Below are 57,671 nucleotides of genomic sequence, written 5' to 3'. Positions count from 1 at the left end.
ATGTACTGATGAGAAACAGAAGTGTGCCGAGCTGATAAATTTTCATTTTGTTCAAAACATGTGCCTTCATTTTATTGCTCAGCAAGAAGGTTGCTGACAGAGGTCTGTTCCAGTTGAGGTATCAGATACCATTGTTCTTCAGTCTTGCATGCCGCGCGCCTTTGCGAATGGCCTTGCATGCTGTTAAACAACAACTCAACGCACTCAAGACCCAGAGCCGAAACATAGCGTTGCCCCAGGGTATAGGTAACATTGTTTCTACTGAATGCAGCGCCTTGAGGCAGTGTATTCAGCGCCTGCTGCAGATCGGGAGGCATGGCATACAATTCAGTAGCAACTGACGGGTTGACGAGAGGACGAGACGCTTCTACCTGCTTTGGCTCATATGCACAGCCACCAACTTGTATGGCTAACGATATGGCCAATAACCGGGTTGCAAAATTCATGTGTCAATATTTCCCATGGAGTCAAGTGTTGAACTGTTAAAGCCAGGTCGCCTTATGGTCTGGCAACGCTATTGCCGATCGACTCATTATCTTTCATGACCAAAAAACGAACTGACATGTGGCTGTTCATCCCCAGCCCTGCAACTGCAAAAGCGGGTTTTGAGTTCCTCATCAACAGACAATCTGCCGAGACTGCGAAGCGATACCAGGCAGTCTGAACAAGAGGGCTTTGCTCAAAAAATTACCATTTACAGCACACATTTCAGAATGTTCTGAGTGAATCGAGCAAGACACGATATATGATGGATCTCAGACAGAACAGCAATAGTCTCATCAGAAGTAGGCATGAGCTCTAAAATGAGCAATGCTGCTCAATTGCTGTAAAGATGTAGCGATGTTGATGCGAAACACTGTTTTTTTGCCATAGCTACCGCACGGCAATGACATCTTCCCGGACAAAAAACAGACAAAATGGATGTAAAACTAAAACAGGAGGGAAAATAACGATGCCTGCCAGCTCAAAAAGCAGACAGAAATTGATTGCAATGTAAGCACCCACCCCGTGCATGAGAACGTCACAATGTGACGTATATCATACTTATTCTCATTTTTTTCGAATGCTATCAATAAGCCACAATTGGGTCAACACTCAAAAAACTCACCTGCATTCTTCACACGACAAAGAGGGACACAAGACTCTGTTTTTAAAAGATTTACACTCAAAGCAGCATTGGTAATAAATGTATTCGTACGGTGTAAATATTTTTGACGACAAGCAAGATTAATTTAGAAATTTCTTAATTATCCCTCGCTCCTCCAAAAAGAAATTAATTTTTGTGAGTCACATCCATTGAACTTTCAATTAAAATATGGTTGGCAATACTTTATTCGAGTTCGGCAACCTCTCTGATATCCCCATCAATCCACTCAGCCATTGCCTGAAAAGTGACCGCCATTAACATCACACATAACAAGCTGTTCAAATAATGTTCAGCCAGACTCCGTTTTTCCCCCGTTATTGAGAACATAAAAGTGATAGACCATTTATTCGCCAACATGGTTTTTTTTAGTTTTTCTGGCCGTGATTGACAGGGTTATTGCCTGTTGACTATGCCTGATATGTGTCCGATTGAATCGGCACCACAGGGTCTCAACGACATTGGAGGGGGCATGGACGCTAACACTCTATCAAGGATTGGCCTGCTGGTTTCACTGCTCACCAGCACAGGGGCCGTGGCCAATGACAATATTCTTGCCCTGCAGCTGGGCAAGGCGTTCAGCAATGAAAAGCTTGACATCAAGATCGCCGATGCCAAGTTTCACCACATGTTCTGGCGCTGGGGAGACTCGGCCTGTCAATTTGGATTGGGAGTGCGTGGCGGTACCCTCAAGGTAGAAGATGAAGAGACAGCAAGACTGGGAGGCGGTGCCCGTATCGAATGCCAATGGGGTAACTGGGTGACCTGGATCCCCGGCGAAATGGTCTGGCTCGATCAGTATCAATTTGGCACCCGCGGCCACGGCTACAAGGATTACGGCGGTCCCTTGCAGTTCGCTCTGGGTATCGGCCTCGGTTACGCCATCACCAAGAATTGGCTGATCGGCTATCAGTATGAGCACATGTCCAACGCCTATATGTATGACAAGAACCCGGGGCTGGACAGCCATACCCTCCATATCGAGTACCGTTTTTAGCCAGACAGACTTCGTCGTGCTCATCTGAACACACTCTGCAAAAAAGCCTTCACTCCCGTGAAGGCTTTTCGTTATGTCGTCTTCTGATAACAAAGGTGACAGTGAGAAGATCACCATACTCAAGACATGGATGACGACACGCTCTGCCGCCCCACCACATCATGGGGTGCAATCAGTCCTTTTTCGCTTTGTTGGCGAAGAAAATATCGGTCTGAATATCCTGGGTGCGCACCGTGAAGATCTGGTTGGTGAGATCGTCGGTCAGCGTTTCCGCCTCCTTCATCACCCGCAGATTGAAGTCGTTGAGCATGCTGTTGGCGGCGGCCTTGTCGGTTTTGACCGTTTTCAGGTAGCTGGCTTCCATCTCTTTCTGCTCTTTGGCGATCTTCGCCTCCCAGCTCTGGTACGCCTGCTTCACTATGGGGGCCAATTTGGGGTAATCGGTCATCACCAGGGTCTGCAGTTTGCGATATTTCCAGTAGATGGAGTCGCTGTCGGCCTTGTCACTGCCCATGGCATAGTGCGCCGGATAGGCTTCCAGACCGCTGTAGTAGGGAACGAAGGCGGTCAAGTCCGCCATGCCGAGGCCCACATAGGTCACCTCCCCCACCTCACGCGGCATCCAGGGGCGTACCTGCATCACGTGGGACTCGTAGGTGCGGAACACACTGACAGGGCGCCACGGCTCCTGACCGTTCAACCCCTTGCTGTAGGGATCGTGCTCGGTGCCGTCATAGTGATTGCGCAGCACCGCCTTGACCTCCTCCAGCGTCATTTTCTTCTCGGGGGCGAGGGTGACCGGGAACTGACGACCGGCATCCACCGCCTGCTTGAGCGAGGGGTTGAACATCTGCTGGATGGTCCAGACCCGCGGATCGTTATAGGTACGGTCCCGCTCGTCATCACGGGTATAGGCTTTCGAGAAGTTGAACGCCTCATCCTTTTGCGGATGGTAGAGCCCCTTCTCGGTGGCAAATTCGATCAGATTTTTCGATCCCATCATATCGGCACTGGCGGGATCGTACTGCTGCAGGCGGCCCTGATTGCCGGTGGCAAAGTAGTGATTTTTCGGCAGACGCTGCGCCATCCAGTGATGGCCGGTGGCAGTCTCCAGATACCAGAGCTCGTTATCATCCACCACGGCGACACCAAATCCCTCTCCCGCGCCTATGGTCTCGATGATGTTGCCAAGCAACGAGATCGCCTCGCGGGCCGATGTGGACCGGGAGAGCAACACATCGGGAATGTCATCCTCGGTGATCCCCTTATCTTCCACATAGGGGTCAAAGGCGAGCGCTTCGGGTGAGGCAAAAATGGACTCGGTGCCGCTCACCCCGACTCCCTTCTCGTTGAACCCGGTGGCGCCATGCAGCTGGGTCTTCCAGTTCGGTACCGTGGTATAGCGCAGGGAGTTTTTCGGCAAGGGGTAGCTGAAATCATTGGCGCCATTGTGAGCCTTGGAGCTGTGCATACCGCTCTGCCCCTGCTTGGCCGGATGGATCACGAAATGCTGGGCTTTCAGGGCATCGCTGTCGGCGCTGCGGGCCACCATCATGGAGCCATCGGCGCTGGCTTCACTGCCGACCAGCAAGGTGGTACAGGCGAACGCCGACGAGAAGAGAGCAAGGTTGATGGAGAGTGCGACGACGCACTTTTTGAAGGAATACATAAGATCTCCTTGTTGCACAGAGTGGTTGCAAATAAGCGGTGGCGCGCCAGTCAACCTGCCGCTGTCACAAGGGATCTGCGCGGTGACACGGGCGGGCAGTGCGGGCCATCAAACCGTAAACACGAAAAAGAGCAGTGCGAATAAACCATGGAAACCAGGGAGGTAGCCAGGCCCCCTGATAGGCGACCTGTGCGCATTTCTGCTTTCCGCTGTCCCGCTGGCGTGGCGATACTAGGCCCAATCAACTGACTTGAGTGTGACTGGCAGCCCAAAACACCAACAATAAAGACTCAATCGATGCAAAATGTTGATAAGTGTGACAAGTGCAGGATCCTTGGCGACATTCAGCCGTCAACACAAGGCACGCAAGGCGCATACAGAAGGGGAATAAAAAGATGAGGAGATATAACGCGCGGGATGGCGTGCTGACGCCATCCCGCGATTCAAGTCAGTAGGTCACTGCGCATCCGGCTGGTTGGCGGGGGCCGCCTTGATAAAGGCTTGCAACTGTTCGCAATTGGCGACGATGCGGCGGATAGTGGGGTAATCGTCCAGGGTCATGTCGTAGCGGCGGGCGTTGTAGACCTGGGGCACCAGCATGCAGTCAGCCAGGGTCACTTCGTTGCCAACGCAGTAGACACCGGCGGTGGTCATCAACAGCTGTTCGAGGGCGGTGAAGGTCTCGTCAATCCAGTGGCGATACCAGCGGGCCTCCTGCTCGTTGTTGGCCCTGAAGTGCTCTTCCAGATAGTTGAGCACCCGCAGATTGTTGAGCGGGTGGATATCGCAGGCGATCATATTGACGATCTGGCGCACTCGGGCCCGCGCGTCGGGGGAAGAGGGCATCAGGGAGTAGGCGGGATAGGTCTCGTCAAGGTACTCCATGATGGCGACCGACTGACCGATCTGCACATCGCCATCCACCAGAAACGGCACCAGCCCTTGCGGATTGATCCGGCGATAGGCCTTCTCGCTCTGCTCGCCTTGCCGCAAATTGATGGGATGCTGCTCGTAGGCGAGCCCCTTGAGCTGCAACACGATCCTTACCCGAAAACTTGCCGACGAACGCCAATAGCCAAACAACTGCAACATAATCTGTCCCTGCATCTTATCTGGGCCCGAAGCCCGGCAGGTGCTCGCCACCTGCCTCCTTGTGTATCCGGCACCGGTTGAGGGCTCGTCGTGATCCGGAAATATCCCGAATATCCTTGCCGCCAACCGGCGCTGGTCATCAACCTCCCTGACCGCTCGCTGGCACCACCCGTTGAGAGATGGTGCCAAACAGGTTTTGGCCAGAGCGATCTTCCATCGCGATCGACACTCTATCACCAAACTGCAAATAGGGGGTTATAGCTTGATCACAATCAAGAATTTCCAGCATGCGGCGCTCGGCGATGCAGGATGAACCGGCGCTGCGATCGTAGTTGGAGACGGTGCCCGAGCCGATGATGCATCCCGCACCAAGGGGGCGGGTCTTGGCCGCATGGGCAATCAGCTCGAAGAAGTTGAAGGTCATGTCCACCCCGGCTTCGGGCGCACCAAACAGGGCACCGTTGAGGTGGGTCAGAAGCGGCAGATGGACCTTGCCATCACGCCAGTCATCGCCGAGCTCATCCGGAGTGATGGCCACCGGCGAGAAGGCGCTGGACGGTTTGGACTGGAAGAAGCCAAAGCCCTTGGCCAGCTCCCCCGGGATCAGGTTGCGCAGGCTCACATCGTTGACCAGCATCAGCAATTTGACGTGGCTGGCAGCCCCCTGCGGGCTCACCCCCATCGGCACATCGTCGGTGATGATGGCCACTTCCGACTCGAAATCGATCCCCCACTCCTCGGAGCCCATGACAATCGGCCCACGGGGGGCGAGGAAGCTGTCGGAGCCCCCCTGATACATCAGCGGATCGTGCCAGAAGCTCTCCGGCATCTCGGCGCCGCGGGCCTTGCGCACCAGCTCCACATGGTTGACGTAGGCGCTGCCATCGGCCCACTGGTAGGCGCGCGGCAGCGGAGAGAGGCAAGACGCTTCGTCAAAGGCGAACGCCTCGGCCACGCGGCCTTCGTTAAGCTGCTGATAGACAACCTCCAGCCTGGGGGCAACCTCGGCCCACTCGTCGAGGGCGGCCTGCAGGGTGGGAGCAATCTCGCTCACCCGTACCGCCCGGCTCAGATCCCGGCTCACCACCACCAAAACGCCATCGCGCTTGCCATTGTTCAATGTTGCCAATTTCATAAGCGATTCCTTATTTGCCGGCAGCAGCGTCCGGTCGCTGCCAGCTGGAGACATACCGGGTGTTCTCGATCCCTTCGCACAGACTGCCAACGTTCAGCGCATCGCGGGTATCGAGCATGACCGCCACCTCGTCGGTGAACTTCTTGGCATAGGCCTGCCCCGCCGCAAACGCCTTGGGATGGGGGCCGTGGGTGAAACCGGCGGGATGGAAGGTGACCATGCCCCGCTCGATATTGTCCCGGCTGAAGAAATCCCCCGCGTGGTAAAAGAGCACCTCGTCGTAATCGTCATTGCTGTGATAGAAGGGCACCTTGAGGGCGCCGGGATCGCTCTCGATGGGGCGCGGCACGAAGGTACAAATCACGAAGCGGCTCGCCACAAAGGTCGAATGAGCCGACGGCGGCAGATGGTAGCGATGGCTCATCAGCGGGCGGATATCCCGCCAGTTGAGGCGCACCACGCACAAGTCCCCGTGCCAACCTTGCGCATCCAGCGGGTTGAAGGGCCAGGTAATGACCGACACCTGATCGTGGCGTTTGACCTGCAGCGACCAGGGATTCTCATCCTGCTGGGCCAAAAAGCGTTCGTTGATGGCAGGCACATCCAGCGCCGCCGGGTCAAAGATGGCGTGATTGCCCACCAGCCCCTTGTCCGGCAGCTGGTAGCTGTCGTTGGTCGCCTCGATCATCAGGATGAACAGGGGCGCTGTCGGCTCGATGCGCCACATGGTGCCACGGGGGATCACCACGTAGTCGCCATCGCGAAGAGTCAGGTGGCCGTAGTCGCAGAAGAACTCGCCGCTCCCTTCGTGGATAAAGAGCAGCTCGTCGCCGTCGGCGTTGCGCACCAGAAACGGCATCGCCTCGGAGAGCCGCCAGATGCGATAGCGGCAGTGGGGGTTGCTGAGAATGTCGGGAGCCACCCAGGGAGAGAGGGAACTCACCTCCTCTTGCAGGGCATTGAGGTCAAACAGCCGTGGCCGCAGCGGTCCCTCCCAACTGCTCCAGTCGGTGGGGGCATGCTTGTGGTGCATGTGGGTGGCGGGGCCGAAAAAGCCGCTGCGCCCCAGCTCGCGCTCATAGATAGCCTGTTCCGGCAGGTCGGCATGGGCCTGCCGGGAGTGGGTCCCCTCCCGATGGGGGAAGTTAATCCAGTTACGCATCGCTCGCTCCCTCTTTGCGGGCACCCGTCTCATCCTCGCCGCCATCCAGCACACCACGGCGGATCTGGTCCAGCTCGATCGATTCAAACAGCGCCTTGAAATTGCCCTCGCCAAACCCTTCGTTGCCCTTGCGCTGGATGATCTCGAAGAAGACCGGGCCTATCACGGTATCGGTGAAGATCTGCAACAGGATGCCATCTTTGGTAGGAGAGCCGTCGATGAGGATACGCAGCTCTTTGAGGGCCGCCAGATCCTCCTGATGCCCCTCGACCCGGCTGTTCACCTTCTCGTAGTAGGTATCGGGCGTCGGCATAAAGCCGGTACCGCGGCTGCGCAGGGTGCGGATGGTGTGGTAGATATCGCTGGAGGCCATGGCGATGTGCTGGATCCCCTCCCCCTTGTACTGGCGCAGGTACTCCTCAATCTGGGACTTGTCATCCGCCGACTCGTTGATGGGGATGCGGATCTTGCCGCAGGGGGCGGTCATGGCGCGTGAATGCAACCCGGTCAGCTTGCCCTCGATATCGAAATAGCGAATTTCGCGGAAGTTGCCGATCCGCTCGTAGAAGTTGGACCAGACATCCATATTGCCGCGATGGACGTTGTGGGTCAGGTGATCGATCTCCATAAGACCGGCATCCACCTCTGCCATCCGGGCCTGCCAGTCGGGGTAGAAGACAAAATCCACGTCATAGATGGAGCCCTTGTCGCCATAACGGTCAACAAAGGAGAGAGTGCTCTCGCCGATACCGTAGATGGCGGGAATATTGAGCTCCATCGGGCCAATCTTGCCGACAAAGGGCTTGGCCCCCTTGGCGATGGCGTACTGCTGGGCTTTACCCGCATCGCTCACCCGAAATGCCATGCCGCAAACGCTCGGTCCGTGCAGGCTGGCAAACTGCTCCGCCTGGGAGTGGGGCTCGGCATTGACCACAAAGTTGATATCCCCCTGCCGGTAGAGCCAGCACTGTTTGTGTTTGTGCTTGGCGACCTCGGCAAACCCGAGCGAAACGAACAGGCTCTTGAGAGCGGCAATCCCCTTGGCATCGGGGGCCGTGTACTCGACAAACTCGAAACCGTCAGTGCCTAACGGATTGATGGTGTGGGTGGCGGAAGAGGTGGCATTCATCGGGCGCTCCTTGCTCTTGATTCGGTTAAAACGGATTGCAGCACCCAGCGGCGCGGCAAGTGTTAACAACTTGTTTCATTAGAAGCAGGGCGTAGCAGGAAGAGAAGAGGCGGGTTGCAGATAGTTTTTCGCAGCTGGCAGCAAAAGATGTAAATATAATGTGACATTCAAGCGGCAGCCCTGCGGATCAAACGGTGACGATCAGTATGGCTGTCAGCTTTGGCTTACAGTTGCCAGTTTTTGACCATCAGATGGGGCAAGCAGGCCCGGGCCTTTTGCAGTCGCACAGGCGTTGGATTGATCAGCCACGCCTCTTCCCCCAACCCCAGCAGTGGCAGATCGTGCAGGCTGTCGCTCAAGGCCAGCTCGGCATCGAGGGCGCAAATCTCTGGCAGCAGCTTGTGCTGTCCGTGGCAATAGAAGCGCGGCATCAGGCCACCAAAACGGTAGTGCATCTGCGAGCCAATGATCCGGTGGGGCAACTGGCCGGGCAGTTGCTGATAGAGCTGGGCTCGCACCAGCGCGCAGGGACTGGCGGAGATCACCCAGCAGCGCGCCCCCTCGCTTTGCAGCAATTCGCGAGCCTGACGATACAGCCCCGGCCTGGTGCGGCAATAGGCGCGCACCAGCTTGCGCCAGTCCAAAGGGGAAAGCCCCAACGTGATGGCCCACCAGATAAGGGAGATTCCGCGCCGCCGCTGGCTGGGTAGCAGCTGACTTGGTAACAAATAGACCAACCCACCCAGCGCAATCACTGGCAACAGCAGCAGCGGCCAGATCCGGCGGCGCAGGATATAGCGCAGCAGACCGGCGTGGCTGTCGCCTGGAGCCAGGGTGTCGTCAAAGTCGGCCAGGATCCAGCGCGCAGCCCCCCCGCACTCTCGATTCCCCCCACTCTCTTTCGGCACCACTGGTTCAGCTGGCGAGCGGCTTATCATGGGAGCCTCAAGGTGCAAGAGCGGCAATCGCCGCGGTCAGCTCGGGGGTGACAAACTCGGCCCCCTGCGTGGGCGGGCAGACAAAGTCGAAGGGCTCGCCCGCCAGGGTAAAGCTGAGCTGCCAGGCATGCAGATAGCCACGATCGGCTGATGTACCGCCATAGCGTTCATCCCCGAGAATGGGGGCGCCGATGCTTTTGAGGGCAACCCGGATCTGGTGGGTCTTGCCGGTCTGCGGCTTGATGCGATAGAGCCGCACCCCCTCGCGCACCGACAGTGAATCGAACCAGCTGATAGCAGGATTATCCAGCGTGCGCGCCAGCATCCAGCTGCCGCCGCGCCCCTTTTGCATATCCCCCTTCACCCAACCCTGCTTCTTCTTCGGTTTACGATCGGAGAGCGCCAGATACTGTTTACTCACCTCACGGGCCGCAAAAGCCATGCTCAGCTCACGGTTCGCCTCCGTGGTGCGGGCCAGCAGCACCAGACCGGAGGTCATCTTGTCGAGCCGGTGTACCGGATAGAGGGTGAGCCCGGTATCGGCCTTCACGCGATTGACCAGTCCCGGATTGACCGACTCCCAGTCGCCCTTCTCGTCATGCATGCCGATGCCGGGCTGCTTGTCGATAACCAGGAAAGCGGGATGCTCAAACAATATCCGGTACATAAAACCTCGGGAACTGGGGGATAAAGCACGCAGCCAACGACTGACTGCGCTCGGGAGTGCTGCATTCTCCCTGCTCGGGCACTATTTGGCAAACCGGGCGGGCAGAGGATAAAGATAAAAAATGGCCCCGCCTGCAACAGGCGGAGCCATTTTCGCTCATCTTGGCAGCTCAACCCTTACACATTGCGCGGGCGCAGGTGAGCGTGCCAGCGCGCTTCCCACTTCTTGAACAGCCAGACGATGACAAAGGTGAGCAGCATATAGAGCAGCCCTGCGGTCAAAAACGCCTCGAACGGACTGTAGTAGCGGGAGTTGATGATCCGCGCCGCGCCGGTCAGATCGACGATGGTGATGATGCCCGCCACCGCCGAGCCCTGCAGCATGAAGATCACCTCGTTGCTGTAAGCCGGCAGTGCCCGACGAAACGAGTTGGGCAAAATAATCCGGGTCAGGGTCTGCCAGCGGGTCATGCCAAAGGCGTTGGCTGCCTCAATCTGGCCACGCGGCATATTGTGTACCGCCCCGCGCACGATCTCGGCGGTATAGGCGGCGGTATTGAGGGTAAAGGCCAGCAGCGCACAGAACCAGGCTTCGGAGAAGAGCGACCAGGCGGCACTGTTCTTCAGCCACTCCCACTGGGCGGCGCCGTAGTAGATGATAAAGAGCTGCACCAGCAGCGGGGTGCCGCGAAAGAAGTAGATATAGGCCCAGATCGGCCCCTTGATCAGCCAGTTGCGGCTATTGCGCAGGATGCCCATGGGCACCGCCAGCATCAACCCAAGGATCAGAGAGAGGGCCACCAGCCAGACGGTGGTATAGAGCCCCTCCCAGTAGGTGGGCCACTCTTTGAGAATGATTGAGAAATCCATGGCTTACCTCGTCTTGATGGCATAGTGACGCTCGGCCCACTTGAGCGCCGAGGTGGAGACTGCGGTGAAGATCAGGAAGATCAGCGCCACCGCCATGTAGAAGGTGAAGGGTTGCTGGGTCGAGCCCGCCGCCAGCGAGGCTTTGCGCACCATGTCATCAAGGCCGATGATGGAGACCAGCGCGGTGGTTTTCAGCAGTACCAGCCAGTTGTTGCCAAACCCCGGCAGGGCGTGGCGCATCATCTGGGGGAAGAGGATCCGCACAAACACTTGGGTTGCCCGCATGCCAAAGGCCCGTGCGGCCTCCAGTTCGCCTTTGTCCACTGCCAGAATGGCGCCGCGAAAGGTCTCGGTCATGTAGGCGCCGAAGATAAAGCCGATGGTCGCGACACCGGCCACAAAGGGGCTGATGTCGATATAGTCCGGCAGCAGGGAGACCCACTCCTGATTGGGATTACTCTCCAGTAACCAGCTGTTGTAAGTCTCGTTGACCCAGGTGCAGATACCGTTGATCAGCACCTGGCCGCCAAAGAAGAGCAGCATCATCAGCACCAGATCGGGGATGCCGCGAATGATGGTGGTGTAGCCGGTGGCGATGGCCCTGGCCCACTTGTAGGGAGAGAGTTTGGCCAGCGCCCCCAGCATCCCCAGCAGCAACGCCAGCAGCAGGGAGGCCAGCGCCACTTCCAGGGTGACCCAGGCGCCCTCCAGCAGCGAGGCTTCGTATCCTTTCAAATCAAACATATGCAGCTCCATCGCCACTGAATCTTCACGCACCTGCTAACCAGAAGGCTCCATAGCAGTCCGAATGAAATATGTGCAGCTCCATTGCAATCAATGCGGGCCCGTAAACTCCCTCAGGGAGGTGACGGGCCCGATGACTACTGACGGGATCAACCTGTCGTTACTTGCCGTAGACGTCTTTGGACTTACTCGCCGTAAACGTCTCTTTGTTTTACTCTCCGTAAACGTCGAACTCGAAGTACTTGTCGTTGATTTCCTTGTACTTGCCGTTGGCACGCAGCGCCAGAATGGCGGCGTTGAATTTCTCTTTCAGATCCTTGTCAGCCTTGCGCACTGCAATACCGGCGCCTTCGCCAAACCACTTGGGATCGGTCAGTTTCGGGCCGACGAATTCAAAGGCATCACCCCCCTCTTTCTTCAGCAGACCGTCGGTGATGGCGGCAGAGTCGGCCAGCACATAGTCCACACGACCGGATTTCAGATCGAGATAGGCTTCATCGGCGGTGCCGTAACGCTTGATGGTGGCATTGGGGAAGTTGTCGGTAATAAAGGTATCCATGGAGGTCGCACGCTGCACCGCGACGGACTTGCCTTCCATAAAGGCTTTGTCGAGCTGCACGTCAGTGCCCTTCTTGGCGGCGAAGCGGGCCGGAATGTGCTGGTACTTCTGGGTGAAGTCCACCTTCTTCTTGCGCTCTTCGGTGATGTCCATGGTGGCGATGATGGCGTCAAACTTGCGCGACAGCAGCGCAGGAATGATGCCGTCCCAGTCCTGCTTGACCAGGGTGCACTTCACTTTCATCTCTTCGCACAGGGCGTTGGCGATGTCGATATCAAAGCCTTTCACCTCGCCACTGGGCTCGGTCCAGGAGAAGGGGGGATAGGCACCCTCAACCCCGATCCGGACCTCTTTCCACTCCTTGGCCATCAGGCTACCGGACGCGAGGGCAGTGACTACGGCTGTCGCCAGCATCAGCTTGTTCATGTATCTCTCCTTGATAAAACAGTTGATTGGGTAACCAGGCATCCCGCCATCAGTAGATGGAGGAGATGAATTGCTTGAACCGCTCGGATTTGGGATGGGCGAAAATCTCCTTGGGGTTGCCCTCCTCTTCCACCCGCCCCTGATGCAGAAACATCACCTTGTTCGATACATCCCGGGCAAACGACATCTCGTGGGTCACCACCAGCATGGTGCGTCCCTCTTCGGCCAGCTCGCGCATCAGGCCAAGTACTTCTCCCACCAGCTCGGGATCCAGCGCCGAGGTGGGTTCGTCAAACAGCATCACCTCGGGCTCTACCGCCAGCGCACGGGCAATGGCGGCCCGCTGCTGCTGACCACCGGAGAGGTGACCGGGATAGTAGTCGCGCCGCTCCCAGAGTCCAACCCGGTTGAGCAGTTGCTCTGCCTTGGCCAGTGCTTCGGCGCGAGGCACCTTGAGCACCTGGATCGGCACTTCGATGATGTTCTGCATGATGGTCATGTGTGACCAGAGATTGAAACTTTGAAACACCATGGCCAGTCGGCTGCGGATCCGCTCCACCTGACGCATATCCTCGGGCAACCGCTCGCCGGCGCGGCTGGTTTTCATCCGGATCAACTCGCCATGGAGCGAGACGGTGCCGGATGAGGGGGTTTCAAGCAGATTGATACAGCGAAGAAAGGTCGACTTCCCCGAGCCGGAGGAGCCGATAAGGGAGATCACATCCCCCTTGTGGGCGGTCATGTCGATGCCCTTGAGCACTTCGTGGGTGCCAAAATATTTGTGCAGATCACGTACTTCCAGTGCGGCAACGTCGCTCATCCATTACAACCTTGTCTGTCCCTAGACGCCGCAGGGGCGTGACTCAACCATCGTCCATTTAACAAAAAGTTAACCGATGGCAACCTTCAGCGAAAATATCACCCGGATAGTGAAAAAACAATACAGAACGAGGGTCTTCAGAGGATTCGCTCTATTTTTATTCGCTCTTTGCGTATTTTTCAGCACTTTGTTTGCATAAACAGCCGTTTCAATGGCTGTTCCGATACCGCCTTTTTATACCCCAATCATATCAGTGGCAAGAGAAAAGCGTGATGTGTGCCAAACCGGCACCAAAATGGCTTTATGCAGACCCTTGCAGAGCGAAATATCAGACCCCAAGATCGGATCAACTTGATTTCATTGGTGCACTCGGGCTCGCACAGAACCTTATCAAACAGAGAGGTTGTGGCAAAAAAGTAACAATTAGCCCCCAAAAGGGCTGTTTTTGACCATGAAAGCGAGAGATATGTGACACAGAGCCAATAAGTAATGATAAGGTGGTGTTTTTATCAGTTTTTGTGATCGAGGCCTCGATGCTGCTCAATGTGTTGCTGATCCTGTTGCCACTGGCAATCGGCTATCTGATCCCCCTCTCCTCTGCCCGGCTGATCAAGCTGGTCAACCAGAGTCTGGGCAAGATGGTCTACCTCATTCTGTTTCTGATGGGGCTCGGGCTTGCCTATGTGGAGAACCTGGGCAGCAATCTGGCGGTGATCTTCAAGGTCGCCGGGGTGATGCTCACCGCGATCACGCTCTGCAACCTGCTGGCCCTCTGGTGGCTCGACAAGCGCACGCCGCCGACCCACGAGGCGAGCGATGCCAAGATGCCGGGCAAGCTGCACCTGTTGTGGGAATCCCTGCAGCTCTGCTTTGTGGTGCTCGGCGGCGTGCTGCTGGGTCTACTGGTGGATCTGCGCGCACTGCCCATCGACAAGTGGAGTGAGTGGGCCCTGATGCTGCTGCTGTTTCTCATCGGGGTGCAGATGCGCAACTCCGGCATGCGGCTGCGCCAGATCCTGCTCAACCCCTGGGGGATGAAGATAGCCGCCACCGTCATCCTCAGCAGCTGGCTGGGCAGCCTGCTGGCGGCCCAGTTGCTGGGTATGCCCTTTACCCATGGTCTGGCGATGAGCTCGAGCTTCGGCTGGTATTCGCTCTCCGGCATTCTGGTGGCCGACAAACTGGGGCCGGTGCTCGGTTCTGCTGCCTTTATCAACGATCTTGGGCGCGAGCTTATCGCCATTCTGATCATCCCGGTCCTGATGCGACGCCACCCTTCGGCGGCCATCGGTTACGGCGGCGCCACGGCGCTGGACTTCACCCTGCCGGTTATCCAGAAATCAGGGGGCATTCAGGTGGTGCCGGTGGCCATTGTCTCCGGCTTTATCCTGAGCCTGCTCGGCCCCATCCTGATCCTCGGGTTTCTGGCGCTCTAAGCCTGATTCCCACATTGCAGATAAAAAAGCCCGACCTTGTTGTCGGGCTTTTGCTGTTTGGAGCAACCACGCACTCGCACTGGCTGCGATATTGCCCGCAGCCTTATTCGCGCCATTGGCCGCCACTCATCACCCGTTCGATAGCAAACGTCCGGTCGTGCACCAGCAGCAGATCCGCATCCTGCCCGACCCCGATACGCCCCTTGCTGCCGAGCCCCAGCGCCTGTGCCGGATTGCTCGTCACCGCGGCCAATGCCTTCTCCAGCGAGACACCGAGCCGGGTCGCGCGCACGCACTGCTGCCACAGGCTGGCAATCTGGCCGCAGCGCATCTCGATTAGCCGCCCTTCGCCATCAAAGCGCGGCAGGCTGGCGTTGGCATCCGAGCTGAAGGTGATGCGCTCGGCAGGCACATTGGCGGCCAGCAGCTCGACGAGCGCATCGGCGGCAAGCCGCTCGCCATCCTCCAGCAGATCGGGAAAGCTCGAGGTGGTGAGGTCGACCCAACCTCCTGCCTTGCCCCACTCGATGGCCTCGGCAAAGAGCCAGGGGTTGCGGTTGCAGTGGGTGGGATAGAGCTGGCGCAGCGGAATATCGGTCTCATCGCGCAGGGCCCGCAGGGGCGCCAATGCCCCCTTGCCATCCCCGACATGGAAGAAGCTGACCCCGCTCTTGCCCGCAAGCAGCCCGGCCACTCGCGCCTCGCTGGCAAGCCTGGCCAGCTCATCGTGGGTCGGCGCACTGGATCTGTGGTCACTGATGGCCACCTCCCCCACCCCCAATACCTCGGGGATCAGGATGATGTCCGACTCCACCGTACCGGTCAGAGTTTTGACAGGCAGATGGTAGGAGCCGGTATACATAAAGGCGCTCACCCCGGCGGCGCGAAACTCGCGCACCTTGCCGAGCACCTGCGCGGGGGAGCGGGTCAGGCTATCGGTGCCGAGCGCCGCCACCAGGGTGGTGACGCCGGCCTTGAGCGCCTCGCTCGCCGCCAGTTCAGGGGTGCGAAAAGCAAAGCCCCCCTCACCACCGCCCCCCGTGATATGGGCCAGCGGATCCACCAGCCCGGGCACCAGATAGCGGCCTCGACCACCGACCCTGTGCAGCGGCCAGTTTGTGGGCACCGTCAACCCCTTGCCCATCCAGGCGATACGGCCATCGGCCACCAGCAGATCCTGCTGGCCAAGGTGGGTGGGGCTGAAGATCTCGGCCCCCTCGATCAGGGTCAACATGGCGATCCTCCTTGCACGATTGTCGCTTGCCCAATGAAAAGAGAGGGAGCAAGCTCCCTCCCCCCGTCAACCACCATATATATCGTACTTGAAGTACTTCTGGTTGATCTGCTGATAGGTGCCATTGGCACGCAGTGCCTTTATCGCCTCGTCCAGCTTGCCCTTGAGCTCCTTATCGCTCTTGCGCACGGCGATCCCCATGCCATCACCAAACCACTGGCGATCGGTCAGGGTGGGCCCCACATAATCGAACTTGTCGCCCCCCTCTTTGCCAAGCAGCCCCTGCTCGATGGCAGAGGCATCGGCCAGCAGAGCCAGCACCCGACCCGCCTTCAGATCGAGATAGGCCTCATCGGCATTGCCGTAGCGGACGATGGTGACATTCGAGCCAAAATTGTCGGTCAGGTACTTGTCGTGGGTGGTGGCACGCTGCACCCCGATGCGCTTGCCCGCCATGCCTTCCGGGGTCAGCGTCAGCTCGGTCCCCTTGGCCGCCACAAAGCGATTGGGAATATGGGCATATTTCTCGGTGAAATCGACCTTCTGGCGCCGCTCGTCGGTGATCGACATGGCAGCGATGATGGCGTCGTATTTGCGCGACAGCAGGGCCGGGATCATGCCGTCCCAATCCTGCGCCACCAGCTCGCACTTGACCGCCATCTGCTGACAGAGGGCGTTGGCGAGATCGATATCAAACCCCTTGATCTCGCCCGACGCATCGGTCCAGGAGAAGGGCGGGTAGGCCCCCTCCACCCCGAAGCGCACGGTTTTCCACTCCTTGGCCATGGCGGGGGTGGCCAGCAGGCTGGCAACAAACAGGGCTGAGAGGGTCAGTCTGATCTTCATCTTGAGTACTCCATTACATAAAAAGCGCACAGGCGCGGACAAGGCACCGCAGGCGAATGCATGCGATGACCAAAAGCGGCAAAATCTGGATGAGCAAGATCACGCCCGAGCGGGCGTCAGTGAACTGCTCCAGAGGTTCGATCTATTCGTCGAACCACTCGGAGAGATAGAAAGGCTTGAAGTAGAAGGCCAGAAAAAAGCCTCTGGCTTTGCGCATCATGGTGGTTTGTCGCGTCCTGTGACAAAGATGGAATCACCTTAGCACGCCCGAATTTTGCCCGGCAAGAGGCAGCCGCCAGGCAGTAGCAAAATCCCGACATGGTCAAGGCGGGCGGGATCCGTTAGGCTCGAAGCACCTTGCCATCCCATAACAGACCCACAGCGACCGATGAATTTTCTGGCCCATCTCCATCTGGCTGCCCACACCCGAAGCTCCCTCACCGGCAATCTGCTCGGCGATTTCGTCAAAGGCACGCTGCCCACGGGGCTTGCCGCCCACTTCGATGAGGGGATCTGGCTGCACCGCAAAATTGATGCCTTCACCGACAGCCACCCCGAGCACAAGGCGGCCGTCGCCTGTTTCGAGGCCCCCTGGCGCCGCTTTGGCGGCATAGTGGTGGATATGATCTACGACCACTGGCTGAGCCAGCACTGGGAGCTGGTCAGTACCGAACCCCTGCCCCGCTTCCTGCAACGCAGTTATGACCAGCTATTGGCCGATCACCCACGCCTGCCGGACGGACTGCCACTCCCCCTCAAACGGATGGCCGAGCAGAACTGGCTCGCCTCCTACCGCCACAGGGAGGGGCTGGGGCAAGCGCTGAATGGCATCGGTCGCCGACTGCGCCGCCCGGTACCACTGGGAGAGGCGCTGCAACTCCTCGATGAATCGCAGTGGCAAACATGCGAGGCGGGATTTCTGCGCTTCTATCCCGCGCTGATGGACTTTAGCCTGCAGCAGCTGGCCCAATATCGGGCAGCCCAAGGGGCACAGTGATCCCTCTGGATAGAGCTGCTTCCCCATAAAAAACGCCCCTTGCGGGGCGTTTGTCATCAGTTGGCTTCGTCTTTCTTTTTGCGAATGCTTAAGCCAAGTTCGCGACCACGCAGTCGGGCGTAATAGATGGTGCCGATAAAGGCGAGAGTGGTGAACAGCAGTTCCACCACCGCCAGCCACCGCTCCCCCTCATCCGTGGTGATCAGGGTGAGGGCGTGGAGGAAATAGGGCATCAACACGAAGTTGCCCCAGGCGTGGGTGTAGGGGTTGCCCTGCACTATCCCCTTGAGAGGGAAGAGCAGCGGCACCGTCCAGATCACCGGCAGCAGCCAGGGGTTGAGGTCCGGATGGGGCGACAGCCACAGATGCCAGAGGATGACCCAGCCAAGCAGGCCGAAGAAGCCGACCAGGGTCAGCCAACGTGCGAAGCGGGTGTTCACTTGAGGATCTCCAGCACCTGCTCCGGTGGGCGACCAATACGGGCCTGACCATTCTTGATGACAATGGGGCGCTCGATCAGCTTGGGATGCTGGTGCATGGCGCGAATAAGGGCATCACCGCTGACATCGGCCAATCCCAGCTCCTTGTAGAGCTCTTCCTTGGTGCGCATCAGCTGGCGGGGATCGCTAAAACCGAGCAGAGAGAGCAGGTTGCGGATCTCATCTTCGCTCGGGGCCTGCTCCAGATAGAGCACCACATCAGGGGCGATCCCGTGCTGTTCCAGCAGGGCCAGGGTTTCGCGACTCTTGGAGCAGCGCGGATTGTGGTAGATTTGGGTCTCGCTCATGGTAACTCCCTGATTAATCGCAAGATGGGATTAGAAACGGCGCTATTGTAGGGGAAAGTGATGGTCAGGGTAAGCGGCAGTGGAAAGGAATTGAAACGAATTTGTTGGCTGATTGTGGCTGGCCTGCTGGGCGCCTGCACACCCGCCCCCGAATTTACCGATGCAACAGGGCAGTCGGTCAGCCTGCGCCACTTTGCCGGCAAGCCGCTGCTGGTCAACTACTTCGCCCCCTGGTGCGCCCCCTGCCTGCGGGAGATGCCGCGCCTCAACGCGCTGGCGGCAGAAGGCCAGATCACAGTGGTGGCCATCAACTACGACCCGACCACGCCAGCAGAGCTGGACAAGCTGGCTGCGCAGTATCACATCAAGGTGCCGCTCCTTATTGCCAATGAAGATGCCAGCCTCCCATTCCCTCACCCAAGCGGCCTGCCCACCAGCTATCTGCTTGATAGCGAGGGCAAGCTCAAGAAGACGCTGGTCGGCGAGCTCGACCAGCAGCAGATCGAGATGCTCAAGGCGACCGCCAGCAGCATGCGTCACTAGCCCATCGCTGCAATCACCGTCATGTACATCACGCCACCGCCATAAACAACAAGGGCGCACCATAGTGCGCCCTTATTTGCTTGGCCAAAACCAGTTTCGTTAGCCCTTGAGGCTGTCGAGATCCTTCTTGGCCCGCTCCAGCTCGGTGATGCGCGCCTCCAGACGAGCCAGAGTCATCCGGTCGCTGGTGGTACCGCGCGCCACGATCAGTTCGTCGATGGCTGCCTGATAATCCCCGCGCAGCGAGAGCATCTCGGCCCGCGCCATATGCAGCTCGGTCATTCTGCCTGCCTTGCGATAGGCATCAGCCAGCAGGTTCCAGGCCAGATTGTTCTCCTCATGGGCACGGGCATAGGGGTCAAGGATGGCGATGGATTTCTTGTAGTTGCCGCTCTCGAGGTAGGCGTTGCCGAGATTGACCACCACCACTTCGTTGTCCGGCATCCGGCTGCGGAACTTCTCGAGGCGCGCAATGGCCTGGGCACTGCGCCCCTTGGCCAGATCGATGTCAGTCTGGGCATCGACGATAAAGAGATCTTCCGGATGACGGGCCGCCAGCTCCTGCATCAGGGTATCAGCCTCGTCGGTGCGCTTGAGCTGGATCAGCGCCAGCGCCTTGCCATAGATGGCGGCATCCTTGAGCGGGTAATCCCCCTTCTGGATCCGGGTATCGAAGTAGCTCAGCAGCCCCTGCGGGGTATCGGTACCAAAACGCACCTGAATCCGCACCTTGGCCAGCCAGAAGTCGAGGCTGGGCGGCAAGTCGCGGCGGCCATAGCTGCCCGCCCGAGCGCGGGCCTCGCTGATCCGGGTCTCCGGCAGCGGGTGAGTGAGCAGCATTTCAGGCGGCTTGCTGGCGTAACGGTATTCGGCAGCCAGTTTCTGGAAGAAGTTGGCCATCCCCATGGGGTCGAAACCGGCATCATAGAGGGTCTTCATGCCGATGCGATCCGCTTCATATTCGTTGTCGCGGGTGTAGTTGATGGCCGACTGCATGGAGAGGCCCAGCGTAGTCTGCAGCGCGGCGATACCGGCAGTCGGGTTGATCACCGCCAGCGCGATGGAGCCCACCAGACCGGCCAGGGTCACTGCAGAGCTGCTCGCCTGCGCCTCCATGTAACGGGCGATATGGCGCTGAGTCACATGGGTGATTTCGTGGGCCAGTACCGAGGCCAGCTCGCTCTCGCTGTCGGCGTAGAGGAAGAGGCCGGTGTGCACCTTGACTCGCCCGCCGAGGAAAGCGGCCGCGTTGATGCTGGGATCATTGATGAGGAAGAAGGTAAACGGGAAACGCACCCCATCGGCGTTGGTCAGCAGTCGCTGACCCAGATCGTCAATGTACTGGCTCAGCACCGGATCATCGATGATCGGCAAACCCGCACGAGCAAAGCGCATAAAAGCGTTGCCGTAACGCACTTCCTGCTCGATGGGCAGGGCCGCCACCCCGGCCGTGCCGATGTCGGGAAGCTGATTGTTGGCCTCGGCATGAAACGTGGCGCCCATCAGGGAAGCCAGCAGGGGAAGCGATGCCATCAGGGGGGAAAAGCGTGCCACGTTATCTCTATCTCCATCAGAAAGGGCCTCGGCAGAATACCCTTGCCCATCAAGGGCTACAAGCGTTGTTTCACGCTCTTATCACGGCCATAATAGCGGCCACCTGCCTGATGGAGCCCCCATGGAAGTTCTCGACCTGACCCCCTGGCGTTGCCCCGAGCCGCTGATCCGGCTCAAGCTCTGGTTAAGGGAGGCCAAAAGCGGTCAAACCGTCACCATCCGGCTGGCCGATGCGGGCTCCCGGCAGGATATTCCGGCCTATCTGCACCGTCAGGGCCACCATGTCGAGATGCAGCAAGAACCGGACAATACCCTCTCTTTGCAGTTGGTTGTCGGGGCGAAACAGCCATCTTGAGCCCCAGTGATGTAAGGATGCCGTCATGTTAGAAGTATTGAAGCACTGGTATCAGACCCGTTTTTCCGATCCCGATGCCGTTACCCTGTTCCTGTTGCTGGTGTTCTGCTTTGCCATCATCTGGCTGTTTGGCGATCTGCTGGCCCCCCTGCTGGTGGCACTGGTAATGGCCTACCTGCTGGAGTGGCCGGTCGCCCGGCTGCAAAAAGCGGGGCTGTCGCGCACCCTGGCCACCAGCGTCATCCTGATCCTCTTTATTGCGGTGGCTGTGGCCTCCTTGCTGGGTCTTATCCCGACGCTGGTGAGTCAGGGGATCAATCTGGCCAAAGAGGCGCCCGCCATGCTGACCCACGCTCAGGATTATGTGCGCACCCTGCCCGACCGCTACCCCGAGCTCATCGACGTCAGTCTGGTGGAGACCGTCATCGATAATATTCGCCAGCGTATCCTCAGTGGCGGCGAGCATCTGGTGAGCGCCTCCCTCAGCTCGCTGGTCAACGTGGTTGCCATCATGATCTACCTCATTCTGGTACCGCTGATGGTCTTCTTTATGCTCAAAGACAAGCGGGTACTGATGGGCAGCCTGCGCCGCTTCCTGCCGCGCAACCGCACCCTGGTCAACCGGGTGTGGGTCGAGATGAACAACCAGATCATCAACTACATCCGCGGCAAGGTGATCGAGATCCTCATCGTCGGCATCGCCACCTATGTTCCCTTCGCCCTGATGGGACTGCGCTACTCGGTGCTGCTGGCGGTCGCGGTCGGCTTCTCGGTGCTGATCCCTTATATCGGCGCCGCCGTGGTGACGGTTCCGGTAGCCATGGTGGCCCTGTTCCAGTGGGGGCTCACCCCCGAATTCGCCTGGCTGATGGTGGCCTATCTGGTCATTCAGGCCCTCGATGGCAACCTGCTGGTGCCGGTGCTTTTCTCGGAAGCGGTCAACCTCCATCCGGTGGCCATCATCATCGCCGTGCTGGTCTTCGGCGGCTTGTGGGGATTCTGGGGAGTCTTCTTCGCCATTCCCCTCGCCACCCTGGTCAAGGCGGTGATCAATGCCTGGCCAAAACGTGAAGAGATGCCCAGTGCCGCAAAATAACCTGCTTCCCCTGCAATCGTGACAACGGAGTGTCCATGACCTTTTTTCGTCAAATCAGAGCAGCAGGGCTGACGGCCCTGCTCCTCGCTGCCGCCATGCCAGCGCGTGCCGATATCGATCTTGGCGCCATGGATCTGCTCACCAGCGACAGCCCTACCAGCCCGGTGCCACAGGGCTTTGTCGTCGGAGCTGCGCTCATCGGGGGACAGGCCCGTTATGAAGCGCAGGACAACGCCCTCTACGCCATCCCCGGCTTTATCTATTTTGGCGACCAGTTCATGTTTCTGGGGGATCGGGCCCGCTACTACTTCCACAAGGATGGGAACGTGGCCCTCTACGGCTATGGCCGGGTCCGTTTTGGCAATCTGGATCCCGAGGACTCTCCGGCCTTTACTGGCATGGAGCAGCGAAAATGGCAGCTGGAGGGCGGGATCGGTGGCAACATCATCACCCCCTATGCCCTGCTGACCGTGCGGGCCAACAGCGATGTCACCGGCCGCAGCAAGGGGCAGGAGCTGCTGCTGTGGGCCGATTTTCCCATCCTGCACGACAACCTGCTGATCATGCCGGGGATGGGGCTGATGCTGCGCAGCGACAAGATGGCCAACTACTACTTCGGCGGCATCTCCGAGAGCGAGGCAACCGCCCAGCGGCCCGCTTGGGATACCGGTACTACCCTCTCCCCGATGGCAGCCCTCATCACCAGCTACCGCTTCAGCCCCAACTGGATTGGCATGTTTGCCATGAACTACGAATGGTATGATCGGGACATCAAAAACAGCCCCATCGTCCAGCACGATGGCGAACTTTATGCGGGTTTTGCGCTGGGCTATATCTGGTAACAGTTATGAGTCTTGAACCGTGAGACACGACCAAACAAAAGGGAGCCCTCGGCTCCCTTTTTCACGGCCATCATCAGGCTGGTAGTACAGCCTACTCAGGCTGCCCATTCAGGCTTACAGCGCCGCCAGAAACTCGGTCAGCTGCTGATTGACGAAGGCCGGATTTTCCAGCGACGAGATGTGGCCAGCCATCGGGATCTCCCTGAACGGGCAACCCAGCACCTCGGCCATCAGGTAGCCCTCCAGCACCGGACGGGCCTTGTCCTCGCAGCCGGTCATCACCAGCGCGGGAGTGGTGATCTCCTCCAGCCACTCGATACGATCTTCGCGGGTCACAAAGCTGCGGCCCACCGCCACCATGGCGGCAATCTTCTCGTTTGGCCAAGCGGCCAGACGCGCCTTGAAACCACTCATCAGCGCCTCATCAGGCTGGCTGGCAAAGAAGATAGGCGCCACCTGTTCGATGATGGGTGCAGGGACGGTGCCGAGCTGCTCGATCATCGCCAGCATGCCGAGGTAGCGCTCGCAGGTGATCTGCGGTTCAAGGCCGACAAAACTGTCCATCAGCACCAGACCCTTGAGGCGGTTTGGCACCATGCGCGCCAGCTCCACACCCCACATGCCACCGATGGAGAGGCCCACCAGTACGAACTCGTCAACCCCGAGGGCATCGAGCAGCGCCAGGTGATCCCGCGCCAGAGTCGCCAGGGTGCAGCCACCTTCGGGGAGCAGGTCGGAATCACCGTGGCCCCACAGCTCGGGAACGATGCAGCGATAGCTGCCCTTGAGCGCCTCGATTTGCGGCGCCCACATGGCGCTGTCCCACAGATAGCTGTGGCCAAACAGCAGTACCGGCCCTTGCCCTTCATCCAGATAGGCCATCCGGCGGCCCGCTATCTCCATAAAATGCTTCATGTTATCTCCTGTTGCCAGCGATGGGCGGGCAGTGTATCACGTCCCCCTTGGCAGGTGACGCCTCCCTGGTGCAAGCTGACAGTGACTCAAAGAAGTCACCCATGAAAGGATGCCAAAAGGAGAAGCCCATGGCGAAGGAGAAGAGCAAGAAGCGGCCACGTCTGGACAAGAAGTGCTACGAGCACCACCTTGCCCATCTGCAGGAGGAGCTGGTCAAGCTGCAGGAGTGGGTCAAGCAGGAGGGACTGAAGGTGGTGGTGCTGTTCGAAGGACGGGACGCCGCCGGTAAAGGGGGCGTCATCAAGGCGATTACCGAACCGCTCAACCCCCGGGTCTGCCGGGTCACGGCGCTGCCAGCCCCCTCCGATCGGGAGCGCTCCCAGTGGTACTTTCAGCGTTATGTGGCCCACCTGCCCGCCGCTGGCGAGATGGTGCTGTTTGACCGCTCCTGGTACAACCGGGCCGGGGTCGAGCGGGTGATGAGCTTTTGTAGCGACGCCGAGTATCGCGAGTTTCTGCGCGCCTGCCCCGAGTTTGAGCGAATGCTGATCCGCTCCGGCATCACACTGATCAAATACTGGTTCTCGGTCTCCGATGAGGAGCAGGAGAAGCGCTTCAAGGAGCGGATCAACACCCCCATCAAGCGCTGGAAGTTCAGCCCGATGGATTTGCAGTCCCGCTCGCGCTGGGTGGAATACTCCCGCGCCAAGGATGACATGTTCACCTACACCGACACCGAGGATTGCCCCTGGTTCGTGGTGGAGGCGGACGACAAGCGCCGTGCTCGCCTCAACTGCATCGCCCATCTGCTGAGCAAGGTGCCCTACGAGGCGATCCACTACGAGCCTATCAAGCTCCCCCCCATCAAGACCGAAGGGTATGAGCGCCCGCCGCTGGCCAGCCAGACCTTTGTGCCCGATATTACCGCCGAACTCGAGGCTTGAACCGGGTTACCTTGCCTATCTGCATGTTCAAATCGCAGGCAATAAAAAGCCGGTCTGACGACCGGCAAAAAGGCATTGATTATTAAGAAAGGAAAACCGGCACAACAAAAAATCAGGTACGGATATATTTGGCGGTACGGGGGAACGCCTGCTCCTTGGCATCGAACAGGTAGCAGGCTTCGGCCGGGATACCCACGCTGTAGGTTTGACCGGTCGCCACATCCACATCCGAGGTCGCCTTGACGGTAAAGTCGTGGCCATCCACATCCATATAAACGAATGACTCGGCACCCAGGTGCTCGGCCACCTGCACGATCCCGCTCACCTTGCTGTGCGCATGGGGGTGATCCAGCGGCATCAGATGCTCGGGGCGAATACCCAGCTCCACCTTGTCACCCACAGCGCCACTGCGGGCATCGACCCGGGCACGCACGGTATCGCCAGAGGTCAACTTGACCAGGCACTCCTGCTCGCCAATCTCCTGCAACTCGCCCGCCAGGAAGTTCATCTTGGGAGAGCCGATAAAGCCCGCCACGAACTTGTTGTCCGGGTTGTGGTAGAGATCCAGCGGTGAACCGAACTGCTCCAGGTTGGTAGCAGCTTCGGCCTTGAGCGGGCTCAGCACCACAATCTTGTCGGCCAGGGTCATCGCTTCCACCTGATCGTGGGTCACGTAGATGATGGTGGAGTTAAGCTCTTTGTGCAGCTTGGCGATCTCGATCCGCATCTTGACCCGCAGCGCGGCATCCAGGTTGGAGAGCGGTTCGTCAAACAGGAACACCTGCGGCTGCTGCACGATGGAGCGACCGATGGCGACACGCTGACGCTGACCACCGGAGAGCGCCTTGGGCTTTCTGTCCAGCAGCGGCTCAAGACCCAGGATCTCGGCGGCACGCATCACCCGCTTGTGGATGTTCTCTTTGTCCATCTTCTTGAGCTTCAGACCAAAGGCCATGTTCTCGTAGATGTTCATGTGCGGATAAAGGGCGTAGGACTGGAACACCATGCCGACGTTGCGCTCTACCGGCGGCACGTCGTTCATGTAGCGACCACCGATGGTCAGCTCACCGCTGGTGATGTCTTCCAGACCCGCGATCATCCGCAGCAGGGTGGATTTACCGCAGCCGGACGGGCCGACGAAGACAATGAATTCGCCCTCCTTGATGGAGAGGTTGATGTTGCGCAGGGTGTCCTTGTGAACAGCCGGATCGTAATTTTTGCGAACGTTGTTGAGTACTACTTCAGCCATGACGAGCTCCGCTCTTGAATCTTTGCAAATCGTGATAGCGGGGGGAGTCAGCTCCCCCGGCCATAAACTTAACCTTTCACACCACCAGCAGTCAGACCGCCAACCAACCAGCGCTGTGCCAACAGGAACACCACAGTGATGGGGAAACCGGAGAGCACTGCGGCCGCCGCGAAATCACCCCACAGATAGTTCTGCGGATAGAGGTACTGCTGGGCCCCGACCGCCAGGGTCAGATTGTTCACATCCTGCAGCAGGATGGAGGCCATGGGCACCTCGGTAATGGAACCGATAAAGGCCAGAATAAACACTACCGCCAGGATGGGCACCGACAGGGGCAACAGGATCAGACGGAATGCCTGCCACGGGGTCGCACCGTCGATGGCCGCCGCCTCCTCCAGGGAGGAGTCGATGGTCTCGAAGTAGCCCTTGATGGTCCAGACGTGGAGGGCAATCCCCCCCATGTACGCCAGGATCAGGCCACCGTGGGTGTTGAGACCCAGCCAGGGAATATAGTCACCAATCTTGTTAAAGAGCGCGTAGATGGCTACCAGCGCCAACACCGCCGGGAACATCTGGAAAATCAGCATGCCCTGCAGGATGGTTGACTTGCCACGAAAACGCAGGCGGGCAAAGGCGTAAGCACAGGTGGTGGAGAGCGTCACGATCATCAGGGCAGTGATGCCGGCGATCTTGATGGAGTTCCACAACCAGGTCAGCACCGGGAACGGCGGCGGCGTGATGCTGCCGTCGGCGTTGGTGATGGACATGCCCAGCGCCAGCTTCCAGTGATCCAGCGTCGGATTGGAGGGGATGATCTCCCCTACCGCGAAGTTACCGTTACGGAACGAGATGGCGATAACCATGATCAACGGGAAGATGATCAACGCCAGGAAGCCCCACATGACCAGGTGGGTTGCCCACACCCGGTATTTGACTGATTTGGGTTGTACGATTGCCATGTTGAAGCCTCCTTACAGCTGCTTGTCGGCTTTGGACAATTTCAGGTTGAGCAGCGCCAGCGCACCCACGATGAGGAAGATAGCTGTGGCGATGGCACTGGCCAGACCGTAGTCCTGACCACCCGATCCCTGGAACGCAATCCGGTAGGTATAACTCACCAGCAAGTCGGTGGTACCGGCCGGGGTGCTGGCGCCGATGATGTCGGGCGCACCGTTGGTCAACAACTGAATAAGCACGAAGTTGTTGAAGTTGAAAGCGAACGAGGCAATCAACAGGGGTGTCAGCGGCTTCATCAGCAGCGGCACGGTGATCTTGAAGAAGTTCTGTACCGGACCGGCACCGTCCATGGCGGACGCTTCATAGAGATCTTCCGGAATGGCTTTGAGCAGGCCCATGCAGAGGATCATCATGTAGGGGTAGCCGAGCCAGGTGTTGACGATCAGGATCATCACCTTGGCCAGGAAGGGGTTGGTATACCAGTCCGGCTTGATGCCAAACGCCGCTTCCAGGAACATGTTGATCTCACCGAAGTTCTGGTTGAACAACCCCTTGAACACCAGGATGGAGATAAACGCCGGGATCGCATAGGGCAGGATCAACATGACCCGATAGAAACCGCGCCCCTTGAGCTCTTCCCACTGCACCAGACAGGCCAGCACCATGCCGATAGCCAGGGTGAAAGCGACGGAGCAGGTTGAGAAGATCACGGTCCAGATGAAGATCTGCAGGAAGGGTGACTGGATGCCCGGATCGGTGACGATGCGCGCGAAGTTCTTCCAACCGACGCTCACCACAAAGCCCGGAGCAATACCCTTGCCGACAAACTGACCCTGTTCGTCGATGTACTGATAGAAGCCGGTCTCGCCATTGGGCAGCATCAGCTCGCCATTCTGGGTATCACGCAGCAGGTTGCTGTCTTTGATCACCACGCCGGACTTGAGCACGGCACCATCCATCAGACGGGTGTAGTGCTGCTTCTGGGCGGCAAACTTGCGCAGGCTGCTCAGGGTCAGGTGGGTACCGCCATCCGGCAGTACCAGATCAAGGTCACTCAGGTGAGTACGATGCTCAACAATGGCGCGGATCGGTGCGGCCTTGCTGGCCGCTTCGCCGGTGAAGGGCTGCAGCTCGACCACTTGCTGGGTGTTCTGCACACGGCCCTCGCGGGACGCCAGCTCACGGGCCTTGTTGGTCATCAGGGAAACAGGTTGGCTGATAAAGGATTGATCATCCTGTGTCAGCAGCAGCTGGAACTGGCCGTTGTCGCCACCCAGCAGGGTAAAATCGAATTCACCGCCCGCCACCTTGTAGGTTTTCTTCAGGTGGTAGTCCCGCGCCTGCTCCACGGAGAGCAAGTTGGACCCCGAATAGTTGGTGAAGGCAATGCCAATGGTGTAGGCAAGAGGGAAGATGATAAACACAACCATGCCCGCAACACCCGGAAAGATGTAGCGATGGGCATAGGTCTTCTTGTTCATGAAGACATACAGACCGACGGAAACCACCACCAGATCCAGCAGCGCGAATACCCACTCGCCACTGGCGTACATCATCACGGCTGCGTAGCCGTTGAGGATGGCAACCAGGGCCGCTATGGTCCACTTAAGCCAGGTGTGCTTATCCTTCGGACCGGCATAGGACTCAACAGAAGGTACTACTTCCATGCCAATTAACCTTTATAACGCCAAGAGAGATTTGAGAGAGTGGGAGGCCATGAGGGCCTCCCGGGTAGTGCGTGCTTACTGAACGATACGCTTGGCAGCGGTATCCAGAGCTTCGTCAACACCCTGACGACCGGAGGTCACGTTCTTGAGGGCAGTTTCGAAGGAAGACCAGAAACGGCTCATCTCGGGAACGGATGGCATCGGCTCGCCAGCCTGGGCGTTCAGCATGGTGGCCTTGATGTGCGGATCGGATTCCAGGGTCTTCTGGAAGGATTTCAGCGCAACGGCACCCAGCGGCTTGTCGGCGTTAACCGGCGCCAGACCGGCATCGGTCAGCAGGTAGTTTTCCAGGAACTCGATAGCCAGATCCTTGTTCGGGCTGGCAGCGTTGATGGTGGCACCCAGTACGCCAACGAAGGCTTTGGCCGGCTTGCCGTTCAGGGTCGGCAGCGGCGCTACGCCGTACTTGATGCCGCTCTTGTCCAGGTTGCTCCAGGCCCAGGGACCATTGATCATCATGGCCACTTCGCCCTTGTTGAACTTGGCGTCCATCACACCGTAGTCGATGCCTTTTTCCAGGTGACCGGACTTGATCATCTCGGAGATGTAGCCCACGCCCATCTTGGCACCTGCGTTGTTCACGCCGGTATCTTTGACGTCATAACCGGTAGCGGTTTTCTTGAAGGCGTAACCACCGTTGGCAGCCACCAGCGGATAGCTAAAGTACGGGGTGTCATAAGCCCACATGATGGCGCGCTTGCCGTTTTTCTTCAGAGTCTCGTCAATCTTGGCGATCTCTTCGAAGGTTTTCGGCGGCTCGGGCAGCAGGTCCTTGTTATAGATCAGGCTGACTGCTTCCATGGCAACCGGGTAGCCATAGGTTTTGCCATCAACAGTCATGGCATCCCATGCCAGCTGTTCAAATTTGCCTTTGGTGGCAGCGTTCGGCGTTACCGGAACCAGCAAACCGGCTTTGACCCACTCACCGTAACGGTCGTGAGCCCAGAAGAAGATGTCCGGGCCGTTGCCAGTGGCGGCGGCTTGCTGGAATTTCACTTCAACCTGATCCGGGTGAGCCACAGTAACCTTGATGCCGGTTTCTGCTTCAAACTTCTTACCCACTTCAGCCAGACCGTTGTATCCCTTGTCACCGTTGATCCAGATGGTCAGCTGGCCTTCATCGATGGCAGCAGTAGCAGAGCAAGCGACGCCAAGAGTGGCCAGACCGATCAGGGATGACAGCAATTTCTTTTTCATGAGCCTTTCCTTGTATTAGTTCCGCGCTGTAAGAGCATTGTGTGCGAGATGAATATTATCCCAAGCGGCAAACGGCTCACATGACGCAACTCGCATTTTTGAAATGCAATTACGTATTTCCTTCCAGAAAGTTTTGAAAACATTTTCTTATTTCAGGGGGTTAGCGCCATTTATTGGCATATTTCTCGCCAACACAAGAAATTAAATTACCAAATAGAAATAAAAAGACATGAATGAAAGGGTTTTCACCTCATTGAAAACCCTTTCACATGGATAATTCTGTTTAATTTGTTAACAAAGCACCGAGTTGCTTTCGCTACCCCCTGCCCCATTAAATAAAAAGACACCGCAGCGAACTGCGGTGTCTTTTTGCCAAAAATGAAGGCCGGATCACATTATGACTGGCGCAGCAGCTGATCCTTGAGATTGGGCGGCACACCCTTGATGGTCAGGGTGTCGGTCTGGGGGTCGTAAAAGATCCGGCTGTTCAACAACTTCTGCTCAAAGCTCAGAGTCAGACCGCCGCCGGAGCCAACAAACTTGGTCAAACCACGCAAGGTAGAGCGATCTGCCGGGAAGCGCTCTTCCAGCTCATACTCCTGACCAATAAAGCTGTAAAAATCGAGGTCACCGTCACCGGGCAATTCTGCAGACAGCTCCTTGATTTCGATCTCTTCACCGGCACTCGCCTGTTCGGTGCAATATTTGAAGACCTGCTTTTTATAGTCATTGCGCTCGGTCGGTTCGAGCTGACGACTGTCGCAATAATCTTCGACCGCCTGCAGCAAGCCTTTATTTTGTACCTTGGCATCCATGCCCTCGCGGGCACCCAGCAGATCCATAAAGAAGTCGCCCAGTTTGCGACCAATGCGCCCCTTGCTGAAGGTGATATAGCGGCGCGAATCAGGTTGGGTTTTCCATTCGGTCAAATCAATGCGGGCCACCAGATTGAGTTTGCCGATATCCAGATACTGGATATGACGCAATTCCAGCGCTTCGCTGACGGTGACGCTCTCCTTGCCCTCCAGCAGGGCAATCAGCAGATAATCGACCCCGACGTAGTTATATTTGGCAAACAGCAGCACCCCCTGCTCATCGAGGGCGTGCTCCACCAGCTGCTTGACCAGCATCTGGGTCACGGTGACCGAGAAGGGAACGAATTCGGTCTGCTCGTCGAGCAGCTGTTCGAGGGCGATACGAAACGCGGGTGAAGGCTGCTTGGGAGCCTCTTCACCGTCGGCCAGCTCGGCGACGGAGGCCTCGGGGTCAGCAAAGAAGCCAAAGCCCTTGCCTCCCTTGCCGTTGTAGATCCGATGCAGTTCCGCCATCAGTCCCTGTACCGCCTCATCAGGGGGCAGGGTCTGGCTGCGGGTATCGGCGTGGGGTTGACCATCGCCGCCCTGGCGCAAGGAGTGAAGAATGATCTTGTCGATATCGAGACTCATGTCACAAAGCCATAGTGTTAGCCGAAAGGGTGAAGTATTATAAGGCGCTTTGAACCGAGATGAACTGAAGATTATGCCTATCGTATCAAAGTACAATAACGAGCAATTTGACGCCCTGATGAACGACCTGATCACCGCGCTGGAAAAGCATAAAGCGCCGGTAGATCTCAGCCTTATGGTGCTTGGCAATCTGACCACCAATATCATCAACGGTATGGCACCAGCCCAGCGCCAGGCCATCACTGAAAAGTTTGTCCAGGCCCTGACCGCATCGGTCGATAATCGCCACGACGCACACTGAGTCCCCGACTCTGTTGATTTGACGTTTCTCAACGCAGATGGATCACTATGGTCGAAACCGGTAACCCCTATCGTGATAATGTCTCTCGCCTGATCACCTGGGGGCATTGGTTCTCCTTCTTCAACATTATTCTGGCCATGCTCATCGCCACCCGTTATCTGGGTGCCATCAGCTGGCCATCGACCACGCTTGGCGTGATCTATCTCGTTGTAAGCTGGATTGGCCACTTCTCGTTTCTGAGTTTTGTCACCTACCTGTTGACGATCTTCCCACTCAGCTTCGTGCTGCCCAAGGAGAAGTCGTTGCGGTTCATCTCGGCCATCATCGCTACCCTGGCGCTGGTGCTGCTGCTGATCGACACCCAGGTATTCCGGCTGTTCAAGTTCCACCTCAACAGTCAGGTATGGCAGTTGCTGCTGGATCAGGCGCAAACCGAAGAGGGCTCAATCTGGAGCATCATCTTCGTTGCCGTGCCCACCATCTTCCTGCTGCAACTGCTGCTGTCGGCCTATGTCTGGCGCAAGATCAACAAGCGCAAGCGCCGCCAGTACGGCAATCAGGTGGGGCTGGCCCTGCTGATCTGCTTTATTCTGACCCACGTGGTCAACAGCTGGGCGGATGCGACCCTCTATCAGCCGATCACCATGCAGAGAGCCAACTTCCCCCTCTCCTACCCTATGACGGCCCGCTCCTTCCTGGCCAAACATGGCTGGCTGGATCTGGATCAGTACGAGAAGCAGGCTGCTTCCCAGGGGGATAACAGCGACAGCCGGATGCACTATCCGCTGCGCCCGCTCAACGTCAACGCCCCCCTGACTCACAACAATCTGCTGATTGTGGTGGTCGACTCATTGCGTTTTGACATGCTCAACAACATCAACATGCCCAATCTGCAGCGCTATGCGGATCAGCATCTGACGTTCCGCAATCACCTGAGTGGTGGCAACGACGACCTGATGGGCATGTTCAGCCTCTTCTACGGGTTGCCCGGTCACTACTACAAGGACATCAGCAGCGACAAGCGTCCGCCGGTGCTGTTCGACGAGATGCTGCGTCAGGATTACCAGTTCGGGCTGTTCGGCGCGATGGAAGATGCCCAGAAGTATCGCAAGAGCATCCTCGCCGGTCTGCGCAAACAGGTGTTTGTCTCCGAACAGAGTGACGATGGCAAGCTGCTGACCGACTGGCAACAGTGGCTGGAGAAGCGCTCTCCCGAGCGCCCCTGGTTCTCGCTGGTCTATCTCTCGAGCCCAGGCGACTACCAGTTACCCGCTACCATGAAGGGGCCGTTCCAACCGGAGCTTGCCAACTTCAATCCGGCGACCGCCTATCGGGCGGAGAACCTGCAAAAACTGGAGAACCGCTACAAGAACTCGGTCTTCTATACCGACCAGTTGCTTGAGCAGATGCTGACCAAATTGCAGTCGCAGGGGATGGACAGCAACACCATCGTCGTCATCACTTCCAACCACGGCCAGGAGTTCAACGACACCCGTAGCAACAGCTGGGGCGCAGGCAGCAACTACTCACCCTATCAGGTGCAGGTACCGCTGGTACTGGCCTGGCCTGGGCGCGGCAGTGACGTTCGGGAACAACCAAGCAGCCATTTCGATCTGGCGCCGACCCTGATGCAGGGGATGCTGGGCGTGCGCAATCCGGCGCGCGATTACAGCGTTGGCCGCTCGCTGTTTGATACCAGCCCGCGCAACTGGCTGCTGGCCGGGGATCAGAACGACTTCGCCATCTATGAAGGGGACACCATCACCCACTTCAACAAGCAGGGTGACTTCGAACTGCTGGAACGCAACAGCTATCGCCCGATCAAGCACGGCACCCCGGATATGGGCGCCATGATCCAGGTGATGAACGAGCTGAACCGCTTCTATCGCAACCAGTGAAGCGCCCTTTGATGGCTTGCTACCATAAAAAACGCCCCGAATTCGGGGCGTTTTCGTTGTATAGTCGTGCCATATTCACGACTGTTAGCCACCCCACCCTTGCGGGTACTTGTAGCCGACGAAACGCTTGGCTGCATAGGCTTTGAAAGCCGCCGAGTTGTAGGCCGCCGCCACATCTTTGGCAAACGGCTGATCCGCATCTGCGCTTTTCACCACCACCCAGTTGATAAAATCGTAGCTGCGCTCCAGAAACAGTCCTTCACTGAACGGGATTCCGCTGGAGGCGGCAAAATTACCGTTGATCACCGAGAAGTCCACATCCTCCCGCGAGCGGGGCAACTGCGCGGCTTCCAGCAGTACCAGCTTGAGATTGTGCGGATTGTTCACCACATCAAACTCGCTCGCTTTTAGCGGGTTTATCCCCTCCTTGAGAGTGAGCCAACCAAGATCCTGCAGCATCAACAACGCCCGCGCCTGATTGGTGGGATCGTTGGGGATGGCCACCGTGCTCCCCTCTTTCACCTTGTCTAGTGCTGCCAGCTTGCCGGAATAGAGTCCCATCGGACCGGTTGGCACCTGGGTAATGGGCGCCAGCGACAAGCCGCGATCTTTGGCAAAACTCTCCAGATAGGGTTTGTGCTGGAAGCAGTTCACATCCAGTGATCCGTCAGCCAGAGCAATATTGGGCGTCACATAGTCGGTGAACTCCACCAGCTTGACCTTGTACCCCCTGGCCTCCAGCTGCGGCTTGATGGAATCGGTCACCATGTCGGCAAAATCCCCCACCGTGGTACCAATCACGATCTCCTGTTTGGTCGGCAAGGACGCATCGGCGGCAACCGCGGAAAAAGAGAGGCTCCCGACCGCCATCGCGGCAATAAAGGTGCTGGCGCCAGCAGTGGCGCGCAATGAAGCAGTCAAAGGAGAAGATAAGAAGGAACGAAACGGCATAGGGACTCCCTGTCAGGTACGCATCAAACTATGGGACTACGGCGGGGTGGCTCTCAGAGATTAAGCCCCTCAAGCCGCAGCAATCCAGCCATCCAAACGGCTATTTCATTTACCATAACAGAGCCATCCACCGCCGCCAAGCAATAAACCGCTGGTCCCACCTCATCACCCTTGCTGTCACCCCCGAATGCATAGCTGTACTCACATTGGCACACACAACCATGCCGCTCACGTTCAAGAGCGCACGAGCTCCCCTCGGGATTGCCCCGAATCGAGATGGCTGCGGCGAAGGAGAGTCGCGAGAGGAGTAAATTACAGATAAAAAGATCAGTAGTGAGCGGTGAGAACCATTCTCAATAGAACACATAACCAGTGTCATTGGAATACCTACCACAAACTGAATCGGATTTCTTTGAACCTCATTACGTTTTTTGAAAATGGCTCTTTTTGAACCCCTGTCACCCGTGTATAGATTTCCGTCGCGCTCAGGATGAGTGCGATCCAAGATGGAGTTAAAAAAATAATGAAGCAAACATCGTTAGCACTGGCGATCACAGCACTGCTGTCGACCCTGCCCAGTGCGCTCGTTCAGGCAAATGAAGGTTGTGCGCCGCTCACTGGCAAGGAGAGCGGCATGGATATCGGACGCAGCAGCACCGAGCGCTGCCTGCCAGGTGCCAATCCCCTGCAGGATCAGCAGTGGTATCTGCTCAACAGCGGTCAGGATGGATTCAGCGCCCGTGGCGGTATAGCGGGCAATGATCTCAACCTCTGGTGGGCTCATCGCACCGGTGTGCTGGGCCAGGGAGTCAATGTGGCCGTGGTGGATGATGGTCTGGCCATCGCCCACCCGGATCTGGCGGAGAACGTGCGCCCGGGTTCGAAAAACGTGGTGACCGGCAGCGATGACCCGACACCGACCGATCCGGATACGGCCCACGGCACCTCGGTCTCCGGCATTATTGCGGCGGTAGACAACGCCATCGGTACCAAGGGGATAGCCCCGCGAGCCCAGTTGCAGGGGTTTAACCTGCTGGATGACAACAGCCAGCAGTTGCAGAAAGATTGGCTCTACGCCCTTGGCGACAGCGATGCCAGCCGCGATAACCGAGTGTTCAACCAGAGCTACGGCATGAGTGTGGTGGATCCCCGCTCTGCCAACTCTCTGGATCAATCCCAACTTGATCGTCTGTTTGAACAGCAGACCCTCAAGGTGCAGGGCGCGGCCTATATCAAGGCCGCCGGCAACGGCTTCAACAAGATAGCGGCGGGCGGCTATGTGCTTAACCGCACCGGCAATGGCCCCAAATTGCCGTTTGAAAACAGCAACCTCGATCCCTCCAACAGCAACTTCTGGAACCTGGTGGTAAGCGCTCTCAACGCCGATGGCGTCAGATCCTCCTACTCCAGCGTCGGCAGCAACATCTTCCTGAGCGCGACCGGCGGCGAGTACGGTACCGACTCTCCGGCGATGGTGACCACGGATCTGCCCGGCTGCGACATGGGTTACAACCGCACCGACGATCCCAGCACCAACCGGCTGCACGGCAACCCGCAACTGGATGCCAGCTGCGACTACAACGGCGTGATGAACGGCACCTCCTCCGCCACCCCCAGCACCTCCGGCGCCATGGCGCTGCTGATGTCCGCCTACCCGGATCTGTCGGTACGTGACCTGCGGGATCTGCTGGCGCGCAGCGCAACCCGGGTCGATGCCACACAGAAACCTGTGATGGTCAGCTACACCAGCAGCACCGGCAAGGTGCGTGATGTGAAAGGGCTGGAAGGTTGGGAGCGCAATGCCGCCGGCATGTGGTTCAGCCCGACTTACGGTTTTGGTCTGATTGACGTCAACAAGGCCCTTGAGCTGGCAGCCAATCACCAGCCCCTGCCCCCGCTGGTACAGCTGCCATGGCAGAAGATCAATGTCACCGGCAGTGCCGCCGCCATTGCGGATGTGGGCAACAGCCCGACCAGCTCAACAACCCGCATCGCGACACCCTTGACGGTAGAAGCGGTTCAGGTGATGGTGAGTCTGGATCATCAGCGTCTGCCCGATCTGCTGATCGAACTGGTCTCCCCCGCCGGCACCCGCAGCATCCTGCTGAGCCCCTTCAACAGCCTGGTCGGCCAATCTCTCGACCAGCAGCAACTGGGCTTTGTGCGAACCAAGGGATTGCGCGACATGCGGATGCTATCCAACAAGTTCTACGGCGAATCGGCGCAAGGCCAGTGGCGACTGGAAGTAACCGACGTTGCCAACGGTACCCGTCAGGTCTCTCTGCTCAATCGCGAGACCCGTGAGCGTACCACCCTGACCGAGCGCAACAATCGCCAACCGGGCAAGCTGATCTCATGGTCCCTGCGGGTCCTGGGTCACGATGCCAACCGCAGCTAACACGCTAGGAGTATTACCATGAACAAACCTGTTACCTTGCTTCTGGCAACCCTGCTGACCCCCCTCTCGGGACAGCTCTGCGCCCAGGAGTCCGTCACCATGGATGGCAAGCAGTACAGCACTATAGAGGTAAATGGCCAGACCTACCTCATTCCTGACAACGGCAGCAAGAAGCGGGTCGCCCGCAGCCTTGACAGCAAGGTCCCGCAACAGACCCTGCGCCGCGGTGACGTGTTGATGCAAGGGGCCGCCAGCCCCGAGCTCACCGTCAGCGGCACCCTGCTGGTGGAAGCCGATGACAACCAGGCCAGCGCGCTGGCCAGCCGGCACGGCCTGCGCTTCAAGCAGAGCAGCGGCGGCATCGCCCTGCTGGAAGCCAAGCCGGGCACCGATCTGAACGCCGTCGCCACGGCGCTCAAGCAGGAGGGGGTCAAGGTGCAGATTGAACTCGCCGGGGCCCTCAAACAGCCCAAGTGAGCCGTCCCGGGCCATTGCCCGGGCATATCAGCTGATCTTCGAGGGGGCCGCCGGCCCCCTCGCGTGTTGATCGCAGCCATCCTCAGTGGCCGTCAGGCCATCCGTTTTCCCTCCTTCTCCCCTGCCCTTTCCCCTCTTGCCACCCCCACCTTTGCTTTGGCACCGCCTTTCGATGCGACCTTGCTCACAACTCGGCCCCCTTGCTCCCGCCGGCACATTTCTCGCTCCCCCAGGGCAAGGCAGCCATCGCCCGGCTTGTTAACCTGCCTGCAGCCAAACGCCGGCCCACCGGCCCGTTCGGCCTTCCTTGCGATATCCAATGGCAGCCGCCAGCAGAGCTGGCCCAGCCCGGGCGGATGCCTTGCGCCCGGTGTCGATATCTCCTTTGTATTTTTATTCAGACAGTTACGAGGACGTCTTCATGCCTATCACCACAAAATTGAAAGCGGTTTCACTGGGTGTCAGCCTGGCGCTGGCCGGCCTGCTGGTCGGTTGCAACCAGAATGACTCGGATCCCCTGGTCAAGGACGATGCCTATTACCGCGGCCAGGCCGAGGCCATGGTGGCCAAGCTGACCCTGAGCGAGAAGCTGGACCTGCTCTCCGGCCCCGGTTACGGCAGTGCCAACGGCGCCATCAACGTCAAACAGGACGTGCCCGGCGTGGCGGGTTACATCAACGGCGTACTGCGCAGCGCGGACGGCATCGACATTCCGGCCCTCAAACTGGCGGACGGGCCGGCCGGGGTGCGGATCAACGCCAACCGCGACGGTGACAGCGCCAGCTACTATGCCACCGCCTGGCCCATCGGCTCTCTGCTCGCCTCCAGCTGGGACGTCAAGCTGGTCAAGGCCGTCGGCGAGGCCATGGGGGACGAGGTGCGCCAGTACGGGGTCGACATCCTGCTGGCTCCGGGCATGAACATCCAGCGCAACCCGCTCAATGGCCGCAACTTCGAGTACTACTCGGAAGATCCCCTGCTGACCGGCAAAATCGGCGCAGCCATGGTCAACGGGGTGGAGAGCAACGGGGTGGGCACCACCATCAAGCACTACTTCGGCAACAACTCCGAGACCAACCGCAACCAGATCAACGACATCGGTGAACCGAGAACCTTCCGCGAGATCTACCTGCGCGGCTTCCAGATAGCGGTAGACGAGGCCCAGCCCTGGGCGGTGATGACCTCCTACAACAAGGTCAACGGCACCTATGTCAACGAGCGCAGGGATGCGGTGACCGACCTGCTGCGCGGCGAGTGGAAGTTTGACGGCCTGGTGATGTCCGACTGGTTTGCCGGCGACGTGGCCAACAACGCCTACAAGCAGGTGCTGGCGGGGCAAGATTTGATCGAGCCGGGCAACGTCAAGGAGCAGTTGCAGCAATCCATCGCGCACGGCGATCTCGACGAGGCCAAGGTGAACGAGGCCGCCATCCACATCCTGACCCAGGTGATGAAGAGCCCCTCTTACAGCCAGTTGGCCATCAGCAACAGCCCGGATCTGACCGCCCATGCCAAACTGGCCCGTCAGGCCGGCGCCGAGAGCATGGTGCTGCTGCGCAACGAGGCCGCGGCCCTGCCGCTGGCGGCAAGCAGCACCCTGGCCAGCTTCGGCATCAATCAGATCAACACCTACAAGGGCGGCACCGGCAGCGGGGATGTGAACGCCGCCAGCACCACCACCATCGCGCAGGGACTGGCAGCACGCTTCCCGGTCAACGAGGCGTTGCAGAGCTACTACCGCGATTTTTACGAGAACAACAAGGTCTATCACGAGGGGCAATTTGGCGCCAAGGGCTACTACACCTGCGCCGAGGCGCCGATCAGCGGCGAGCTGGCGGCGCTGATCGCCAATGCGGCCGCCACCCAGCAAGCCGCCGTCATCAGCATTGGCCGCCAGGCCGGAGAAGGGGCGGATCGCAGCAGTGGCAAGGGGGACTATCTGCTCGGCGATGACGAGCGCGCCCTCATCGACGCGGTGAGCAGCGCCTTCCACGCCCAGGGCAAGAAGGTGGTGGTGGTGCTTAACGTCAACGGCGTCATCGATACCGCCCAGTGGAGCGACAAGGTGGATGGCATCCTGCTGGCCTACATGGCTGGCCAGGAGACCGGCCACGCGGTGGCGGACGTGCTCTCCGGCGCGGTCAACCCGAGCGGCAAGCTGGCCCAGAGCTTCCCGCACAGCTACGCCAGCGTTCCCTCCGCCGGCACCTTCCCGGGCGAGGACACCGACGGGGACGGCGAACCGGACGATCTCTACTACAACGAGGGGATCTACGTGGGCTATCGCTACTACAGCACCTTCGAGCAGGCGGTCTCCTACCCGTTCGGCTTCGGTCTCTCCTACACCAGCTTCAGCTACACCAGCCCCGCCATCGCCAGTAATACCCTAGCGGACGGCAGCGCCGGCAACCTGGTGCTGACCGCCACCATCACCAACACCGGCGCCGTGGCAGGCAAGGAGGCGGCCCAGGTCTATGTGACCGCCCCCGAGGTCAAGCTGAAGAAACCGCTCATCGAGCTCAAGGCCTTTGCCAAGACGGCGCAACTGGCACCGGGGGCCAGCGAACAGCTGAGCTTCACCATTCCGGCCAGCATCCTCGCCAGCTTCGATGAGGCCAGCAACCAGTGGATCGTGGAGCCGGGCCGCTACAGCGCCTACATCAGCCCCTCGTCGGATGTCTCCGCCAGCACGCCGGTCAGCTTCACGGTTAGCAAGGAGATCGTGGTGAGCAACACCACGCCAGGGGCACTGGCACTGCCGACCGGGGTGGATCCCGCCAGCGTCACCACCATCACCCGCTAACAAAGGCAGGCACGGCCGGGCCCCCAGCCCGGCCTTGCCCGAACATTGCCCAGCAATGACCCGCCCACGGGACCGGCCTTGCACCGGTCCCGTTTTTATTGGCGGGCGTTGCGATAGGCCAGCGGCGTCATCCGGGTGTTGGCCTTGAAGAAGCGGTTGAAGGCGCTCTGGGACGAGAAACCGACCCGATCGCTGATGCTCTGCAGCGGTTGATCCCCCTCACCCAGCAAGCGGCAGGCTTCGCTCACCCTCGCCTCCCTCAGCAGGGTCGAGAAACTGCTCCCCTCCCCCTGCAATTTGCGATTCAGGGTCCAGCGGCTGACATTCATGGCCGCGCACACCTCCTTGAGCAGGCTCTCGTTGCTCTCCAGCTCCCCTTCCCGGATCTTGTGGCGGATCCGCTCCCCCACCAGACAGGCAAAGGGGGCCCGCTCGGCGATGTCGGCGCAGATCTGCGCCAGCTGGGCCAGTTGCAGACGACCCAGCGGCTCGTTGTAGCAGTGGCTGGGGCAGTCGAGTTGGGCATTGTCGATGGTCAGGGTGTTTTCCCCCTGCTCCCAGCGGCAGCTAGTGGCGAAGAACTGGTCCAGCAGTTGATGGCGCGGTGGCGGCCGCCCCGTGAAGCCCACCGAGACCCGAGGATCCGCCAGATAGACCCGCAAAATCCGGTAGAGCATGATGAAGTTGGGGATGGCCTGACTCGCCCCCAGGCTGGCGGGCCCCTGATTGACATACAGGTATTGGCTGGCCTGCGCCCCCCGCCGCACCCGCAGCTCGTCACAACTGCCGATGATGGGGCGATAGGCCAGCAGCATCTCTAGCGCCGCCCGCGGTGATGGCTGGTTCAGGCACAGGCTGATGAGGGGTGGATAGTGCTGGTAGAGCTGGCCGATGTCGTAGGAGAGGATGGTTTCGTGAAAAATGGCCAGATAGGGCTGCATCAGTTGCAGCATCCGGTAGTGGCTGTGGGCCGGCAGCCGGCCCTGCTCCCGCTCGATGTCGAACGACGTGAGGCCGCCCGCCATCAAAATGGCATCGGGATCGCCCCCCTGCTGCTGGCAGGCTCCCAGCATTCGTCTGATCACCTGGTTTGATACGCTCTGTGACATCCGTCGTCCAGGCCTCCGTGCTGACAGGAAATTGCTCGTGATCTCCACTTTATCGACTACTGATCCACCTCCCATCGAACAGGGTTAGGAGACCAAGGACCATTATGGGGCGGTCACAGGACGAGCAGATGTAACGGAGTGTAAAAGCACGGGCCAGCACGCATATTTACTCCCTATCGTCAGCCTCACCCATTATGAGAGAGGCAGTCCGGCAGGAATCGGACAAGAGCAGCGATAGTCAACCAGTCGCCCACCGCGATAGGGAAGAGAATCACCCATATCAGGAGGCATACGACGAGCCGACCGGGTTTCACACGGAGTCGGCCCCATCCATCTGTTGAGCTGCATGGATCAGATGTGCCCGTTCATTATTCAGAGGCGGGCGGCAGAGTTGGAAAAACTGGTAGGGTTGTGTGGATTAGCGACACGAAGCTCACTGTGACATGGAGCCAAGCCACGGGAGTGGGTGTGAAAAAGCAGATAAAAACAATGCCAGTCAGGCTTTACTGACTGGCATTAGCCTCATATCGAGGTTTTTTATCACCGGGTAATCGCCATCTCCATTCAGGAGGGCTGTTCGCCTTTGCTCTGGGCACCCGGCGGCAAGGGTTTGCGCGCCATCAACTCCAGTTCGAGCAGAGCATAGCGGTGCTCGATGAAGTCATAGACGTTGTTGGAGAGCGCCAGCTTGAAGTAGCTGATGGCTTCCTTGCGGTTGCCTTTGCCCAACTCGAACTTGCCCAGATAGAAATAGGTTTCACACAGGCGCTCGGCCAGCTCCCGGTTATCCTTCACCCCTTTCACCACGTTGCCCATCAGCTGGGACGCGTTGATCTCGCCGGTATAGAGGCGAACCAGATCCCAGTTCCAGGCGTCGTCATCGTACTTGTTGAGGCGCTCGCGCATCCGGCTCATGGCCGCAGCGGGATTGAGCTTCTGCTCGGCCAGATAGAGCCAGATCACCCGATAAGGGTCTTCCGGCTGCGCTTCGTAGAAACGCTTCATATCGGCCGCTGCCAGCTCGGGACGATTACCGTAATAGAGGGCAATACCGCGGTTAAGGTAGGCATAGTCATAATCGGGTGCCAGCTCGAGGGCTGAGTCGAATGCCTCATAGGCTTCGTCGTAGTTCTGCTGCTGTACCAGATAGACACCGATGAAGTTGTAGGCTTCAGCGAAATCCGGTTTCTCCCGCAGGGCCCTGTTGAAATCGAGACGGGCAAGGGAACGCAAGCCGACGCGATCAAACACCACGGCACGTTCATAGAACAACTCGGCCCGTTGCTCCGTGGTCAACTCCATTTCACTCAGCATCTGCCCGAGTCGGGCGAGCGCCAACTCGCTTTGGTAGGAGACCTGCAGGGGGGTCGCCAATACCAGTGAAGCAGGCTGCGCCTTGGGAACCTTAGGGGTGTTGACATGACTGCTACTGCTGCAACCCCACATGGGTAGCAGCAACAGGATACCAAGGAGGTATCCAATCCCTTTCCTGACGTTCAATGAACACTCCGACGCTTACGCTTGACCCCGCATATGGTAAAGGTCAGCCGCCACTTTGTCATGTAGCTGAGCCCCTCTCCATCAAATAAATCAGGATTCGACAGGGTATCCGGCCTCCAGCCAGCCGCGAAAACCGCCGTCAACACTGATTACGTTGCGATAACCCATCTGTTGCAAATTGTCGGCCGCCAGTACGGAGCGAAAACCGCCACCACAATAGAGATAGAGCGTGGTCTCGGGATCCGGGAACAGGGTCTCGATATCCCGCTCAATCACTCCACGACCCAGATATTGGGCTCCGGGCAGATGGCCTTTGGCCCACTCGCTCTCTTCCCGCACGTCGATCAGGTGAAACGTGCGCCCTTCGTCCTGCCAGCGCTTGATCTGGTGAACATCGGTTTCGGTGATGCGGGAGCGGATCCCGTCAACCAGCGCCAAAAAACGGGGATTGTGTTGCATGGCAAGCTCCTTTTGTTGAAATCATCTGCGTCAGCAAACGACACGCAGAGATAAGAAAAGAGCGCCATGAGGCGCTCTTCACTGTTACGGCAGGATTTCCTGTTGGTCCGCACCCTCTTTCTCTACCTGGGTGGGCAGCATGTGCTCGCGCTTGACGCCGAGGAACATGGCAAACGCACTCGCCACATAGATGGAGGAGTAGGTACCGAACGCCACACCGATCACCATGGCCACGGCAAAACCGTGGATCAGCGCGCCGCCCTTGAGCAGCAGCGCCAGCACCACCACGAAGGTGAGCCCGGAGGTGATGATGGTACGGCTCAGGGTCTCGGTCATGGAGAGATCGAGAATGTAGTCGGTATCCCCTTTGCGCACCTTGCGGAAGTTCTCCCGCAAGCGGTCGAACACCACTATGGTATCGTTCAGGGAGTAACCCACTAGGGTCATCAATGCCGCCAGCACGGTCAGGTCGAACTCGTACTGGAAGTAGGCAAAGACGCCCAAGGTGATCACCACGTCATGCACCAGCGAGAGGATGCCGCCCATGGCCAGACGCCATTCAAAGCGCACCGCCACGTAGATCAGGATACAGATGATGGAGGCCAGCATCGCCAACGCCCCGTCAGTAGCCAGCTCGTCACCGACTGAAGGGCCGACGAATTCGACGCGTTTGAGTACAGCGCCCTCATCGAGCAGCTTGGCCGCTGCCAGCACCTCGTTACCCTGCTGCTCGACCTTGACCCCCTCTTTCGGCGCCAAACGGAACAGCACGTCACGGCTGGAGCCAAAGTGTTGCAGGGTGGCCCCTTCAATCTTCTGCTCTTCCAGAACGTCGTGGATCTTGTCCAGGCTCACCGACTGCTGGAATCCCACCTCGATGGTGGTACCACCAGTAAAGTCCAGACCCCAGTTCAGCCCCCGATCAAACAGGAAGAACAGGGCTACCACCATCAGCACGGAAGAGAAAACCACACCCGGCTTGGCATAGCGCATAAACGGGATCGGTTTTTCAAAATGTAGAATCTGAAACATTTCTCTATCCTCAGATGGGCAGCTTGTCGATACGCCGTCCACCCCAAGCCAGGTTGATAATGGCACGGGAAACTGTGATGGCAGTAAACATGGAGGCGGTCAGACCAATGCCCAGCGTCAGGGCAAAGCCCTTGATGGCGCCAGTACCGATACCGAACAGGATCACGCAAGTGATCAGCGAGGTCACGTTGGAGTCGGCGATGGTGGAGAATGCCCGATCAAAGCCCAGATGGATGGCTTGCTGAACACCGCGACCGTTGCGGATCTCTTCACGAATACGCTCGTAGATCAGTACGTTGGCATCCACCGCCATACCCAGCGTCAAGACGATACCGGCGATACCCGGCAATGTCATGGTGGCCCCAGGGATCATCGACATGATGCCGACAATCAACACCAGGTTCATGCAGAGCGCCAGGTTGGCGACCCAGCCGAACGCGCGGTAGTAGATCCCCATGAACAGCACGATCACCAGCATGGCCCAGCCGATGGCTTCCATACCGCTGTCGATGTTCTGTTGACCCAGGCTCGGGCCAATGGTGCGTTCTTCCACGATCTGGATCGGGGCGATCAGGGCACCGGCACGCAGCAGCAGCGCCAGGTTGTGGGCTTCGTTGGCGTTGTCGATCCCAGTAATACGGAACTGGCTGCCAAGACGCGACTGGATGGTGGCGACGTTGATCACCTCCTCCTGCTTGCGGAACTTGCGCTTGCCATCCGGACCCGGTTGACCGACCGGCTTGTACTCGATGAAGACGGTCGCCATCCCTTTACCCACGTTGTCCTTGGTAAAGTTGGCCATCTTGTTACCACCCTGGCCATCCAGCTTGATGTTGACCTGGGGACGGCTGTACTCGTCGAAACCGGACTGGGCACCCACGATGTGGTCACCGGTCAGGATCACTCGCTTGTGCAGTACCACCGGACGACCATTGCGATCGGTATAGACCTTGGAGCTGGGGGGAACTCGCCCTTCAGCAGCCGCCTGAATATCAGCCGCCTCATCCACCATGTGGAACTCCAGGGTCGCGGTCGCACCGAGGATCTCCTTGGCACGAGCGGTATCCTGAATACCGGGCAGTTCAACGACAATGCGTTCGGCGCCCTGCTGTTGTACCAGCGGCTCGGCCACACCCAGTTCGTTGACCCGGTTACGGATGATGGTGATGTTCTGCTCGAGGGCGTACTTCTTCACTTCCTTGATCTTGGCTTCGCTCAGACCCGCCAGCAGGATAAACTCATCCCCTTTCTGCTCGGTAGTGAAGGTCAAATCAGGGTTCTGACGACGCAGATGAGAAACGGCGCGTTCCTGATCGGCTTCGTCACGGAAGATCACCTGCACCTGATCACCGACTCGGCGCACGCCGGAGTAACGGATCTTCTGGGTGCGCAGCTCGGAGCGGAAATCCTGCACCATCTGCTCTTGCTGCTTGGTCAGTGCTTCGGCCATGTCCACTTCCATCAGGAAGTGCACACCACCGCGCAGATCAAGACCCAGCTTCAGAGGCGCCGCACCGATGGCTTCGAGCCAGGCGGGAGTGGAAGGTGCCAGGTTGAGTGCGGTAATGAAGTTGTCGCCCAGCTTGTTGGCAACGATATCGCGCGCTTTCAGCTGGTCTTCGGTGTTCTTGAAACGGATCAGGATAAAACCGTGCTCGAATGCAGCATGTTTGACCGGGATCTTGGCCGCTTCAAGGGTCTCTTTCACCAGATCAAGAGTATCTAGCTTGACTTCGGCACCACGGCTGGCAGAAACCTGCAAAGCCGGATCTTCGCCGTAAAGATTGGGGGCTGCATATAGAAAACCGATGGCGATCACCAGGATCACCATCAGGTATTTCCACAGCGGATAGCGATTCAACACGCTGTGCTCCTTGGGAGATTAAAGGGACTGGATAGAACCCTTGGGCAGAACGGCAGAGACGAAGTCCTTTTTGATGGTGACTTGAGTCTGGTCGTTCAGGGCGATCACCAGGTAATCGCTGTCTGCAGCCACTTTGGCAATTTTGCCAACCAGGCCACCGGAAGTGAGCACTTCATCACCCTTGGACAAGGAGCTCATCAGATTGCGATGATCCTTGGCACGCTTGGCCTGGGGACGATAGATCATGAAGTAGAAGATCAGGCCGAATACGGCCAGCATGATGATCATTTCCATACCACCACCCTGTGCACCCGGTGCTGCGCCTTCTGCATACGCCTTGGAGATAATGCTCATTTAACAACCTCTTATTGATGTAGATTTAAAAAAAAATTATATGTTGTTGTTATTTAACGTCATTTTCAGCTAACGGAGGCACAGGCTTCCCTTGCCGACGGTAAAACTCTGTTACAAAGTCGTCTAATTTACCCTGCTCGATCGCGTCCCGCAAACCCTGCATCACACGCTGGTAGTAACGCAGGTTATGAATCGTATTCAGACGGGCACCGAGGATCTCGTTGCACTTGTCCAGATGGTGCAGGTAGCTGCGGCTGTAGTTCTTGCAGGTGTAGCAATCGCATTCGGCATCCAGGGTGCTGGTGTCGTTGCGGTGCTGGGCATTGCGGATCTTCACTACGCCATCGGTGGTGAACAGGTGGCCGTTGCGGGCGTTGCGAGTCGGCATGACGCAGTCGAACATGTCGATACCACGGCGCACCCCTTCCACCAGATCTTCCGGCTTGCCGACACCCATCAGGTAGCGCGGCTTGTCAGCCGGAATTTTCGGGCAGACGTGCTCGAGGATGCGGTGCATGTCCTCTTTGGGTTCACCCACCGCCAGACCGCCGACCGCATAACCGTCGAAACCGATCTCCAGCAGCCCTTTGAGGGAGACATCACGCAGATCTTCGTAGACCGAGCCCTGGATGATGCCGAACAGGGCGTTCTTGTTGCCCAGCGCATCAAACTTGTCGCGGGAGCGCTTGCCCCAGCGCAGGGACATCTCCATGGACTTGCGCGCTTCTTCATAAGTGGCCGGGTACGGAGTGCACTCGTCGAAGATCATCACGATGTCGGAGCCCAGATCGTACTGGATCTCCATGGACTTCTCGGGGTCGAGGAAGATCTTCTCGCCATTGATGGGGTGACGGAAGTGGACGCCCGCTTCGGTGATCTTGCGAATATGGCCCAGGCTGAACACCTGGAAACCACCGGAGTCGGTCAGGATCGGGCCCTGCCAGTTCATGAAGTCATGCAGATCGCCGTGGGCACGCATCACTTCCTGACCCGGACGCAGCCAGAGGTGGAAGGTGTTACCCAGCAGGATCTGGGCGCCGGTTTCACGCACTTCTTCCGGGGTCATCCCCTTGACGGTGCCGTAAGTTCCGACCGGCATAAAGGCCGGCGTTTGTACCACACCACGTTCGAAGACCAGCTGACCGCGACGGGCACGGCCGTCGGTGGTTTTCAGTTCAAATTTCATTGCTACCTCGGCTGCGTCAGATAAACAGTCTGACAATAGGAGGGCCGCTCACGGCCCGGTAAATAAGCTGAAGCTTATGCTTCAACCTGGCGACGGGTGACGAACATGGCGTCCCCGTAGCTGAAGAAACGGTACTGCCCGGCCACGGCTGCCTGATAGGCCGCCATCACGTTGTCATAACCGGCGAAGGCGCTGACCAGCATGATCAGGGTCGACTCCGGCAGATGGAAGTTGGTGACCATGGCATCGACAATCTGGAACTGATAGCCAGGGAAGATGAAGATATCGGTGTCACTAAAGAAGGGCGCCAGCGGTTTGCCCTGCGCCAGGGTGACCTTGGCCGCGCTCTCCAGCGAACGCACCGACGTGGTCCCCACCGCGATCACCCGACCACCACGGGCACGGGTGGCCGCGATGGCATCCACCACCTCTTGCGGCACTTCCGCATACTCGGAGTGCATGTGGTGATCTTCAATCTTCTCTACCCGCACCGGCTGGAAGGTCCCCGCCCCTACATGCAGGGTGACGAAGGCCGTTTCAACCCCTTTGGCCCGAATTTTCTCAAGCAGCGGCTCATCAAAGTGCAGACCGGCGGTCGGCGCGGCAACGGCGCCCGGCTTTTGATTGTAAACGGTCTGGTAGCGCTCCTTGTCGGCATCCTCGTCGGGACGGTCGATATAGGGGGGCAGCGGCATGTGGCCGATGGCCTCCAAAATCTCCAGCACCGGACGCGGGTCTAGGAAGTGGATCTCGAACAGGGCGTCGTGGCGGGCGCGCATCTCTGCCTCCACACCACCATCCATGATCATCCGGGTGCCGGGCTTGGGCGCCTTGGAGGCACGGACATGGGCCAGCACGCTGTGCTCGTCCAGAATGCGCTCGACCAGTACCTCCAGCTTGCCGCCGCTGGCCTTCTGGCCAAACATGCGCGCCGGAATGACACGGGTGTTATTGAATACCAGCAGGTCACCCGGATTGAGCTGATCCAGCACATCCACAAATTGACCGTGGCGCAGGGCGCCAGTTTGACCATCGAGCTGCAACAGGCGGCTGGCGGTACGCTCTGCCATCGGATAGCGGGCAATCAGCTCGTCTGGCAGATCAAAATGAAAATCGGATACTTGCATCTTTCACCTCGGGGGGAATCGGCGGCTAGTCTAGTTATCCCCATCTTCCAAGGCAACCCAAAAGACCAAAAACCCAAGAGAGACAAGGGGTAGCGAGCAATATTGAGACACAACTCCGGTTAATGATTCTTTAATGTTCTGTATTGACCCTGATCATGTTTTGCCAGTTGGGGCTGGGCTAGGGTGAAAGCAGATACACAAGGAGGCCCACCATGATGACCCTATCCGAAATCATGACCGAACATCCCTTCACTCTGGGTCCGTCAAACAGTGTCAAACAGGCGATGGACCTGATGCAGCAGGAGCGGATCCGCCACATTCCCATCGTCGACGAGCAGCATCACCTGCTGGGGTTGGTAACCCTCACCGATATCCTGGCCACCCGGGAATCCAAGCTGCTGCTCATCAGCCCGGAGCGGGAAGCCGAATTTACCGACAGCGTGCAACTCGACGAGATCATGACACGGCAAGTGGCGAGCGTAGATCCTCACGCCGGCATCAAGGAGGCGGCACTTTACCTGCAGCGGCACAGATATGGCTGCCTGCCGGTACTCAAAGGACGCAAGCTGATCGGCATTGTCACCGAGTCGGACTTCATTGCCGTGGCCATCAACCTGCTGGAATTGATGGAAGAGCAGGAACCACCTACCGACTTTTGACAGATCTGGATGTAATTAAATTACAATAAAAGCGTTTTCAGCCGTCGAAATAAGCTAAAATGATGAAACACTTTCATTTTGATTGAAAAATTACACCAAATACTTGCCTTGTGATCTGTGTCACACTATCATCCTCTCATGCAATAGTTGCCGAGGGGGAGACGAGGGATTGTGCACCCATTATCTTCCTCTCATATGTCTGCAAGTTTGCACACCCCGTAGTTAGTCTTTGCTGTAAAGCATTTGTTTATATAGCCATTCCTTGTTTGATGACCCGGCCCTGTCGTTGCGATAGCGCCGGGATTTTTTTATCCGCGTTTTCTGCTCTCCCCCTTGTCAGCACATCCCCCATCGCTGCGAGGAACGGTCTCAACCTCCTCGCCACCTGTTTGCTCTATATGTTTGCACCACCGTTTATCTCATCGCGTTATCGTGGCTCTGCACACCCCTTCTTATGCCTTGAAAAGGCGATGTAGCGCACAGATATTGAACCACGACAAGGAGTTATCTCAGTAGGCCTGAGATATTCATGTTAGGTACAGCCATAGTGAGCTATCTAATAAGTAGATTTAAGCGATTCAAAATTGCGGCTTTTATCGATTAGCTGAAGCCCCTATGATGAATCCATCGAAAGTTAAGCGCCTCGTCTGGCAAGAGTCTTCAACACCAGACCGGCATATATACATCACCAAGGAGCAATTACATGTCTACCTACATCAACACTGAAATCAAGCCGTTCAATGCTACCGCCTACCACAATGGCAAATTCGTTCAGGTGTCTGACGCTGACCTGAAAGGCAAGTGGTCCGTGGTCTTCTTCTACCCGGCTGACTTCACCTTCGTTTGCCCGACCGAGCTGGGCGACCTGGCTGACAACTACGCTGAATTCCAGAAACTGGGCGTCGAGATCTACTCTGTCTCTACCGACACCCACTTCACTCACAAAGCATGGCACGACACCTCTGACACCATTCAGAAGATCCAGTACCCGATGATTGGTGACCCGACTGGTACCATCACCCGCAACTTCGGTGTGATGATCGAAGAAGCTGGTCTGGCTGACCGCGGTACCTTCGTGATTGACCCGCAGGGCATCATCCAGATCGTCGAGATCAACGCTGGTGGTATCGGCCGTGACGCACTGGAACTGCTGCGCAAAGTCAAAGCGGCCCAGTACGTTGCCTCCCACCCGGGTGAAGTGTGCCCGGCTAAATGGAAAGAAGGCGAAGCCACTCTGGCCCCGTCCCTGGATCTGGTAGGCAAGATCTAAGCCTCCCGCTTCCAAGACCGGCCCGCTTCAGGGCCGGTCTGCTTTCCGGCCTTGCCAAATAGACCTGAAAGCAGACCGACTCACATTTAATGCCAACTCGCCATTACAAGAAGGAATTCGACCATGTTGGATACCAACCTCAAACAACAGCTGAACACCTATCTGCAGTACATCGTCAATCCCATCGAGATCAGCGTGTCCGGCAACGACAGCGACAAATCTGCAGAGCTGCTGGCACTGGCCAGCGAGATCGCCGAGATGTCACCCAAGATCACCCAGACCTCTGGCACTGCCGCTCGCAAGCCTTCCATGAGTGTCGCGCCGCAGGGCCAAGCCCCGCGCGTTCACTTTGCCGGCATCCCCATGGGTCATGAATTTACTTCTCTGGTACTCGCCCTGCTGCAAAGCGGCGGCCACCCCTCCAAGGCCGATGCGGCCGTGCAGGAGCAGATCCGCAACCTCAAGGGTGAGTTCCACTTCGAGACCTACATTTCGCTCTCCTGCCACAACTGCCCAGACGTGGTGCAGGCCCTTAACCTGATGGCCACCCTCAACCCTGGCATCACCCACACCATGATCGATGGCGCCCTGTTCCAGGACGAGGTCAACGAGCGCCAGATCATGGCGGTACCGAACGTCTACCTGAACGGTCAGCCGTTCAGCCAGGGCCGCATTTCGCTGGAAGAGATCGTCGCCAAGCTCGACACCGGCGCCGCCGAGCGCAAAGCTGAGGAGCTGAGCGAAAAAGCACCTTACGACGTGCTGGTCGTCGGTGGTGGCCCGGCTGGCGCCGCCGCCGCCATCTATGCCGCTCGCAAGGGCATTCGCACCGCCATCGTCGCCGAGCGTTTCGGTGGCCAGGTGATGGACACTGTCGGCATCGAGAACTTCATCTCCGTGCCCTACACCGAAGGCCCCAAGCTGGCCGCCAGCCTGGAGCAGCACGTCAAGCAGTACGGCGTGGAAGTGATCACCGAGCAGCGAGCTGCCGCCATCAGCCGTGATGGCTACGTCAATGTGGATCTCGCCTCTGGCGCCACCTTGAAAAGCCGCTCGGTCATTCTCGCCACCGGCGCGCGCTGGCGCGACCTGAACGTGCCGGGCGAGCTGGAGTACCGCACCAAGGGCGTGGCCTACTGCCCGCACTGTGACGGCCCCTTCTTCAAGGGCAAGCGGGTTGCAGTGATCGGGGGTGGTAACTCCGGTATCGAGGCCGCCATCGATCTGGCTGGCATTGTCGAACACGTTACCGTGGTGGAGTTTGCCGACACTCTGCGTGCCGACGAGGTATTGCAGAAGAAGGCCCGCTCCATGGCCAACATCGACATCATCATGAGTGCTCGCACCACCGAAGTGATCGGTGACGGCAGCAAGGTGGTGGGCATGGATTACGAGGATCGCACCACCGGCGAGATCAAGCATCTGGCGGTGGCGGGTATCTTCGTCCAAATCGGTCTGGTGCCAAACACCGAGTTCCTCAAGGGGAGCGATGTGGCTCTGACCCGCTTCGGCGAGATCGAGATCGACACCAAGGGTGCTACCTCCCTGCCCGGCGTCTACGCCGCAGGGGACGCCACCACGGTGCCGTTCAAGCAGATCATCATCTCCATGGGTGCTGGCGCCACCGCCGCACTGGGTGCGTTTGATTACCTCATCCGCAACCCGGCGCCGGAAGCGACCAAGGCTGATGCTGTGACCGCCTGATAAACCCAGCGCAACAAAAAGCCGATGCTCGATTTAGTAAACACGAGCGTCGGCTTTTTTATATCTGCATCGATGCGCAATAGAAACCCCGCCGCAAATGGCGGGGGTGTTCATGACTGGACTTAAACGACGGGCATCACTCCAGCAAGAAAACAGCCTCGATATTATCACTTACCGTGATCTGCTGTTGTTGATAGCTGTTGTCCGCCATATCCGCCGCAGGTGCAGCCATCGCCATGGCCTGCACTACCTTCAGGTTGCGGCTGTAGGCGGTAATGGGCGAAGCATTGCGGTACTCCACACTGTAGACCTTGCCAAGCTTCATCCCGAAGGCCTTGGCCAGAGATTCAGCCTTGGTTTTGGCATCCTCAACGGCATTCAAACGGGCCTGCTCCTTGATGACCTGCGGCGATTTCAACCCGTACTCAATCTGGGATACGGACTCCAGCCCGGCTTTGAGTGCGGTATCCATCAGGGGGCTCAACTTGTCGAGCTGATAGAGCTTCACCGCCAATTGTCGCTGAGCACGGTATCCCAACAATACCGGCTTCTTGTTCTCGCCATACTGATATTCCGGAGAGACCATCAGGTTGCCAGCCTCAACATCGCTGCGCTTGATCCCCAGCCCTTCCAGTTGGCTGAAAAAGGCTGCGACCTTGGTATCGACCTGCTGCTTGGCCTTGAGGCCCTGCTTATCCAGTGCACTCACCGCCACATTGAGGGTGAGCATATCGGGTTCGGTCTTCTGCTCGGCATAACCACTCACCACCAGATGGGGCGCTTGCGGCACTTCAATCGCCAGCAGCGGAGCACTGACAACCAGAGCAGAAAGAGTAAGAAGGGGACGCCACATAGAAAAAAACCTCAATCGGAAAGATTGAGGTCATTATGCCCGTGCAGTTACGGGATTCATATATCATGCGAGGGGGGGAACTGATCCAGTATCTGATTGGTCAGATCGAGACTGATGGTGACCACGCTGCAGACATCTGGGCTCTGCTCTACCTTATCTTGTGACGATGTCGCACCGCAGACCTGCACCTCATCATCGAAATGGAACGAGTCCCACGACAGAACATGTCCTTGCACCGCCTGTCCGAGATCGGTGCCACCAATTGCCTCCTCCATCGCAGACCAAGGGATGGTATCAGACGGCCCAAGCAAATTTTGCAACAACGGAGGGTGAAAACTGACCAGTGGATACTCCTGCTGACCCTGCTCATGGCCAACCAGAATCATGTTATGGGCAGACTCGGTATCCAAAACAGGCACATAGGTGATAGAGGCTGCAGCAAAGTCAACATAGAGCGAGCCCGCGACATCACCGGCCTCATTCTCTATCTCCATCCCATCCAGCCGATCACCGGCGATCGAGGCCTGATAGCCAAACTGACCTGCGCAGGTAATGTTGCCCTGTCCATCCCAGCTATAACGGATGCCATCAATGTCGACCCAGTTGAATGACTGCATGATTACCCTCTCTTCTACGGCCGCTATCTTATCCATCCACCTAAAGAAAAAACAGGGGCCAGGCAAGCCCGGCCCCGAGAGAGGGTTACGGATCAACCTTCAAGTTACCGTCATCCAGCAAGTGCTTGATGATCTCCTGATTGGAGCCCAGTGAGGCGAGGTCGAGTGAGTTCTGGAACTGGATGGTCAGTTCCGGGCTCCCACCGGCCCCGGCAGGATCTATCGTCAACGTCTTGGTCGTCGTGTTGAACTGCAGATAGTTGTCCAGCACGGCTGCCAGATCCTCGTTGTTCCCCACTGCAGGTACGCCGACCAGCAGATCCGAGAGATCCAGTACATCTCCACCATTGTTGGTATCACCTAAAGTGAAATCAGTAATGGTATCGATACTGCCGTCCGCATCCCCCGCCAGCCACTTGAAGGTGTCACTCTCCCCACCACCGGTCATGGTATCGCTGCCAAGGCCGCCGATCAGAATGTCCTTACCAAGGTCGCCCGTGAGTATATCGCTACCAGAACCACCATCCAGATAATCATCACCGACACCTCCAACAAGGGTGTCGTTCCCTTCCTGGCCAAAAAGGATATCGTTGCCACTGCCACCATATAGGGTGTCATTACCACCACTGCGGCTACTCTCCCCACTCAGCTCAGTAATATGGGTCCGGATGTAATCCACCGTCTGTTCACGTGTCCACCCATGACTGGACTCCAGCGTTTCAAATACCAGCCAACCAGAACCTTGGGGCAGATCCAGTCCCAACTCGCTGGCCAGCGTATCGGTATTGAGTACATCGCCAAACAGGATGTCATTGCCAACACCACCATCGGCCACGTCATTGCCGGCCCCCAGCAACACGGTAATCTGATCCCCCTCGGTCAGGGCTGCCGTCAACTGCTCGGCACTGGTCACAATCTGGGCATCGCCGATCGGGGCATTGAAACCCTGCTCGATCCGGATATTGTCTATCCGTACCTCAGCATTCCGGTCATTGGAGCTGTCGAGCAGTTCGAACACAAACCCGTATTGCCCGACAGGCAGTCCATCGGTTGTGATAGTGCTGTAAGCCGTCAAAACAGATGAACTAACGCCAGTAATGGTGCCCGTTTGCACTGGATTGAGCATATCCCAGACGCCACCCTCGAGTTTCACCAACTTCCAGGTGAAGCTGTCGCTGCTATTAACACCATTCAAGGCATACTGGAACTGCAGACTTGCTCCGGCTTGTGCCGCAGAAACCTGGATGGCATTGGCCACGGCGAGCGCCAATATTGTCCTGTCAGAATCAGAACCGGTTCGATCATCCCGGATCCGCAAGCTTCCATTTGTAACGGTATGCGATCCCTGAGCATCACCACTGAGCACCCATCCCGAGGCGGCATTTATGCCGCTACCACTACCAAATGTGGCCAAGTCAAGGAAGCTGCCTGCCGAGTAAAACTGATCTGCCGTTTCAGTCGTGTTATCAAAGAACTTCAACAAATCCTTGTTAACATCATTGGTCACCCCGATTGCATTGACCTGGCTGATGGCACTGAGTGAAACAAAAGCATCCACCGACTCCTTGATCACCTCAAATGTGGTGCTGTTGCCTGGTCCGGCGACCTGATTGCTGTCATTGAGGTAGTAAGTCGGGTTACCATCCGTGACAAAGAATGTCAGGTTCTGGTAACCGGGAGCAGCCTTGCTACCATCATTGAACCACTGCACGGCCTGATTGAACGCGGCTTCATAGTTGGTGCCACCATTGGCAACCAGTGCATCAATGGCATTGGTCAGGTTGCTCACATTACTGGCATCAAGCCCTACTATTGTCACACTCTCGCTGGCATTCGCCGCAAAACCAATCAAGGTGACATTGATCTCACCATCATGATCTTTCAACTGGTTGGCCAAATGGGTCAGGGAGGCCTTGAGCATATTCAGTCGTGCTCCAGCCATACTTCCAGACACATCGACCACCAGGGCAATATTGTAATTCTCACCCGGGATGAAATTGGTACTGGTGCCGCCGATGTCCCCCACCACAATATCGTGACCAGCACCGCCTGCAACCAGACCATCCACACTACCGTTGGAGTTGGGCACCTTGTGATCATCATTCGTGCCGGGGGTCCCGGTAGTGTCGGGGGTATCCGAGGTGTTGCTGCCCACAACCAGAATATTGGACGCGACGGGAGGCTCATTGCTCTTGACCGATACAGTAAAGTTGGCGCTGGCTTTATCTCCATCGGCATCAGTCAAGGTAGCACTGAAATCAAGGTCAATATCAGGAGGCGTGATCTTGTCGATCACTCCGAAATTCTCGATCCTCACCGAGTCATTGCCATTCAGCACAAAGCGGACATAAAGCTGGCTGAACTCCCCATCGGGTTCTATGCTGGCCAACTGCATCGACCCTTTGAGTCCTGACAGAACAAGCTCTCCGGAATCGACGACGGTCACGCCATCGGCAGCATAAGCCACCCACTGTATGGTGCTGGTATTGGTGTTGCCAACCCCGTAGACGTTGAAAGAGAGCCCATCAACGGCTGCAGTCGTGGATACCTTGAACCCTTCGTTATTGTCCAGGTTGCCGTTCTTAATCCCGAAACCATTGTTGTTCGGGTTGAGATTATCTGCATCACTCCCCGGCAGATCCTGAGGATTATTGACGCTGCCATTGAACAGCAGACCATCGAACAGTACACCAATCCCGCCAGCAGTAACTCCGATCGTCTCAACAGGCCCGCCAGCACCGAACTGTGCCCCGATCGAGAAAGTTTGGGTTGGCTGGGGAGTAACCAGTTCAAAGCTGTAAGTATTGTCGTCATTGAGTGTCAATGTATAGAACACTTTAGGTGGCTGCCCACTACCATCAATGGTTGCTACCAGAGTCTTGCCATCAGTCGACAAGGTTTCGGTGATCCCTGCCAAATCAGGCCATCCAGTCAGTTTCAGTCCACCAGTACCCAGAGGGCCATCAGCACCAAAAGAGACGCCAAACAATCCACCGGTAGTGATGTCGGCTACATTCATCACTTCCAGACTTTCGATGCCTGTGATCACGGGCATATCGTCTTCAATAACAACACTGACCTGCTTGGTATCACTCAAGTCACCATCACTGGCTGACAGGTTGAAGGTAAATGTCTTCAGTCCTTCCTTATTGTCTCCAAATTCATGATCGATGGGCCCCAGCAAGGTGACGGTATATTTACCAACCGGATCTACAGATACTTGTATGACTGGGATCCCTCCCGCTGAACCCACCAGTGTCGCAGACCCTATACCACTCCACACAACTGGTACCCCTCCAGAGCTCAGGCCAGATGGAGCAGAAAGAGTGAACGTAAAGGTATTGCTGTCGATATCTGTCACACTTGCCGTCGCATGGGTCGAGGTGCTATCGGTAATATCGCCGGGATTGGGTGAATTGTCTGGATTGGATCCCGGTAATCCCTCCTCGGATATGCGCAGATCCGAGACAGTCAGCATGGGAGCATCATTAGTTGCAGTGACGGTCACGGTGAAGGGCTTGCTGTCTGCCCCACCCTCGTCCGTGGTCCCCGCCACATTGCCATTCACGACCCCGCTCCAGTCCGCCGGCAAGCTAAAGCCAGGTACGCCCGCTGTGCTCGCACCGCTCCAGCT

General features: G+C 57.9%; 52 protein-coding genes (1 of these 52 running past the window's edge). 16 read left to right on the top strand and 36 right to left on the bottom strand.

Annotated features, from left to right (window positions below):
- Together G5332_RS05220 and G5332_RS05215 are read right to left on the bottom strand one after the other, a co-directional pair.
- Window positions 1-70, bottom strand: the 5' portion of a protein-coding gene (locus tag G5332_RS05220; protein ID WP_421311163.1) for a polysaccharide biosynthesis/export family protein. 1,724 nt of this gene lie to the left of the window's left edge; 70 of the gene's 1,794 nt are visible here — the first part of the coding sequence; its start codon is at window positions 68-70; its stop codon lies off the left edge, out of view.
- Between the two features lies 1 nt (window position 71).
- Window positions 72-446 carry a hypothetical protein gene (locus tag G5332_RS05215; protein WP_201996467.1) on the bottom strand — a complete coding sequence of 125 codons (375 nt, stop codon included), beginning with the start codon at window positions 444-446 and terminating at the stop codon, window positions 72-74.
- 1,170 nt (window positions 447-1,616) lie between these two features.
- Here G5332_RS05215 and G5332_RS05210 point away from each other — a divergent pair.
- The gene (locus tag G5332_RS05210; protein ID WP_216953357.1) at window positions 1,617-2,141 is read left to right on the top strand and encodes an acyloxyacyl hydrolase; all 525 of its coding nucleotides are present in this window, start codon (window positions 1,617-1,619) and stop codon (window positions 2,139-2,141) included.
- 172 nt (window positions 2,142-2,313) lie between these two features.
- Here the strand turns inward: G5332_RS05210 and G5332_RS05205 are convergent, their stop codons facing one another.
- The 11 genes from G5332_RS05205 to G5332_RS05155 all read right to left on the bottom strand — a co-directional run bounded on the left by G5332_RS05205 (window position 2,314) and on the right by G5332_RS05155 (window position 13,351).
- Window positions 2,314-3,810 (bottom strand): C69 family dipeptidase, encoded by a 1,497-nt coding sequence (locus tag G5332_RS05205; RefSeq protein WP_421259287.1) that lies wholly within the window; start codon window positions 3,808-3,810, stop codon window positions 2,314-2,316.
- Window positions 3,811-4,266: 456 nt separating this feature from the next.
- Window positions 4,267-4,902, bottom strand: a complete 636-nt coding sequence (gene maiA, locus G5332_RS05200; RefSeq protein WP_005361400.1) for a maleylacetoacetate isomerase — start codon at window positions 4,900-4,902, stop codon at window positions 4,267-4,269.
- Window positions 4,903-5,041: 139 nt separating this feature from the next.
- Window positions 5,042-6,037 carry a fumarylacetoacetate hydrolase family protein gene (locus G5332_RS05195; RefSeq protein ID WP_421259288.1) on the bottom strand — a complete coding sequence of 332 codons (996 nt, stop codon included), beginning with the start codon at window positions 6,035-6,037 and terminating at the stop codon, window positions 5,042-5,044.
- Window positions 6,038-6,047: 10 nt separating this feature from the next.
- Window positions 6,048-7,199: a homogentisate 1,2-dioxygenase gene (locus G5332_RS05190; RefSeq protein WP_110302312.1), complete on the bottom strand. Its 1,152-nt coding sequence runs from the start codon at window positions 7,197-7,199 to the stop codon at window positions 6,048-6,050.
- Window positions 7,192-8,328 (bottom strand): 4-hydroxyphenylpyruvate dioxygenase, encoded by a 1,137-nt coding sequence (gene hppD / locus G5332_RS05185; protein ID WP_421311162.1) that lies wholly within the window; start codon window positions 8,326-8,328, stop codon window positions 7,192-7,194. Before hppD ends, G5332_RS05190 begins: the two co-directional genes overlap by 8 nt.
- 224 nt (window positions 8,329-8,552) lie before the next feature.
- A complete protein-coding gene (locus G5332_RS05180) occupies window positions 8,553-9,266 on the bottom strand; it encodes an HAD family hydrolase (RefSeq protein ID WP_421311161.1) in 714 nt (237 codons plus the stop codon).
- Window positions 9,267-9,273: 7 nt separating this feature from the next.
- Window positions 9,274-9,933, bottom strand: coding sequence for a TIGR01621 family pseudouridine synthase (locus G5332_RS05175; RefSeq protein ID WP_421311160.1), 660 nt, complete (start codon window positions 9,931-9,933; stop codon window positions 9,274-9,276).
- A gap of 176 nt (window positions 9,934-10,109) precedes the next feature.
- On the bottom strand, window positions 10,110-10,802 hold the full coding sequence (locus G5332_RS05170) for an ABC transporter permease (protein ID WP_005337302.1): 693 nt from the start codon (window positions 10,800-10,802) through the stop codon (window positions 10,110-10,112).
- Between the two features lie 3 nt (window positions 10,803-10,805).
- Window positions 10,806-11,546 (bottom strand): ABC transporter permease, encoded by a 741-nt coding sequence (locus G5332_RS05165; RefSeq protein ID WP_005352911.1) that lies wholly within the window; start codon window positions 11,544-11,546, stop codon window positions 10,806-10,808.
- A 211-nt stretch (window positions 11,547-11,757) separates the two neighbouring features.
- Entirely contained in the window at window positions 11,758-12,531 is a 774-nt protein-coding gene (locus G5332_RS05160) for an ABC transporter substrate-binding protein (RefSeq protein ID WP_005337307.1), read from the bottom strand.
- A gap of 49 nt (window positions 12,532-12,580) precedes the next feature.
- Window positions 12,581-13,351 (bottom strand): ABC transporter ATP-binding protein, encoded by a 771-nt coding sequence (locus G5332_RS05155; RefSeq protein ID WP_005337310.1) that lies wholly within the window; start codon window positions 13,349-13,351, stop codon window positions 12,581-12,583.
- A gap of 533 nt (window positions 13,352-13,884) precedes the next feature.
- On the opposite strand from G5332_RS05155, the gene G5332_RS05150 reads away from it, so the two are divergent.
- Entirely contained in the window at window positions 13,885-14,787 is a 903-nt protein-coding gene (locus G5332_RS05150; RefSeq protein ID WP_258720452.1) for a lysine exporter LysO family protein, read from the top strand.
- Window positions 14,788-14,890: 103 nt separating this feature from the next.
- Here G5332_RS05150 and iadA read toward each other — a convergent pair whose 3' ends face one another.
- Complete coding sequence (gene iadA, locus G5332_RS05145; RefSeq protein WP_421249500.1) at window positions 14,891-16,021, bottom strand: beta-aspartyl-peptidase; 1,131 nt, start codon at window positions 16,019-16,021, stop codon at window positions 14,891-14,893.
- A gap of 66 nt (window positions 16,022-16,087) precedes the next feature.
- Window positions 16,088-16,867, bottom strand: a complete 780-nt coding sequence (locus G5332_RS05140; RefSeq protein ID WP_421249501.1) for an ABC transporter substrate-binding protein — start codon at window positions 16,865-16,867, stop codon at window positions 16,088-16,090.
- Window positions 16,868-17,255: 388 nt separating this feature from the next.
- Between G5332_RS05140 and G5332_RS05135 the strand changes: the two genes are divergently transcribed.
- A complete protein-coding gene (locus G5332_RS05135) occupies window positions 17,256-17,864 on the top strand; it encodes an ACP phosphodiesterase (protein ID WP_421249502.1) in 609 nt (202 codons plus the stop codon).
- Between the two features lie 56 nt (window positions 17,865-17,920).
- Here the strand turns inward: G5332_RS05135 and G5332_RS05130 are convergent, their stop codons facing one another.
- Both G5332_RS05130 and arsC read right to left on the bottom strand, forming a co-directional pair.
- On the bottom strand, window positions 17,921-18,304 hold the full coding sequence (locus G5332_RS05130) for a DUF2069 domain-containing protein (protein ID WP_421249503.1): 384 nt from the start codon (window positions 18,302-18,304) through the stop codon (window positions 17,921-17,923).
- On the bottom strand, window positions 18,301-18,651 hold the full coding sequence (gene arsC / locus G5332_RS05125) for an arsenate reductase (glutaredoxin) (RefSeq protein WP_040066495.1): 351 nt from the start codon (window positions 18,649-18,651) through the stop codon (window positions 18,301-18,303). The genes G5332_RS05130 and arsC overlap by 4 nt, the downstream gene beginning before the upstream one ends.
- Before the next feature lie 60 nt (window positions 18,652-18,711).
- Between arsC and G5332_RS05120 the strand changes: the two genes are divergently transcribed.
- A complete protein-coding gene (locus G5332_RS05120) occupies window positions 18,712-19,194 on the top strand; it encodes a TlpA family protein disulfide reductase (protein WP_421249504.1) in 483 nt (160 codons plus the stop codon).
- Window positions 19,195-19,293: 99 nt separating this feature from the next.
- Here the strand turns inward: G5332_RS05120 and G5332_RS05115 are convergent, their stop codons facing one another.
- On the bottom strand, window positions 19,294-20,748 hold the full coding sequence (locus G5332_RS05115; protein ID WP_367948260.1) for a M48 family metalloprotease: 1,455 nt from the start codon (window positions 20,746-20,748) through the stop codon (window positions 19,294-19,296).
- 121 nt (window positions 20,749-20,869) lie between these two features.
- Here G5332_RS05115 and G5332_RS05110 point away from each other — a divergent pair, with 121 nt between their 5' ends.
- From G5332_RS05110 to G5332_RS05100, 3 genes are read left to right on the top strand one after another with little or no spacing between them, the layout of a single operon-like run.
- Window positions 20,870-21,103: a sulfurtransferase TusA family protein gene (locus G5332_RS05110; RefSeq protein ID WP_193859642.1), complete on the top strand. Its 234-nt coding sequence runs from the start codon at window positions 20,870-20,872 to the stop codon at window positions 21,101-21,103.
- A 25-nt stretch (window positions 21,104-21,128) separates the two neighbouring features.
- Entirely contained in the window at window positions 21,129-22,199 is a 1,071-nt protein-coding gene (locus tag G5332_RS05105) for an AI-2E family transporter (RefSeq protein WP_421249505.1), read from the top strand.
- A 35-nt stretch (window positions 22,200-22,234) separates the two neighbouring features.
- A complete protein-coding gene (locus G5332_RS05100; RefSeq protein ID WP_421311159.1) occupies window positions 22,235-23,041 on the top strand; it encodes a MipA/OmpV family protein in 807 nt (268 codons plus the stop codon).
- A gap of 114 nt (window positions 23,042-23,155) precedes the next feature.
- Here the strand turns inward: G5332_RS05100 and G5332_RS05095 are convergent, their stop codons facing one another.
- On the bottom strand, window positions 23,156-23,956 hold the full coding sequence (locus G5332_RS05095; RefSeq protein ID WP_124929167.1) for an alpha/beta fold hydrolase: 801 nt from the start codon (window positions 23,954-23,956) through the stop codon (window positions 23,156-23,158).
- A gap of 128 nt (window positions 23,957-24,084) precedes the next feature.
- Here G5332_RS05095 and ppk2 point away from each other — a divergent pair, with 128 nt between their 5' ends.
- Window positions 24,085-24,900 (top strand): polyphosphate kinase 2, encoded by an 816-nt coding sequence (gene ppk2 / locus G5332_RS05090; RefSeq protein WP_421311185.1) that lies wholly within the window; start codon window positions 24,085-24,087, stop codon window positions 24,898-24,900.
- A 112-nt stretch (window positions 24,901-25,012) separates the two neighbouring features.
- Here the strand turns inward: ppk2 and G5332_RS05085 are convergent, their stop codons facing one another.
- From G5332_RS05085 to yejK, 5 genes are all read right to left on the bottom strand, one after another.
- Window positions 25,013-26,149, bottom strand: coding sequence for an ABC transporter ATP-binding protein (locus G5332_RS05085; protein ID WP_421311158.1), 1,137 nt, complete (start codon window positions 26,147-26,149; stop codon window positions 25,013-25,015).
- Between the two features lie 68 nt (window positions 26,150-26,217).
- Window positions 26,218-27,108, bottom strand: coding sequence for a maltose ABC transporter permease MalG (gene malG, locus G5332_RS05080; RefSeq protein ID WP_005333868.1), 891 nt, complete (start codon window positions 27,106-27,108; stop codon window positions 26,218-26,220).
- A 12-nt stretch (window positions 27,109-27,120) separates the two neighbouring features.
- Window positions 27,121-28,773 (bottom strand): maltose ABC transporter permease MalF, encoded by a 1,653-nt coding sequence (gene malF / locus G5332_RS05075; protein ID WP_005333870.1) that lies wholly within the window; start codon window positions 28,771-28,773, stop codon window positions 27,121-27,123.
- Between the two features lie 75 nt (window positions 28,774-28,848).
- Window positions 28,849-30,030: a maltose/maltodextrin ABC transporter substrate-binding protein MalE gene (gene malE, locus G5332_RS05070; RefSeq protein ID WP_005333871.1), complete on the bottom strand. Its 1,182-nt coding sequence runs from the start codon at window positions 30,028-30,030 to the stop codon at window positions 28,849-28,851.
- A gap of 395 nt (window positions 30,031-30,425) precedes the next feature.
- Window positions 30,426-31,475, bottom strand: coding sequence for a nucleoid-associated protein YejK (gene yejK / locus G5332_RS05065; RefSeq protein ID WP_257724866.1), 1,050 nt, complete (start codon window positions 31,473-31,475; stop codon window positions 30,426-30,428).
- 73 nt (window positions 31,476-31,548) lie between these two features.
- Between yejK and G5332_RS05060 the strand changes: the two genes are divergently transcribed.
- Window positions 31,549-31,776 carry a YejL family protein gene (locus tag G5332_RS05060; RefSeq protein WP_005333874.1) on the top strand — a complete coding sequence of 76 codons (228 nt, stop codon included), beginning with the start codon at window positions 31,549-31,551 and terminating at the stop codon, window positions 31,774-31,776.
- A gap of 47 nt (window positions 31,777-31,823) precedes the next feature.
- Window positions 31,824-33,674 (top strand): DUF3413 domain-containing protein, encoded by a 1,851-nt coding sequence (locus G5332_RS05055; RefSeq protein WP_005352950.1) that lies wholly within the window; start codon window positions 31,824-31,826, stop codon window positions 33,672-33,674.
- Window positions 33,675-33,758: 84 nt separating this feature from the next.
- On the opposite strand, the gene G5332_RS05050 is transcribed toward G5332_RS05055, so the two are convergent.
- On the bottom strand, window positions 33,759-34,544 hold the full coding sequence (locus G5332_RS05050; RefSeq protein WP_181222306.1) for a MetQ/NlpA family ABC transporter substrate-binding protein: 786 nt from the start codon (window positions 34,542-34,544) through the stop codon (window positions 33,759-33,761).
- Between the two features lie 604 nt (window positions 34,545-35,148).
- Between G5332_RS05050 and G5332_RS05045 the strand changes: the two genes are divergently transcribed.
- The 3 genes from G5332_RS05045 to G5332_RS05035 all read left to right on the top strand — a co-directional run bounded on the left by G5332_RS05045 (window position 35,149) and on the right by G5332_RS05035 (window position 40,303).
- Window positions 35,149-37,023 (top strand): S8 family serine peptidase, encoded by a 1,875-nt coding sequence (locus tag G5332_RS05045; protein WP_421311157.1) that lies wholly within the window; start codon window positions 35,149-35,151, stop codon window positions 37,021-37,023.
- An 18-nt stretch (window positions 37,024-37,041) separates the two neighbouring features.
- Window positions 37,042-37,500 (top strand): serine protease chaperone, encoded by a 459-nt coding sequence (locus G5332_RS05040; RefSeq protein WP_421311156.1) that lies wholly within the window; start codon window positions 37,042-37,044, stop codon window positions 37,498-37,500.
- Window positions 37,501-37,921: 421 nt separating this feature from the next.
- Window positions 37,922-40,303, top strand: coding sequence for a beta-glucosidase (locus G5332_RS05035; protein WP_421255185.1), 2,382 nt, complete (start codon window positions 37,922-37,924; stop codon window positions 40,301-40,303).
- A 95-nt stretch (window positions 40,304-40,398) separates the two neighbouring features.
- On the opposite strand, the gene G5332_RS05030 is transcribed toward G5332_RS05035, so the two are convergent.
- The 8 genes from G5332_RS05030 to queA all read right to left on the bottom strand — a co-directional run bounded on the left by G5332_RS05030 (window position 40,399) and on the right by queA (window position 48,934).
- The gene (locus tag G5332_RS05030; RefSeq protein ID WP_216953339.1) at window positions 40,399-41,376 is read right to left on the bottom strand and encodes an AraC family transcriptional regulator; all 978 of its coding nucleotides are present in this window, start codon (window positions 41,374-41,376) and stop codon (window positions 40,399-40,401) included.
- Window positions 41,377-41,976: 600 nt separating this feature from the next.
- Window positions 41,977-42,912, bottom strand: a complete 936-nt coding sequence (gene nlpI / locus G5332_RS05025) for a lipoprotein NlpI (RefSeq protein WP_005344691.1) — start codon at window positions 42,910-42,912, stop codon at window positions 41,977-41,979.
- Window positions 42,913-43,002: 90 nt separating this feature from the next.
- Window positions 43,003-43,371: a rhodanese-like domain-containing protein gene (locus G5332_RS05020; RefSeq protein ID WP_005344690.1), complete on the bottom strand. Its 369-nt coding sequence runs from the start codon at window positions 43,369-43,371 to the stop codon at window positions 43,003-43,005.
- An 84-nt stretch (window positions 43,372-43,455) separates the two neighbouring features.
- Window positions 43,456-44,403: a protein translocase subunit SecF gene (secF, locus tag G5332_RS05015; RefSeq protein WP_421173000.1), complete on the bottom strand. Its 948-nt coding sequence runs from the start codon at window positions 44,401-44,403 to the stop codon at window positions 43,456-43,458.
- A 10-nt stretch (window positions 44,404-44,413) separates the two neighbouring features.
- Window positions 44,414-46,267: a protein translocase subunit SecD gene (gene secD, locus G5332_RS05010; protein ID WP_216953338.1), complete on the bottom strand. Its 1,854-nt coding sequence runs from the start codon at window positions 46,265-46,267 to the stop codon at window positions 44,414-44,416.
- An 18-nt stretch (window positions 46,268-46,285) separates the two neighbouring features.
- Window positions 46,286-46,621, bottom strand: a complete 336-nt coding sequence (gene yajC, locus G5332_RS05005) for a preprotein translocase subunit YajC (protein ID WP_005337327.1) — start codon at window positions 46,619-46,621, stop codon at window positions 46,286-46,288.
- A 49-nt stretch (window positions 46,622-46,670) separates the two neighbouring features.
- Window positions 46,671-47,807: a tRNA guanosine(34) transglycosylase Tgt gene (gene tgt / locus G5332_RS05000; protein ID WP_005337329.1), complete on the bottom strand. Its 1,137-nt coding sequence runs from the start codon at window positions 47,805-47,807 to the stop codon at window positions 46,671-46,673.
- Between the two features lie 74 nt (window positions 47,808-47,881).
- A complete protein-coding gene (queA, locus tag G5332_RS04995) occupies window positions 47,882-48,934 on the bottom strand; it encodes a tRNA preQ1(34) S-adenosylmethionine ribosyltransferase-isomerase QueA (protein ID WP_005344678.1) in 1,053 nt (350 codons plus the stop codon).
- A gap of 212 nt (window positions 48,935-49,146) precedes the next feature.
- On the opposite strand from queA, the gene G5332_RS04990 reads away from it, so the two are divergent.
- From G5332_RS04990 to ahpF, 3 genes are all read left to right on the top strand, one after another.
- Window positions 49,147-49,593, top strand: coding sequence for a CBS domain-containing protein (locus G5332_RS04990; protein WP_013723842.1), 447 nt, complete (start codon window positions 49,147-49,149; stop codon window positions 49,591-49,593).
- A 703-nt stretch (window positions 49,594-50,296) separates the two neighbouring features.
- On the top strand, window positions 50,297-50,863 hold the full coding sequence (gene ahpC / locus G5332_RS04985) for an alkyl hydroperoxide reductase subunit C (protein ID WP_005337335.1): 567 nt from the start codon (window positions 50,297-50,299) through the stop codon (window positions 50,861-50,863).
- 123 nt (window positions 50,864-50,986) lie between these two features.
- Window positions 50,987-52,567 (top strand): alkyl hydroperoxide reductase subunit F, encoded by a 1,581-nt coding sequence (gene ahpF / locus G5332_RS04980; RefSeq protein ID WP_421311155.1) that lies wholly within the window; start codon window positions 50,987-50,989, stop codon window positions 52,565-52,567.
- Window positions 52,568-52,703: 136 nt separating this feature from the next.
- Here the strand turns inward: ahpF and G5332_RS04975 are convergent, their stop codons facing one another.
- From G5332_RS04975 to G5332_RS04965, 3 genes are all read right to left on the bottom strand, one after another.
- Window positions 52,704-53,420, bottom strand: coding sequence for an SIMPL domain-containing protein (locus G5332_RS04975; protein ID WP_005337338.1), 717 nt, complete (start codon window positions 53,418-53,420; stop codon window positions 52,704-52,706).
- Between the two features lie 56 nt (window positions 53,421-53,476).
- Entirely contained in the window at window positions 53,477-54,037 is a 561-nt protein-coding gene (locus G5332_RS04970; RefSeq protein ID WP_042056172.1) for a hypothetical protein, read from the bottom strand.
- 85 nt (window positions 54,038-54,122) lie between these two features.
- Entirely contained in the window at window positions 54,123-57,605 is a 3,483-nt protein-coding gene (locus G5332_RS04965) for a VWA domain-containing protein (RefSeq protein WP_421250030.1), read from the bottom strand.
- Between the last annotated feature and the right edge of the window lie 66 nt (window positions 57,606-57,671).

Source organism: Aeromonas sp. 603757 (assembly GCF_049171255.1).
GTDB classification, from domain to species: Bacteria; Pseudomonadota; Gammaproteobacteria; order Enterobacterales; family Aeromonadaceae; genus Aeromonas; species Aeromonas veronii_A.
Note: the sequence above shows the minus strand (reverse complement) of the source record. Positions and strands in the feature narration are given on the sequence as shown.

Bases quoted from the DNA above. Each gene is read 5' to 3' on its own strand.
- G5332_RS05180 (WP_421311161.1), bottom strand. From the start codon at position 9,266: ATGATAAGCCGCTCGCCAGCTGAACCAGTGGTGCCGAAAGAGAGTGGG.
- G5332_RS05170 (WP_005337302.1), bottom strand. From the start codon at position 10,802: ATGGATTTCTCAATCATTCTCAAAGAGTGGCCCACCTACTGGGAGGGG.
- tgt (WP_005337329.1), bottom strand. From the start codon at position 47,807: ATGAAATTTGAACTGAAAACCACCGACGGCCGTGCCCGTCGCGGTCAG.
- G5332_RS05135 (WP_421249502.1), top strand. From the start codon at position 17,256: ATGAATTTTCTGGCCCATCTCCATCTGGCTGCCCACACCCGAAGCTCC.
- queA (WP_005344678.1), bottom strand. From the start codon at position 48,934: ATGCAAGTATCCGATTTTCATTTTGATCTGCCAGACGAGCTGATTGCC.
- G5332_RS05165 (WP_005352911.1), bottom strand. From the start codon at position 11,546: ATGTTTGATTTGAAAGGATACGAAGCCTCGCTGCTGGAGGGCGCCTGG.
- yejK (WP_257724866.1), bottom strand. From the start codon at position 31,475: ATGAGTCTCGATATCGACAAGATCATTCTTCACTCCTTGCGCCAGGGC.
- G5332_RS05040 (WP_421311156.1), top strand. From the start codon at position 37,042: ATGAACAAACCTGTTACCTTGCTTCTGGCAACCCTGCTGACCCCCCTC.
- iadA (WP_421249500.1), bottom strand. From the start codon at position 16,021: ATGTTGACCCTGATCGAGGGGGCCGAGATCTTCAGCCCCACCCACCTT.
- G5332_RS05215 (WP_201996467.1), bottom strand. From the start codon at position 446: ATGAATTTTGCAACCCGGTTATTGGCCATATCGTTAGCCATACAAGTT.
- G5332_RS05140 (WP_421249501.1), bottom strand. From the start codon at position 16,867: ATGAAGATCAGACTGACCCTCTCAGCCCTGTTTGTTGCCAGCCTGCTG.
- malE (WP_005333871.1), bottom strand. From the start codon at position 30,030: ATGAAAAAGAAATTGCTGTCATCCCTGATCGGTCTGGCCACTCTTGGC.
- G5332_RS05190 (WP_110302312.1), bottom strand. From the start codon at position 7,199: ATGCGTAACTGGATTAACTTCCCCCATCGGGAGGGGACCCACTCCCGG.
- G5332_RS04970 (WP_042056172.1), bottom strand. From the start codon at position 54,037: ATGCAGTCATTCAACTGGGTCGACATTGATGGCATCCGTTATAGCTGG.
- ppk2 (WP_421311185.1), top strand. From the start codon at position 24,085: ATGGCGAAGGAGAAGAGCAAGAAGCGGCCACGTCTGGACAAGAAGTGC.
- secF (WP_421173000.1), bottom strand. From the start codon at position 44,403: ATGTTTCAGATTCTACATTTTGAAAAACCGATCCCGTTTATGCGCTAT.
- malF (WP_005333870.1), bottom strand. From the start codon at position 28,773: ATGGAAGTAGTACCTTCTGTTGAGTCCTATGCCGGTCCGAAGGATAAG.
- G5332_RS05210 (WP_216953357.1), top strand. From the start codon at position 1,617: ATGGACGCTAACACTCTATCAAGGATTGGCCTGCTGGTTTCACTGCTC.
- maiA (WP_005361400.1), bottom strand. From the start codon at position 4,902: ATGTTGCAGTTGTTTGGCTATTGGCGTTCGTCGGCAAGTTTTCGGGTA.
- G5332_RS05030 (WP_216953339.1), bottom strand. From the start codon at position 41,376: ATGCTGGGAGCCTGCCAGCAGCAGGGGGGCGATCCCGATGCCATTTTG.
- ahpF (WP_421311155.1), top strand. From the start codon at position 50,987: ATGTTGGATACCAACCTCAAACAACAGCTGAACACCTATCTGCAGTAC.
- G5332_RS05175 (WP_421311160.1), bottom strand. From the start codon at position 9,933: ATGTACCGGATATTGTTTGAGCATCCCGCTTTCCTGGTTATCGACAAG.
- G5332_RS05195 (WP_421259288.1), bottom strand. From the start codon at position 6,037: ATGAAATTGGCAACATTGAACAATGGCAAGCGCGATGGCGTTTTGGTG.
- yajC (WP_005337327.1), bottom strand. From the start codon at position 46,621: ATGAGCATTATCTCCAAGGCGTATGCAGAAGGCGCAGCACCGGGTGCA.
- arsC (WP_040066495.1), bottom strand. From the start codon at position 18,651: ATGAGCGAGACCCAAATCTACCACAATCCGCGCTGCTCCAAGAGTCGC.
- ahpC (WP_005337335.1), top strand. From the start codon at position 50,297: ATGTCTACCTACATCAACACTGAAATCAAGCCGTTCAATGCTACCGCC.
- G5332_RS05050 (WP_181222306.1), bottom strand. From the start codon at position 34,544: ATGGCGGTCGGGAGCCTCTCTTTTTCCGCGGTTGCCGCCGATGCGTCC.
- G5332_RS05155 (WP_005337310.1), bottom strand. From the start codon at position 13,351: ATGAGCGACGTTGCCGCACTGGAAGTACGTGATCTGCACAAATATTTT.
- G5332_RS05020 (WP_005344690.1), bottom strand. From the start codon at position 43,371: ATGCAACACAATCCCCGTTTTTTGGCGCTGGTTGACGGGATCCGCTCC.
- hppD (WP_421311162.1), bottom strand. From the start codon at position 8,328: ATGAATGCCACCTCTTCCGCCACCCACACCATCAATCCGTTAGGCACT.
- G5332_RS05100 (WP_421311159.1), top strand. From the start codon at position 22,235: ATGACCTTTTTTCGTCAAATCAGAGCAGCAGGGCTGACGGCCCTGCTC.
- G5332_RS05055 (WP_005352950.1), top strand. From the start codon at position 31,824: ATGGTCGAAACCGGTAACCCCTATCGTGATAATGTCTCTCGCCTGATC.
- G5332_RS05120 (WP_421249504.1), top strand. From the start codon at position 18,712: ATGGTCAGGGTAAGCGGCAGTGGAAAGGAATTGAAACGAATTTGTTGG.
- G5332_RS05045 (WP_421311157.1), top strand. From the start codon at position 35,149: ATGAAGCAAACATCGTTAGCACTGGCGATCACAGCACTGCTGTCGACC.
- G5332_RS05205 (WP_421259287.1), bottom strand. From the start codon at position 3,810: ATGTATTCCTTCAAAAAGTGCGTCGTCGCACTCTCCATCAACCTTGCT.
- G5332_RS05035 (WP_421255185.1), top strand. From the start codon at position 37,922: ATGCCTATCACCACAAAATTGAAAGCGGTTTCACTGGGTGTCAGCCTG.
- G5332_RS05160 (WP_005337307.1), bottom strand. From the start codon at position 12,531: ATGAACAAGCTGATGCTGGCGACAGCCGTAGTCACTGCCCTCGCGTCC.
- G5332_RS05095 (WP_124929167.1), bottom strand. From the start codon at position 23,956: ATGAAGCATTTTATGGAGATAGCGGGCCGCCGGATGGCCTATCTGGAT.
- G5332_RS05150 (WP_258720452.1), top strand. From the start codon at position 13,885: ATGCTGCTCAATGTGTTGCTGATCCTGTTGCCACTGGCAATCGGCTAT.
- G5332_RS05060 (WP_005333874.1), top strand. From the start codon at position 31,549: ATGCCTATCGTATCAAAGTACAATAACGAGCAATTTGACGCCCTGATG.
- G5332_RS04975 (WP_005337338.1), bottom strand. From the start codon at position 53,420: ATGTGGCGTCCCCTTCTTACTCTTTCTGCTCTGGTTGTCAGTGCTCCG.
- G5332_RS05105 (WP_421249505.1), top strand. From the start codon at position 21,129: ATGTTAGAAGTATTGAAGCACTGGTATCAGACCCGTTTTTCCGATCCC.
- G5332_RS05110 (WP_193859642.1), top strand. From the start codon at position 20,870: ATGGAAGTTCTCGACCTGACCCCCTGGCGTTGCCCCGAGCCGCTGATC.
- G5332_RS05085 (WP_421311158.1), bottom strand. From the start codon at position 26,149: ATGGCTGAAGTAGTACTCAACAACGTTCGCAAAAATTACGATCCGGCT.
- G5332_RS04990 (WP_013723842.1), top strand. From the start codon at position 49,147: ATGATGACCCTATCCGAAATCATGACCGAACATCCCTTCACTCTGGGT.
- malG (WP_005333868.1), bottom strand. From the start codon at position 27,108: ATGGCAATCGTACAACCCAAATCAGTCAAATACCGGGTGTGGGCAACC.